The organism is Laceyella sediminis (assembly GCF_003003125.1).
GTDB lineage: Bacteria > Bacillota > Bacilli > Thermoactinomycetales > Thermoactinomycetaceae > Laceyella > Laceyella tengchongensis.
In genome coordinates, this window is the sequence record NZ_PVTZ01000004.1 from 1 (window position 1) to 56,699 (window position 56,699).

The 56,699-nt window shown below is 45.9% G+C and carries 62 protein-coding genes, 1 pseudogene and 1 riboswitch (1 of these 64 running past the window's edge); of the genes and pseudogenes, 25 read left to right on the top strand and 38 right to left on the bottom strand.

What is annotated here, in order from left to right; genetic code table 11:
* Positions 1–119: 119 nt before the first annotated feature.
* A complete protein-coding gene (locus CLV36_RS06140) occupies positions 120–437 on the bottom strand; it encodes an endonuclease V (protein WP_106342045.1) in 318 nt (105 codons plus the stop codon).
* Entirely contained in the window at positions 406–963 is a 558-nt protein-coding gene (locus tag CLV36_RS06145) for a GNAT family N-acetyltransferase (RefSeq protein WP_102992449.1), read from the bottom strand. The genes CLV36_RS06140 and CLV36_RS06145 overlap by 32 nt, the downstream gene beginning before the upstream one ends.
* A gap of 382 nt (positions 964–1,345) precedes the next feature.
* On the opposite strand from CLV36_RS06145, the pseudogene CLV36_RS06150 reads away from it, so the two are divergent.
* A pseudogene (locus CLV36_RS06150) lies at positions 1,346–3,510 on the top strand (ATP-binding cassette domain-containing protein).
* Positions 3,511–3,568: 58 nt separating this feature from the next.
* Here CLV36_RS06150 and CLV36_RS06155 read toward each other — a convergent pair.
* Together CLV36_RS06155 and lysA are read right to left on the bottom strand one after the other, a co-directional pair.
* Positions 3,569–3,886: a luciferase domain-containing protein gene (locus CLV36_RS06155; RefSeq protein WP_106342046.1), complete on the bottom strand. Its 318-nt coding sequence runs from the start codon at positions 3,884–3,886 to the stop codon at positions 3,569–3,571.
* 185 nt (positions 3,887–4,071) lie between these two features.
* Positions 4,072–5,394 (bottom strand): diaminopimelate decarboxylase, encoded by a 1,323-nt coding sequence (gene lysA, locus CLV36_RS06160; RefSeq protein WP_106342047.1) that lies wholly within the window; start codon positions 5,392–5,394, stop codon positions 4,072–4,074.
* A gap of 111 nt (positions 5,395–5,505) precedes the next feature.
* Positions 5,506–5,695: riboswitch (Lysine riboswitch) on the bottom strand.
* A 214-nt stretch (positions 5,696–5,909) separates the two neighbouring features.
* Here lysA and CLV36_RS06165 point away from each other — a divergent pair.
* On the top strand, positions 5,910–6,983 hold the full coding sequence (locus tag CLV36_RS06165; RefSeq protein ID WP_106342048.1) for an NAD(P)H-dependent flavin oxidoreductase: 1,074 nt from the start codon (positions 5,910–5,912) through the stop codon (positions 6,981–6,983).
* A 114-nt stretch (positions 6,984–7,097) separates the two neighbouring features.
* Here CLV36_RS06165 and CLV36_RS06170 read toward each other — a convergent pair whose 3' ends face one another.
* The gene (locus tag CLV36_RS06170; RefSeq protein WP_054096315.1) at positions 7,098–8,141 is read right to left on the bottom strand and encodes a tyrosine-type recombinase/integrase; all 1,044 of its coding nucleotides are present in this window, start codon (positions 8,139–8,141) and stop codon (positions 7,098–7,100) included.
* Between the two features lie 550 nt (positions 8,142–8,691).
* The gene (locus tag CLV36_RS06175) at positions 8,692–9,477 is read right to left on the bottom strand and encodes a GNAT family N-acetyltransferase (protein WP_106342049.1); all 786 of its coding nucleotides are present in this window, start codon (positions 9,475–9,477) and stop codon (positions 8,692–8,694) included.
* Between the two features lie 169 nt (positions 9,478–9,646).
* On the opposite strand from CLV36_RS06175, the gene CLV36_RS06180 reads away from it, so the two are divergent.
* The 4 genes from CLV36_RS06180 (at position 9,647) to CLV36_RS06195 (ending at position 12,161) form a co-directional block, all read left to right on the top strand.
* Positions 9,647–10,192 carry a hypothetical protein gene (locus tag CLV36_RS06180; protein WP_146130602.1) on the top strand — a complete coding sequence of 182 codons (546 nt, stop codon included), beginning with the start codon at positions 9,647–9,649 and terminating at the stop codon, positions 10,190–10,192.
* Between the two features lie 225 nt (positions 10,193–10,417).
* Positions 10,418–10,963, top strand: a complete 546-nt coding sequence (locus CLV36_RS06185) for a S1 RNA-binding domain-containing protein (RefSeq protein ID WP_106342051.1) — start codon at positions 10,418–10,420, stop codon at positions 10,961–10,963.
* 52 nt (positions 10,964–11,015) lie between these two features.
* Complete coding sequence (locus tag CLV36_RS06190) at positions 11,016–11,204, top strand: hypothetical protein (protein ID WP_022738269.1); 189 nt, start codon at positions 11,016–11,018, stop codon at positions 11,202–11,204.
* Between the two features lie 96 nt (positions 11,205–11,300).
* Positions 11,301–12,161, top strand: coding sequence for an AraC family transcriptional regulator (locus CLV36_RS06195; protein ID WP_106342212.1), 861 nt, complete (start codon positions 11,301–11,303; stop codon positions 12,159–12,161).
* A gap of 67 nt (positions 12,162–12,228) precedes the next feature.
* Here the strand turns inward: CLV36_RS06195 and CLV36_RS06200 are convergent, their stop codons facing one another.
* Complete coding sequence (locus CLV36_RS06200) at positions 12,229–13,596, bottom strand: M28 family peptidase (RefSeq protein ID WP_106342052.1); 1,368 nt, start codon at positions 13,594–13,596, stop codon at positions 12,229–12,231.
* 147 nt (positions 13,597–13,743) lie between these two features.
* Positions 13,744–14,043 carry a hypothetical protein gene (locus tag CLV36_RS06205; protein WP_022738264.1) on the bottom strand — a complete coding sequence of 100 codons (300 nt, stop codon included), beginning with the start codon at positions 14,041–14,043 and terminating at the stop codon, positions 13,744–13,746.
* Between the two features lie 156 nt (positions 14,044–14,199).
* On the opposite strand from CLV36_RS06205, the gene CLV36_RS06210 reads away from it, so the two are divergent.
* The 3 genes from CLV36_RS06210 (at position 14,200) to CLV36_RS06215 (ending at position 16,990) form a co-directional block, all read left to right on the top strand.
* Positions 14,200–16,062 (top strand): Xaa-Pro dipeptidyl-peptidase, encoded by a 1,863-nt coding sequence (locus CLV36_RS06210; protein ID WP_106342053.1) that lies wholly within the window; start codon positions 14,200–14,202, stop codon positions 16,060–16,062.
* A 70-nt stretch (positions 16,063–16,132) separates the two neighbouring features.
* Entirely contained in the window at positions 16,133–16,288 is a 156-nt protein-coding gene (locus CLV36_RS17195) for a hypothetical protein (RefSeq protein WP_170176049.1), read from the top strand.
* A gap of 126 nt (positions 16,289–16,414) precedes the next feature.
* Positions 16,415–16,990 carry a DUF2087 domain-containing protein gene (locus tag CLV36_RS06215; RefSeq protein WP_106342054.1) on the top strand — a complete coding sequence of 192 codons (576 nt, stop codon included), beginning with the start codon at positions 16,415–16,417 and terminating at the stop codon, positions 16,988–16,990.
* Between the two features lie 19 nt (positions 16,991–17,009).
* Here CLV36_RS06215 and CLV36_RS17200 read toward each other — a convergent pair whose 3' ends face one another.
* The 3 genes from CLV36_RS17200 to gltC all read right to left on the bottom strand — a co-directional run bounded on the left by CLV36_RS17200 (position 17,010) and on the right by gltC (position 19,527).
* Entirely contained in the window at positions 17,010–17,186 is a 177-nt protein-coding gene (locus CLV36_RS17200; protein WP_154986678.1) for a hypothetical protein, read from the bottom strand.
* Positions 17,187–17,291: 105 nt separating this feature from the next.
* The gene (locus tag CLV36_RS06220; protein ID WP_102992462.1) at positions 17,292–18,437 is read right to left on the bottom strand and encodes a nucleotide disphospho-sugar-binding domain-containing protein; all 1,146 of its coding nucleotides are present in this window, start codon (positions 18,435–18,437) and stop codon (positions 17,292–17,294) included.
* 184 nt (positions 18,438–18,621) lie between these two features.
* Positions 18,622–19,527, bottom strand: a complete 906-nt coding sequence (gltC, locus tag CLV36_RS06225) for a glutamate biosynthesis transcriptional regulator GltC (RefSeq protein ID WP_054096313.1) — start codon at positions 19,525–19,527, stop codon at positions 18,622–18,624.
* Between the two features lie 161 nt (positions 19,528–19,688).
* Here gltC and gltB point away from each other — a divergent pair, with 161 nt between their 5' ends.
* Together gltB and CLV36_RS06235 are read left to right on the top strand one after the other, a co-directional pair.
* Positions 19,689–24,281, top strand: coding sequence for a glutamate synthase large subunit (gene gltB / locus CLV36_RS06230; RefSeq protein WP_106342055.1), 4,593 nt, complete (start codon positions 19,689–19,691; stop codon positions 24,279–24,281).
* Between the two features lie 10 nt (positions 24,282–24,291).
* Positions 24,292–25,782: a glutamate synthase subunit beta gene (locus CLV36_RS06235; protein WP_106342056.1), complete on the top strand. Its 1,491-nt coding sequence runs from the start codon at positions 24,292–24,294 to the stop codon at positions 25,780–25,782.
* A gap of 498 nt (positions 25,783–26,280) precedes the next feature.
* Here the strand turns inward: CLV36_RS06235 and CLV36_RS06240 are convergent, their stop codons facing one another.
* The 6 genes from CLV36_RS06240 to CLV36_RS06260 form a co-directional block, all read right to left on the bottom strand.
* Positions 26,281–26,760: a DedA family protein gene (locus CLV36_RS06240; protein WP_181352847.1), complete on the bottom strand. Its 480-nt coding sequence runs from the start codon at positions 26,758–26,760 to the stop codon at positions 26,281–26,283.
* Between the two features lie 385 nt (positions 26,761–27,145).
* Positions 27,146–27,385: an LpxL/LpxP family acyltransferase gene (locus CLV36_RS16960; protein ID WP_181352848.1), complete on the bottom strand. Its 240-nt coding sequence runs from the start codon at positions 27,383–27,385 to the stop codon at positions 27,146–27,148.
* Positions 27,386–27,730: 345 nt separating this feature from the next.
* Positions 27,731–28,315 (bottom strand): DUF3238 domain-containing protein, encoded by a 585-nt coding sequence (locus CLV36_RS06245; RefSeq protein WP_102992466.1) that lies wholly within the window; start codon positions 28,313–28,315, stop codon positions 27,731–27,733.
* A 25-nt stretch (positions 28,316–28,340) separates the two neighbouring features.
* Positions 28,341–28,538: a hypothetical protein gene (locus CLV36_RS06250; protein ID WP_102992467.1), complete on the bottom strand. Its 198-nt coding sequence runs from the start codon at positions 28,536–28,538 to the stop codon at positions 28,341–28,343.
* 37 nt (positions 28,539–28,575) lie between these two features.
* A complete protein-coding gene (locus CLV36_RS06255) occupies positions 28,576–29,160 on the bottom strand; it encodes a DUF3238 domain-containing protein (RefSeq protein ID WP_102992468.1) in 585 nt (194 codons plus the stop codon).
* A 48-nt stretch (positions 29,161–29,208) separates the two neighbouring features.
* Complete coding sequence (locus CLV36_RS06260; RefSeq protein WP_106342057.1) at positions 29,209–29,850, bottom strand: FMN-dependent NADH-azoreductase; 642 nt, start codon at positions 29,848–29,850, stop codon at positions 29,209–29,211.
* A 242-nt stretch (positions 29,851–30,092) separates the two neighbouring features.
* Here CLV36_RS06260 and CLV36_RS06265 point away from each other — a divergent pair, with 242 nt between their 5' ends.
* Together CLV36_RS06265 and CLV36_RS06270 are read left to right on the top strand one after the other, a co-directional pair.
* On the top strand, positions 30,093–30,551 hold the full coding sequence (locus CLV36_RS06265; RefSeq protein WP_102992470.1) for a MarR family winged helix-turn-helix transcriptional regulator: 459 nt from the start codon (positions 30,093–30,095) through the stop codon (positions 30,549–30,551).
* A gap of 231 nt (positions 30,552–30,782) precedes the next feature.
* Entirely contained in the window at positions 30,783–31,037 is a 255-nt protein-coding gene (locus CLV36_RS06270) for a hypothetical protein (RefSeq protein ID WP_102992471.1), read from the top strand.
* Between the two features lie 26 nt (positions 31,038–31,063).
* Here CLV36_RS06270 and CLV36_RS06275 read toward each other — a convergent pair whose 3' ends face one another.
* Complete coding sequence (locus tag CLV36_RS06275) at positions 31,064–31,540, bottom strand: DsrE/DsrF/DrsH-like family protein (protein ID WP_022738221.1); 477 nt, start codon at positions 31,538–31,540, stop codon at positions 31,064–31,066.
* A gap of 3 nt (positions 31,541–31,543) precedes the next feature.
* On the bottom strand, positions 31,544–31,783 hold the full coding sequence (locus CLV36_RS06280) for a sulfurtransferase TusA family protein (RefSeq protein ID WP_106342058.1): 240 nt from the start codon (positions 31,781–31,783) through the stop codon (positions 31,544–31,546).
* A 288-nt stretch (positions 31,784–32,071) separates the two neighbouring features.
* Here CLV36_RS06280 and CLV36_RS06285 point away from each other — a divergent pair, with 288 nt between their 5' ends.
* Positions 32,072–32,374 carry a DUF3817 domain-containing protein gene (locus CLV36_RS06285; RefSeq protein WP_106342059.1) on the top strand — a complete coding sequence of 101 codons (303 nt, stop codon included), beginning with the start codon at positions 32,072–32,074 and terminating at the stop codon, positions 32,372–32,374.
* Between the two features lie 41 nt (positions 32,375–32,415).
* On the opposite strand, the gene CLV36_RS06290 is transcribed toward CLV36_RS06285, so the two are convergent.
* Entirely contained in the window at positions 32,416–32,601 is a 186-nt protein-coding gene (locus CLV36_RS06290) for a hypothetical protein (RefSeq protein ID WP_102992475.1), read from the bottom strand.
* Positions 32,573–33,553, bottom strand: a complete 981-nt coding sequence (locus tag CLV36_RS06295) for a GAF domain-containing protein (protein ID WP_106342060.1) — start codon at positions 33,551–33,553, stop codon at positions 32,573–32,575. Before CLV36_RS06295 ends, CLV36_RS06290 begins: the two co-directional genes overlap by 29 nt.
* A 137-nt stretch (positions 33,554–33,690) precedes the next feature.
* On the opposite strand from CLV36_RS06295, the gene CLV36_RS06300 reads away from it, so the two are divergent.
* Entirely contained in the window at positions 33,691–34,506 is an 816-nt protein-coding gene (locus CLV36_RS06300) for a serine hydrolase (RefSeq protein ID WP_106342061.1), read from the top strand.
* 183 nt (positions 34,507–34,689) lie between these two features.
* Here the strand turns inward: CLV36_RS06300 and CLV36_RS06305 are convergent, their stop codons facing one another.
* The 3 genes from CLV36_RS06305 to CLV36_RS06315 all read right to left on the bottom strand — a co-directional run bounded on the left by CLV36_RS06305 (position 34,690) and on the right by CLV36_RS06315 (position 36,382).
* Entirely contained in the window at positions 34,690–34,947 is a 258-nt protein-coding gene (locus tag CLV36_RS06305) for a hypothetical protein (RefSeq protein ID WP_106342062.1), read from the bottom strand.
* Positions 34,934–35,485 carry a S1 RNA-binding domain-containing protein gene (locus CLV36_RS06310; RefSeq protein ID WP_106342063.1) on the bottom strand — a complete coding sequence of 184 codons (552 nt, stop codon included), beginning with the start codon at positions 35,483–35,485 and terminating at the stop codon, positions 34,934–34,936. The genes CLV36_RS06305 and CLV36_RS06310 overlap by 14 nt, the downstream gene beginning before the upstream one ends.
* A 222-nt stretch (positions 35,486–35,707) precedes the next feature.
* Positions 35,708–36,382: a deoxynucleoside kinase gene (locus CLV36_RS06315; RefSeq protein WP_022738211.1), complete on the bottom strand. Its 675-nt coding sequence runs from the start codon at positions 36,380–36,382 to the stop codon at positions 35,708–35,710.
* Between the two features lie 373 nt (positions 36,383–36,755).
* Between CLV36_RS06315 and CLV36_RS16965 the strand changes: the two genes are divergently transcribed.
* The gene (locus CLV36_RS16965) at positions 36,756–37,112 is read left to right on the top strand and encodes a helix-turn-helix domain-containing protein (protein WP_123827443.1); all 357 of its coding nucleotides are present in this window, start codon (positions 36,756–36,758) and stop codon (positions 37,110–37,112) included.
* A 130-nt stretch (positions 37,113–37,242) separates the two neighbouring features.
* On the opposite strand, the gene CLV36_RS06325 is transcribed toward CLV36_RS16965, so the two are convergent.
* Complete coding sequence (locus CLV36_RS06325) at positions 37,243–37,854, bottom strand: TetR/AcrR family transcriptional regulator (protein ID WP_106342065.1); 612 nt, start codon at positions 37,852–37,854, stop codon at positions 37,243–37,245.
* 270 nt (positions 37,855–38,124) lie between these two features.
* On the opposite strand from CLV36_RS06325, the gene CLV36_RS06330 reads away from it, so the two are divergent.
* Positions 38,125–38,673: a flavodoxin family protein gene (locus tag CLV36_RS06330; RefSeq protein ID WP_106342066.1), complete on the top strand. Its 549-nt coding sequence runs from the start codon at positions 38,125–38,127 to the stop codon at positions 38,671–38,673.
* Between the two features lie 224 nt (positions 38,674–38,897).
* Here the strand turns inward: CLV36_RS06330 and CLV36_RS06335 are convergent, their stop codons facing one another.
* Complete coding sequence (locus CLV36_RS06335) at positions 38,898–40,631, bottom strand: ABC transporter ATP-binding protein (protein WP_106342067.1); 1,734 nt, start codon at positions 40,629–40,631, stop codon at positions 38,898–38,900.
* A gap of 566 nt (positions 40,632–41,197) precedes the next feature.
* Between CLV36_RS06335 and yunB the strand changes: the two genes are divergently transcribed.
* Positions 41,198–42,013, top strand: coding sequence for a sporulation protein YunB (gene yunB / locus CLV36_RS06345; RefSeq protein WP_106342069.1), 816 nt, complete (start codon positions 41,198–41,200; stop codon positions 42,011–42,013).
* A 39-nt stretch (positions 42,014–42,052) separates the two neighbouring features.
* Here yunB and CLV36_RS06350 read toward each other — a convergent pair whose 3' ends face one another.
* Both CLV36_RS06350 and CLV36_RS06355 read right to left on the bottom strand, forming a co-directional pair.
* Positions 42,053–43,126: a M42 family metallopeptidase gene (locus tag CLV36_RS06350; protein ID WP_102992485.1), complete on the bottom strand. Its 1,074-nt coding sequence runs from the start codon at positions 43,124–43,126 to the stop codon at positions 42,053–42,055.
* Positions 43,123–43,806 carry a YneB family resolvase-like protein gene (locus tag CLV36_RS06355; RefSeq protein WP_022738202.1) on the bottom strand — a complete coding sequence of 228 codons (684 nt, stop codon included), beginning with the start codon at positions 43,804–43,806 and terminating at the stop codon, positions 43,123–43,125. The genes CLV36_RS06350 and CLV36_RS06355 overlap by 4 nt, the downstream gene beginning before the upstream one ends.
* Before the next feature lie 81 nt (positions 43,807–43,887).
* Here CLV36_RS06355 and CLV36_RS06360 point away from each other — a divergent pair, with 81 nt between their 5' ends.
* Positions 43,888–44,067 carry a DUF896 domain-containing protein gene (locus tag CLV36_RS06360; protein WP_106342070.1) on the top strand — a complete coding sequence of 60 codons (180 nt, stop codon included), beginning with the start codon at positions 43,888–43,890 and terminating at the stop codon, positions 44,065–44,067.
* Positions 44,068–44,201: 134 nt separating this feature from the next.
* On the opposite strand, the gene CLV36_RS06365 is transcribed toward CLV36_RS06360, so the two are convergent.
* Positions 44,202–45,074 carry a cation diffusion facilitator family transporter gene (locus CLV36_RS06365; protein WP_106342071.1) on the bottom strand — a complete coding sequence of 291 codons (873 nt, stop codon included), beginning with the start codon at positions 45,072–45,074 and terminating at the stop codon, positions 44,202–44,204.
* 368 nt (positions 45,075–45,442) lie between these two features.
* On the opposite strand from CLV36_RS06365, the gene CLV36_RS06370 reads away from it, so the two are divergent.
* A complete protein-coding gene (locus CLV36_RS06370) occupies positions 45,443–45,769 on the top strand; it encodes a transcriptional regulator (RefSeq protein WP_022738198.1) in 327 nt (108 codons plus the stop codon).
* Here the strand turns inward: CLV36_RS06370 and CLV36_RS06375 are convergent.
* Positions 45,757–46,122: a hypothetical protein gene (locus CLV36_RS06375; protein WP_106342072.1), complete on the bottom strand. Its 366-nt coding sequence runs from the start codon at positions 46,120–46,122 to the stop codon at positions 45,757–45,759. The two genes, CLV36_RS06370 and CLV36_RS06375, sit on opposite strands and share 13 nt — an antisense overlap.
* 188 nt (positions 46,123–46,310) lie before the next feature.
* Here CLV36_RS06375 and CLV36_RS18015 point away from each other — a divergent pair, with 188 nt between their 5' ends.
* Positions 46,311–46,505 carry a nucleotidyltransferase domain-containing protein gene (locus CLV36_RS18015; RefSeq protein WP_425436566.1) on the top strand — a complete coding sequence of 65 codons (195 nt, stop codon included), beginning with the start codon at positions 46,311–46,313 and terminating at the stop codon, positions 46,503–46,505.
* Positions 46,506–46,573: 68 nt separating this feature from the next.
* On the top strand, positions 46,574–47,116 hold the full coding sequence (locus CLV36_RS06380; RefSeq protein ID WP_425436567.1) for a DUF4037 domain-containing protein: 543 nt from the start codon (positions 46,574–46,576) through the stop codon (positions 47,114–47,116).
* 91 nt (positions 47,117–47,207) lie between these two features.
* Here CLV36_RS06380 and CLV36_RS06385 read toward each other — a convergent pair whose 3' ends face one another.
* Positions 47,208–47,591 carry a hypothetical protein gene (locus CLV36_RS06385; protein WP_146130605.1) on the bottom strand — a complete coding sequence of 128 codons (384 nt, stop codon included), beginning with the start codon at positions 47,589–47,591 and terminating at the stop codon, positions 47,208–47,210.
* Between the two features lie 188 nt (positions 47,592–47,779).
* On the opposite strand from CLV36_RS06385, the gene CLV36_RS06390 reads away from it, so the two are divergent.
* The 3 genes from CLV36_RS06390 (at position 47,780) to CLV36_RS06400 (ending at position 50,294) form a co-directional block, all read left to right on the top strand.
* Entirely contained in the window at positions 47,780–48,568 is a 789-nt protein-coding gene (locus CLV36_RS06390) for a PHP domain-containing protein (protein ID WP_181352849.1), read from the top strand.
* A gap of 116 nt (positions 48,569–48,684) precedes the next feature.
* Positions 48,685–49,578 (top strand): DMT family transporter, encoded by an 894-nt coding sequence (locus CLV36_RS06395; RefSeq protein ID WP_106342075.1) that lies wholly within the window; start codon positions 48,685–48,687, stop codon positions 49,576–49,578.
* 158 nt (positions 49,579–49,736) lie between these two features.
* The gene (locus CLV36_RS06400) at positions 49,737–50,294 is read left to right on the top strand and encodes a hypothetical protein (RefSeq protein WP_106342076.1); all 558 of its coding nucleotides are present in this window, start codon (positions 49,737–49,739) and stop codon (positions 50,292–50,294) included.
* 57 nt (positions 50,295–50,351) lie between these two features.
* Here the strand turns inward: CLV36_RS06400 and CLV36_RS06405 are convergent, their stop codons facing one another.
* The 7 genes from CLV36_RS06405 to CLV36_RS06435 all read right to left on the bottom strand — a co-directional run.
* Positions 50,352–51,110 (bottom strand): glycosyltransferase family 2 protein, encoded by a 759-nt coding sequence (locus CLV36_RS06405; protein WP_106342077.1) that lies wholly within the window; start codon positions 51,108–51,110, stop codon positions 50,352–50,354.
* Positions 51,103–51,954: a hypothetical protein gene (locus CLV36_RS06410; protein WP_106342078.1), complete on the bottom strand. Its 852-nt coding sequence runs from the start codon at positions 51,952–51,954 to the stop codon at positions 51,103–51,105. The genes CLV36_RS06405 and CLV36_RS06410 overlap by 8 nt, the downstream gene beginning before the upstream one ends.
* Before the next feature lie 101 nt (positions 51,955–52,055).
* Positions 52,056–52,385 carry a c-type cytochrome gene (locus CLV36_RS06415; protein WP_106342079.1) on the bottom strand — a complete coding sequence of 110 codons (330 nt, stop codon included), beginning with the start codon at positions 52,383–52,385 and terminating at the stop codon, positions 52,056–52,058.
* A gap of 17 nt (positions 52,386–52,402) precedes the next feature.
* On the bottom strand, positions 52,403–53,260 hold the full coding sequence (locus CLV36_RS06420) for a cytochrome c oxidase assembly protein (RefSeq protein WP_106342080.1): 858 nt from the start codon (positions 53,258–53,260) through the stop codon (positions 52,403–52,405).
* A 188-nt stretch (positions 53,261–53,448) separates the two neighbouring features.
* Positions 53,449–54,351, bottom strand: a complete 903-nt coding sequence (locus tag CLV36_RS06425; protein ID WP_106342081.1) for a CPBP family intramembrane glutamic endopeptidase — start codon at positions 54,349–54,351, stop codon at positions 53,449–53,451.
* A 7-nt stretch (positions 54,352–54,358) separates the two neighbouring features.
* Complete coding sequence (locus CLV36_RS06430; protein WP_106342082.1) at positions 54,359–54,724, bottom strand: hypothetical protein; 366 nt, start codon at positions 54,722–54,724, stop codon at positions 54,359–54,361.
* A 685-nt stretch (positions 54,725–55,409) separates the two neighbouring features.
* Positions 55,410–56,699, bottom strand: the final stretch of a protein-coding gene (locus CLV36_RS06435; protein WP_106342083.1) for a Tn3 family transposase. Its footprint extends 1,677 nt past the window's final position; 1,290 of the gene's 2,967 nt are visible here — the last part of the coding sequence; the start codon falls outside the window, past its right edge; it ends in the stop codon at positions 55,410–55,412.

Sequence of the window (56,699 nt, forward strand, 5' to 3'; positions counted from 1 at the left end):
AACACAAAATGACTTGAGTTCCCTTGTGGTTCTCAAGTCATTTTCCCATTTACTGGAGAGATGGCCCCAAAATCGGTCTTCGCTCCCTCCACCCCTAGTTGGGCAGCTATATAGTTTCTTCAAGCTTCTTCAGCCAAAGCTTGTTTACGAAGTTGTTTCGATAACAAATCGGCTTGCCTCACGATTTCGGGAATGCGGCTTTCCTTACCGACAAAGTGCTGAGTCAGTCTGAGCGCTGAAGGCAAATCAATGTAATTGCCCACAGACACATAGATGGGTTTGACGCCATCTTGGGTTCGGAGTACTGCTCCCACCACATCTCCCTGATCCTTGATCCACTCCACACTTCCTTGAGATTTTTGAGGTGAAGATAACCAATAAAGCGAGCCGAATTTTTGGCTCGCTTTATTGGTTGATATAGCGTTCACGGTATTCATGTTCCAGTATGCTCATGATGATAGAATCGTGATACTGATGATTGTAAAATAACGCCTCGCGCTGCACTCCTTCTTTTTTGAATCCCAATTTCTCATACAAGTGAATGGCTCGTGCATTAAACGCAAAAACATTTAATTCGATCCGATGCAAATTCAAGACGCCGAAAGCATAATCCAGCATAAGTTTCATTGCTTCCGTGCCATACCCTTTTCCTTGATGTGTTTGGTTTTGGATGGCGATGCGGATATAACAGCTACGGTTAATCGGACAGATCTCCAACAACTGGATGTCTCCAATCACTTCATCATTTTCAGTCAGAGCAATCAATAGAAGCACCCCGGATGAGTCTTGATTCTTGGCTTCGATATATTGTCGTATCTGTTCCAAGGTGAAGCTTTTTTGTGTACCGGTGAGCCGCCTTGTTTCTGGATCAAACAAAAAGCGATGGTACAACTCGGCATCTTCAACACTGACCGGACGCAGATAGACTTGCTTTCCTTCCAGAAAACGAATGGGTATGTGCATGGGGATTTTCCTCCTTTAACGATATTTACTATACAGAATTATTATCCTTTTGCAAATGTTTTTGTTGTAAATGGAAGAGTAGGCATTGTGATAGATGAGTTCAAAGCGACCACATAGGAAAATTCGTGCTAGGCTTCTTAGGAGGCGCTTCCTTTGAGCAAGCGGCAAGGATAAAAAGCAAGAGAATCAACGATAAAAATAAAGCGCTGTCTGTCAAGCATCGCCTCATTTTCATGCGGGAATTGAGGAAGTATAGAGGATAGAGAAATCCTAAACTGCGCATTGTGTTTTTTGATAAAATCTTACTTGCACTATAAGATCAGAAGCAACAAAATTTATTGAACCCGATCTCGCTTTTAACATGATCGAAAGGATGTTAAGCATGAGCGAATCTCATCAGGAGTATATCGTGATCTCGGGTGCCAGGGAAAACAATCTCAAAAACGTATCCTTGCGCATTCCAAAGCGAAAAATCACCATTTTTACCGGTGTGTCCGGTTCCGGCAAATCGTCGATCGTTTTTGATACCATCGCCGCTGAATCCCAGCGCCTACTGAACGAAAACTTCAGCATGTTCGTCCGCACCTTTCTGCCGCGGGTTCCGCAACCAGATGCAGACGCAATCGAGAATCTGAGCATGGCTGTGATTGTGGATCAGAAGCGGCTGGGTGGCGGTTCTCATTCCACCATTGGTACGATTACGGATATTTCTCCCATTCTCCGTCTGCTTTTCTCCCGAGTGGGTCAGCCTTATATTGGACATTGAATGAAGGGGCGATTTTGCTACCGGACTATTCGGTGAGCGGCTGGGAGTGGAATATCATCGCACAGACGGGGGAATTTGATCTCGACAAGAAGCTGAGCGATTATTCGGATGAAGAATTGGAGCGCTTGCTGTACGCCAAAGCAAGAAAAGTAAAGATGGATTTCGCAGGCAAGGCAACCAATATTACAGTGGAAGGCGTCATTGAAAAGTTCACCAACAAATACATTAAGCAGGATGTGAAAACCAAGTCCGAGCGCACACAAAAAGCTGTGGCGCCTTTTATTTCTGAGGGCACCTGTCCCAGTTGCCATGGCGCGAGACTCAGTCAAGCCGCACTCAGTTGCAAGATCAATGGACTCAACATTGCGGATTTGTCCTCCATGGAAGTCGGACAGCTCATCCATACCATCCGAGAAATCGACGATCCTGTTGCTGCGCCAATTATCAAGTCGCTGACGGAACGGTTGCAACATCTCGTGGATATTGGTCTTGACTACTTGACGCTGGATCGCGAGACGGATACATTGTCCGGCGGTGAGTCACAACGTGTGAAGATGGTGAAGCACTTAAGCGGCAGTCTGGTGGATGTCACTTACATTTTCGATGAGCCCAGCGTCGGCTTGCACCCCCGTGATGTGCACCGATTAAATGGGTTACTTCAGAAGTTGCGCGACAAGGGTAATACGGTGATTGTCGTTGAGCATGATCCCGATGTGATTAAGGTAGCTGATCATATTGTTGACGTCGGGCCTCATGCCGGTAGTCGCGGTGGCACCATTGTGTATGAAGGGAGTTTCCAAGGTCTGCTGGAGTCCGGTACACTGACAGGAACCTATATGAAACGGCCATTCCAGCTGAAGCACGATTGCAGGCAGCCATCCGGTAAGTTGTCCATCAAGGATGCCACACTGCACAACCTGCAGAAGGTGAGCGTAGATATTCCGACCGGAGTGCTGACAGTAGTTACAGGGGTCGCCGGATCAGGCAAGAGCACGCTGATTAACAAAGTATTTCTCAGCCAGTATCCGGATGCGATCGTCATCGACCAATCGGCGGTAGGCGTATCGACACGCTCAAACTCCGCGACCTATACGGGCATTATGGATGATGTGCGCAAGGCGTTTGCTTCTGCGAACAAGGTCAGTCCAGGCTTGTTTAGCTTTAATTCTAAGGGAGCTTGTGAGAACTGCAAAGGGTTGGGAGTTGTGTATACCGACCTTGCATTCCTCGACAGCGTGAAGTTGCCATGCGAAAAATGCGGTGGCAAACGCTTTAAGGATGAGGTGCTCGCATACAAGTTTAACGGCAAATCTATTGCTGAAGTGCTAGAGATGACTGTGGAGCAGGCATTGGAATTCTTTCAGCTAAAAGAGGTTGTGCGTAAGCTTCAGACGCTGAGTGATGTAGGGCTGAACTATATCACACTCGGACAACCACTCAGCACGCTCTCGGGTGGGGAATGCCAGCGCATCAAGCTAGCAAGCGAATTGCATAAAAAGGGCAACATCTACGTGATGGACGAGCCGACGACCGGCTTGCACATGTCAGATATCGGTCACCTGCTGGGGATTATGAACCGGCTTGTGGATGCCGGTAATACGGTGATTGTTATCGAACACAACCTCGATGTAATCAGCCAAGCGGACTGGATCATCGATATGGGACCAGACGGAGGCAGCAAGGGGGGGCAGGTGGTATTTGAGGGCACCCCTTCGCAGATAATCCATGCGGAGCAGTCGATCACAGGAAAATACTTAGGCAATGCATTAAGTTCATTTTAAGGAAAACAGATAAAAGAGAAGGCAACCTGTGATGAATGGTTGCCTTCCCTCAGATCATTCAGTTTTTGTTGTTCTTCTGGGCCAATCGGTCATATTGCATTCTGAACAGTTTGATAAGTTGAGGGAGATCTTGTTCTCCTTTGATCCAAAAACTCACCCAACCCGAATTGGGAACGACATGATGCGGTTCAGCCACCCCGGAAGCAACGAGCTCGTTGCGAATCGATTTGGGAAACGGGAAATCGGCGAGTTTTTCACCGTGCAGATGACCCAACTCTTTGTTCTGATAACGAAATTCTACGCCTCCAAACCGGTGGTCATGTTCGGTTACGCCTTCCCAGCTGAGCAATTCATGTCTCAACGCTTCGAGTATCATGAGTAACACCCTCCTTGAAGGAATGAATGATCTTGCTTAGTAAATCCATTCCCCTTCACAATATTTATAAAACTTAATATACGAAAAAATTTATTAATTATTGCATGGAGTTGCCCAAAAAAATAGAACCCGATGATGAACGGGTTCTTGCTTTATGGAAGAGATGCTTGATGGTAATAAAGGTGTTAGACGATGTTGGACAAGACCGATCTTTTGCGATCATGGCGGACCAGGTCTTCATATGTTTCCCGTTCCACCACCAAGTCGGCGATACCATCCCGAACAAAGACGACGGCAGGGCGGCGGAGGCGATTATAGTTGCTGGCCATGGAATAGCCATAGGCTCCGGTGGAGAGAACCGCAAGGATGTCTCCGCTTGTTACTTGCGGCAGATCGATATCCCAAATAAGCATATCTCCGCTTTCGCAACATTTGCCCGCAATCGAGACGGTTTCAGTTGCCACCATCGACGCTTTATTGGCCAGTAGCGCTTCGTACTTCGCTTGGTAAAGGGCGGGCCGGATGTTATCGGTCATGCCTCCGTCCACCGCCACATATGTGCGAATCCCCGGAATCTGCTTGATTGAGCCTACGGAGTAAAGGGTTGTGCCAGCATTCCCCACAATACCGCGGCCCGGTTCAATCCAAATTTCCGGGTTTGGCAAGTTGCGTTTGGCCCAAGCAGCTGCCACCTCTTGCGTAATCGTTTCTACGAAGGTTTCGATTTCCACCGGATCATCTTCATCGGTATACCGAATGCCAAAACCCCCGCCCAAATTAAGCACCTTCACTTCATAACCGGTTTCTTGCCGCACGCTGTCCAAAAATTCCCGGATGACCTTGATCGCTTCAACAAATCCAGTGGTATCAAAAATTTGCGATCCGATGTGGACATGAATACCCAATAGATTGAAATGCGTTTTTGCTAATGCCTGCCGGATTGCAAGCATCGCCTGCCCATCAGCCACACCAAACCCGAATTTCGAATCTTCTTGGCCGGTGGAGATGTATTCATGGGTGTGCACTTCAATCCCTGGCGTGAGGCGAAGCATCACATTGACTTGTATGCCGGATGCGGAAGCCAAATCATGGAGTAAAGCCATCTCATAAAAGTTGTCCACAACATAACAGCCTACGCCTGCTTCAAGCGCCATCCGCAATTCTTCTTCCGATTTGTTGTTGCCGTGAAAATGTATGCGCTCGGCGGGAAATCCAGCTTGGAGAGCGGTGTACAATTCTCCGCTTGAGACCACATCCAAAGAGAGATTCTCTTCGGCTGCCAGTTGCGCCATCGCGATGCAACTGAACGCTTTGCTGGCGTAAGCGACTTGAAAAGCAAATCCGCTTTGTTCGAATGATTTGACAAAACGGCGGCTGTTTTCCCTGATCAATGCCTCGTCATAAACATATAGTGGCGTTCCAAAGGTTTTAGCCAATTCCACCGTATCGCATCCGCCAATGGTGAGATGGCCTTGACTGCCAATGTGACTCGTGCCGGTTAAGCGCATAAAAAAACCTCCTAATCAGCAATAGATATTAGGAGAGTATAGTCGGGCAATTAAAAATACCATCTGACTATAGACGGCATCCCTTATCAAAACCGCACCATAACCATATCTCCTGAAGATAGCACACCACGCATATTAAATGAATATGCGTGACAGTTCTGCCCCTGTTCGGGTACAGACCCAGCATCCCTGCCCAGAGAATGCAGGGAAACTTCGGCGACTTTTCCTTTCCATGGCCGTCACTGATCTTCTCTGGATCTCAGGTCATGTACTAATAAAAGTCGCAACCTCTACCTCATCAAAGCCATGATGAGGTTTTGTTTTATGCAGTTGTCATTTAATGTGTCTTAGTATAGCATGCTATGGCGACGGTGTGAAGGGGAAAACTGATTCTTTACAATCCTTTTAATGCATATTCACTGTAACAGCAGAGTGTGGCTTGGTGGAATAGAAAAATCAACATAGCGATAGTCTGTTACAATATGGTTGGAATGAGCAAAGAAAGGGGCATAATCATGCATCAATGCACAACGCTGTTGTCTGCCATCTCCATTCAGCATCCGATTATCCAAGCACCAATGGCTGGAGGAGTGACGACTCCCAAATTGGTGGCAGCCGTGTCAAATGCCGGTGGGCTCGGGTCATTGGGCGCTGGATATTTGTCCCCATCGAAACTGCGCGCGGAGATCAAGCAGATCCGCAGGCTGACATCCAAACCCTTCGCCGTCAACCTCTTTATCCCCGAACAGCCAACGCATGTAGATGAAAAAAGCTTAACGGAACTCGTCGGCCAGCTCAAGCCGATTTGTGATGAATTGGGGATAGATGCGGAACAACTGACGATCGCTTATCAGGATCTGTTTGACGAGCAATTTGCCGTCGTCGTGGAAGAGCGGGTTCCTGTCTTCAGTTTCACTTTTGGTCTGTTGCCTTCCGAAAAGATTGAACAATGCAAAAAAGCAGGCATCTTTGTCATGGGCACTGCCACTACGGTGCATGAAGCCATACAATTGGAACAGCTCGGCGTCGACGCCGTTGTGGCGCAGGGGAGTGAAGCCGGCGGGCACCGAGGCACGTTTGCCCACGCTTATCACGAGGCCATGATTGGCACCATGGCGTTGGTTCCACAGGTGGCTGATCACGTCAAGGTGCCAGTTGTCGCCGCTGGTGGGATTATGGACGCTAGAGGAATTGCTGCCAGCTTCGCTTTGGGGGCTTCTGCGGTGCAGATGGGAACGGCGTTTATTCCATGCGAAGAGTGTGGAGCCCATCCATTATATAAACAAGCGCTTATCGCATCGACCGAAGATCGCATTGCCGTGACTTCGTCAATTACTGGGAAAGCAGTGCGCGGCTTGCGCAACAAGCTAATGGATTTAACTGAACAGTTGCCTGAGACGTTGCCGTATCCATTACAGCATGTTTTGACACAACACATCCGCAAAGCAGCAGCAGAGCAATTGCGGCCAGAGTGGATGTCGATGTGGGCGGGGCAAGGCATCCGGTTGGCAAGACAACAGAGCGCCCAGGAACTGGTAAATCGATTAGCCCAGGAAACAGACAGTATCATCAGAATGTTGAAACTATAGATAATAAACAAATTAAATGGACAAAAATAACAAACTGCAATCTATCTCAGATCAGTTTGCAATATAAACAGGAAGAAATTGAAAGGGGATGTCTCTGTACAGAGACATCCTGATTTACATCAATTCATCCAGACGGTCCAACTCTTCATCCTTTTGATCATTGACAACGTGTGTATAAATCTGGGTTGTGTTGATGGAGGAATGGCCCAAAATCTCTTGCACTACGCGAATATTGGCGCCGTTGGAGAGCAAAAGGGTAGCCAGTGTGTGACGCAATTTATGTGGCGAAATGTTTTTCGCTTTGGGAGGCAAATCCGCTTCTTTCACATATTTGTTGATGATTTTATTGATGGAGACGCGGCTGATCCGACCGCCATTCCGATTTAAAAACAATGCTGATTCATGTCCTGTTGCCGGGGTAGGCCGTACTGCTATGTAATCCTTGAGGGCAGTGGTGGCGGTGTTGTTCAGTTTTAGCATCCGCTCTTTGTTCCCCTTACCCAAAACAACGATGCGAACGGTCTCTTTCTGTTCTTGAATGCTGGTTGTATCGAGGCGCACTAATTCGGATACGCGCAACCCGGTATTAAGAAAAATGAGGAGGATAGCCAGATCCCGATACCGCAGCCAGCTCAAGCGCTTGTAGTTTCTCATATCGAAGAAGTCATGGACGCTGTGGACCAAACGCAAGGCTTCATCATGCGTTAAAAAAACGGGAACGCGCTGTTTATTGCGGGCACGTAATGTCACATCCTCAAACTCAGTCATGGGGTTGCGATCTAGTGCTCCGCATTTAACCAAATACCGAAACAGGGATTGGAGCGAAGCCCGTTTGCGATTTTTGCCCGCATGCGAATTCTCCCGCACCTGTACCGTTTCTACAAGTCTTCCATTGATCTTCCTGGTTACTTTGCGCTCATACCCATGTTCGATATAACGAAAAAAGCGCTTGATCGTTCGACCGGTCACATCTTCAAGCTCGTGCCCATGTTCTTCCAAATAATCAAAAAACAGTTTAAAGTCATATACATACGCCGCGACTGTTTCGATGGAGCGGTCGGCGCTGATCATCTCCAATATGTACTCTTGGACGTCTTCAGGAAGTTCCATGGCTAAGCGATTGATATTTTCTGGTAATTTGCGTGATAAGTATTTCATCGTTGCTTCACTCCGGTGTGAATTATGATAAAAAATAGGTTGGTATGTTTGGAAAAGAAGTCAAAAATGAAAAATCAGGGAGACCCATGGGATTCAGACGAAAAATAAAAGGCCTTTTTGATCGCTATTGGTTTACAAAATTGAACTAACCACTGAAAACCTTGGCATTCTTGGGTTTTCTGCTTCCCTCCGATTAATTTTTCGTATGGTTTTGTAACGAAACGGGGGGAAGCGAGAAAAACCTCATGAATAACATCCCTCCTTCATTCTTCTTGTCAAGTGGTCGACCTTGCGATAGCGACAAAGGCAAGGTGGTTGTAATCCGATTTTTCACTCCGCAAGGGAAAACGACTTGCAATGACGATGCCACAACAGGATTTGTAACCCTGGCAGATGGTTAAAGGAGCTATTTTTTTGTCATATAGGTTAACGAAACGATTCTTTCGTTAACCAACTATTATTATAGTAAAATCGAAGCAGAAGATCATTGCTTTTCTTGTTGAATTCACAATAAATATATAAAATGAATCGTTTGTAAATATTTTGTAGATCAGAGGGAGAATTCCATCCGTTGCAATTTGAAAATCAATCGGTACCCCAAAGACTCATACAGGCGAATGGCGGGGACATTGTCATCAAACACATACAAGTACACATCTGAAGAGTATTCTCTCGCTCGGCGGGTCAGTTCCGTTGTGATGATCCGCCCCCAACCTTGCCTTCTTCGGCTCACTGTTGTCCCGATGTTGCCAAGTTCGACATAGACCGAATCAAAAAGATGATACCCGCCAACCGCAACGAGTTCACCTTCATCAAACACGCCATAAAAAGGAAGGTTGTTTAACTCTTCTTCAGTAAAAGCCATGGCATCAATTTCTTTCATCCTAGATTTAACCAAATCAAAATAGCGTGGTTCTATGCGGACAACCCTGTGATCCGCAGGAGTGAGACTCGCAAGGTCGATATGTTTCATCAAATTCAACACTTTTTGGGGCGAGTCGGAACCAAGCTGCGATGAGAAGATGGGCGCATCTTTTTCTGGAACGAAGGTACTCCCGACGTCTCCATCGGGAAGATTTAGTTCTTCCTTGAGATAAGTCAGCAGGGAGCGGATACAAACCTCTTCCGAAAATAACACATACGAAAAAGCATGAAACGGCAATCCATACAGATAGGCCAGCACGCCCAGTAAGCGGCCATCTGATGAGAATTGGCCGTAATGGACTGTTTGTTGCCGTCTGACCGTGAGATAAGTGAAGTATAGCAGATTACTTTCTTTATCGATCTTCGTCAATAATTCATCCAGCTCTTTCGGTTGTAAACGTCTATGATACATACACTCATTCTCCTTTCAGCATGATTATGACACAGATTGTCGAAATCGCAATCATCGCTTACGATAGAGAGGCAGTTCTCTTGATCAGGAGGTTGGACAGTTGATATTAAAATTCAGGGTTTGGCACATTCCGCTGCACATACTTCTCTTTGCAGGATTGTTTTTTGGGATGCACCAATGGCAGGAAATAAGGCAATACGAAAAGGGGGCTTTGTATTTCTCTGGAGACGTAATCGGCTATATCTTTTTATTTGCGCTAGCCAGCGTGGCACTGTTCTTTTCCCTCTATTGGAACCGGCGTACACGGATGTTTTGGCTGATCGTCGGCATCCTCATATTGTTGTTTGCGGGCTTCAAGTATTATCAAAATTTCGATTATGGCACACGGGTGGACCACCAAAAAATCACTGTGAACGACCAAGATTACGCATGGTCCGACATCAAGTTGGTGACTGTGGATTGGACCGGCAAAGCCTCCGCGAGAAACCTGTATTTTGAATACACCCTCACCTTCAAAGATGGATCGTCTATCGATCTGTTGAGCGAGGAGTTCGATGCCGCGAAAATCAACATGATTCACGAAAAAGTCCTCCAATCTGAGATCCCAGTCGTTGTACGAACTCCGCTCAATGAGAAGGTGATCAAGCGGATTGAACGGTCTTACAGTAAGGAAGAGGCCGATTTGCTTAAACGCCTTTTCACCGTTGACAAATGAAGCTATGCAGGATAAAATGCAAACACAAAAGATCAAGGCACGCCTTGATCTTTTTTAAAACAATCGAATGGTAGAAAAGTCTCGGAGCTGCCAATTTCCGAAACATCACTCTTTTATTCATATTCAAACAGAAAATGTCATATGTAATATTTTCTATTAGACTGATACAGATTAAACAACATGATATAATCGATTAAATAACTACTATCGGAGTGAACAATATTCATGAGTATTGATCAGAACATCTTGAATCATCTGTATAAGTCTCAAAAAAAAGAACTCCCGTATCAACCCGGGGACAGAGTGCAGGTTCGCATCACTAAGTTGGTTGATTACGGCGCGTTCGCAGTGACAAAAGACGAGCACATGGCCTCAGGCTTGATTCACATCTCACAAATTCCTGAACACTTTGAACTACATACCCAGCAAATCATTGAAGCGGAAATTCGCCAAGTCAAAGAAGATAATAAGCTGGAGCTCAGTCTGGCGCATCATGACAAAAAGGAAAACCCCTTTCAAGTATTGGCCAGTATCAAAGCTCCCTTACCTGAACAGCAACCGCCTGCGGATGAAATTCAGGAAATCATCCAATATCTTTCCAAAGAATTCGGTTTAGTGTCGGAAGAGTCCAAACAAAAAGTGGAAGCGATGGTGCGGAAGATGGGCGTGTTTCATTTTACCATGGCCATGATGAAGGCTTTGCCCACATTTAAGCGGGACCTGGTGCATCATTTTCTTAAGGAGATGGAACAAAGGGGGAATCATCTTTGACCCGGTTCGTTTTCACTTCACCCGCCATCTGCGGGAACGGGTAGAGGAAAGATTGAGGAAAAAGCTTTCTGGCCATGACATCCACCAATTGATTCGAGAGAGCCAGGTCATATTGCAGACAGCAGACCATCTGTACCTTTATCATCCGGGCGAGAACATCCGTTTTCCGTGCATCAAAGACGGCGACCAGTGGGTAATCAAATCCGTCATGATCCATGGAATGTGGATGGAAGCAAAATAAATGATCAAAGCAATCAAAAGCCGTGCATTCTCGTGCAATGAATGCACGGCTTTTGATTTGTTGTACGCTTATACTTGCTTTCAAAGGGGGATAAAAATGGATTGGGTTAATAAGATGAACGATGCGATTACTTATATTGAAGATCACATCACAGAAGATATTTCTTACTCAGAAGTAGCCAGAGTTGCCTGTTGTTCCACTTATCACTTCCAACGCATGTTTTCATACATCACGGATGTGCCCCTGTCAGAGTACATACGTCGCCGACGCTTGACCTTGGCAGCATTTGAATTGCAGAACAGCAGCATAAAAGTGATCGATTTGGCGCTTAAATACAACTATGATTCGCCGGAAGCGTTTACCCGCGCATTTCATGCCCTACATGGCCTAACTCCAACTGAGGCGAGAAAAGCCGGAACGAAATTGAAAGCATACCCCCGTATTTCCTTCCAACTGACCATCAAAGGAGTGACTGAATTGAATTACAGGATCGAAACGCTAAGCGGATTTTCAATCGTAGGAATTCGCGAACGCATCCGTACCCAAGACGCTTTTCACACTGTGCCTCAGATATGGGCTGGTGCAACAGAGCAAGGTCTTTTGACAAAACTGTGGGAAATGCGTATGAACGATCATGCATTGCAAGGGATATTGGGCGTTTGCGCTGATGGTGACTTTGGCGAGAATGAAGAGTTTGACTATATTATGGCTGTCGTCTCCGATCAAACTCCGCCGAAAGGGATGACCTCCTTGAATTATCCGCCAACCATGTGGGCTGTCTTTGACATGGACGGGCCACCGGAAAGATTGCAAGAAATCTGGAAGCGTTTGTACACCGAATGGGTTCCGACTTCAGCATATGAACTGGCTCATTTGCCGGCAATCGAATGCTATCTTCCAAGAGAGGAACATCGCAATGAGCTTTGGGTTCCCATCGCAAAGAAAGGGAATAGATGACTGTATTCATACTCATTGAAGAACGCAAAAAAGGCTTCTGTCCAATTGGAGGACAGAAGCCTTTTCATCACTTCGCTGCGGGAAATTCATGTTTCAATCCACGAATTTCCTTCATACCATGGGCCGGCTTGCCTACCGGTTGTTTTGGTTTGCCAGCGATCTCTTTGATGAGATTGACCACGAGCGTGCCAGATTTCTTCAGCATATCTTTTTGGATTTTGTCCAATGTATCCTCATCGCTGTGATAATAGGGATCTTCAGATACATGAACGAAAGCGACGGGAATGCCGGCATCTTCAAAAGGAGCATGGTCACTTCTGGTTGAATATCCGCGTTCATACGGCAAGTTGAGTTCATCCGCCAGTTTTGCAGCGTGATCAGCTACAAAGGACTTGGCATCAGGGGAAGCCGTGAGAATGTTAAAGGTGTCTCCAACGCCAACCATATCCATGTTGACCATGCCGACAATGTTTGCTTTGTCTTTGTCTTGCAGAGATTGAACATAATACTCCGAACCAACCAACCCGGCTTCTTCCGCACCAAACGCAATGAATTTCACATTCATGTTAAGCTTTTTATGAGAAAGAGCACGGGCCACTTCCAACATGGTGCTGGTGCCGGAGGCGTTATCGTTTGCGGCTGGAGTGTCTACCCCGTCATAATGGGCGCCCAGTATCAATGTTTTTTTGGTGGAAGCCTTTTTGGAGGCTTTAAGCGTGCCGATCACATTTTGTGAGTAGGTATCCAAGATTTCTGTTTTCACTTTCATGGTGACAGACACGCGCTTCCCGGCAGCGATCAACTCTTGCAATTGTTTCCCGTCCACATCCGACAACCCGATGGCAGGAATATCTGTTTCTTGGCCAAGTGTACCGCTTAAAGCGCCAGACACATTGTTATACAAGATTGCGCCAATCGCTCCAGCTTTAGCAGCATTTTGTACTTTCTCGTAGAATGTCAATTCTCCGCGTTGAATCAAAGCGATTTTCCCTTTGACATCAATTCCGGCAAAATCTTCCGGCTTGCCCAAACCAGCGAAAGCTACTTCAGCTCTAAGGCCCTGTTCGGGCGTGCTCGGGGAGTAAGTGAAAGTTTTGGCTTCGATGGTTTTATTTTCAGGGGAATGCAAGGTCAATTCTTGCCCATGGCTAATGAACGTTTTGAACGGGAATTTTTGTATTTTTACATCCAATCCCAATTTACGAAAACGCTTGGCAATTTCCGCCGCAGTTCGATGTTCCCCTTCCGTTCCGGCGACGCGGGCATTGTCACGGTTGGACATCCATGCGATGTCGCGATATATGCGATCTCCAGATATGTTTTGTTGTTTAGCCTTGGCAGGAACAGAAGCTTGTGGAAGGGTGAAAGCAGTCCCAAATACAACCACAGAGGAAAGCAAGAGGGACATCCCTACTTTGAATGTTTTTATTTTCATTCAATATCACCTTTTATTTTTTATTAACTGTATTCTATCAATATTTATAAAACCCTCTTTTCGTTATATATTTTCAAATATTAAGAATAAAAAATAAAAAGCGAGCGCACAACAAATGTTTGCGCTCGCTTTCCAGTTAGTGAACCATCAACCCACAATCGTCACATCGCGCGCAGAGACGACCATGCGCTGAGGTGCATTGCCGCGACAGGAAATCAACGTAGCATCCCCATAAGGATTCACATCGGCAACATAGACGCGGAGGGGAGTGACCGACACTCCACGAATAACAACATTCACAATTTGACCAACATACATGCGCAATGTTTCCGGGGCGACTCGAAAGGGGGAGCGGGGTGGGAATTGTTCCACATACCCATCATCGTCTGCATAGACGAATTCATCATCGACTTCCGAGTAATACGGATCATAATCATCATAGTACATCGTTGGGACTCACTCCTTTTATCCGTGAACCTAGTTCATGATATTCAACACCCCAACCAGTTGCGCAATATTGATTGCCCATAATGACAAGGATGGGTGTTTGTCTATGCAGAACTATTTATGATGAAATAAATTTATTTGTAAAGGGAGAGTGTTATGTCATTAAAAACAGGTCGAATCATTGCGCTTGCCAGTTGCATCGTGGTCTGCACTGTCTTTTCCAGCTCTGTTCCCACTCAGGCGTCAGGACAATCTGACATGCTAGTTCGCGATGGAGCGACCCAGCCCATTTATTCCTATAAGAACGCCATCCGCGAAAAAGGGTATGTGGAGGCTCCGAAGGACAGCGATCACGACGGCGAGCCTGACCGCATAGCAATCCAAATCATGCGGCCTAACACGGACAAAAAAGTACCCGTCATTTATGAAATCAGTCCCTATCGGTCGAGACTTAATGATGTTCCCAACCACAATGTCGATGTTGAATTGCGCCCTGTAAAAGGCAAGCCCATGGGTGAGCCGGATCAAACGCAGCCGTTTTCTGGTTATTATGATAACTATTTCGTGCCGCGCGGTTATGCCGTCATTTTAGCGGAAAGTGCCGGAACGGGCCTGTCGGGAGGCTGCCCGACATCCGGGGCTCGCAACGAGACTATCGGCGCCAAAGCAGTGATTGATTGGCTAAATGGGCGAGCCAAAGCGTTTGACGAAAGTGGAAAACCGATGGTCGCTGACTGGACCACCGGCAATGTCGGGATGATTGGCGTTTCATATAATGGAACCTTGCCTAATGCTGTTGCCACCACCGGTGTGAAAGGACTTAAAACGATCGTTCCCATCGCCGCCATTAGCAGCTGGTATGATTATTACCGGGCCAACGGCGCTGTGGTGGCACCAGGCGGTTATCAAGGCGAAGACGCCGATGTGTTGGCAAAAGCCGTCTTGACCAGGAAAAACCCCGCAGTCTGCCAAGAGATCATTTCATCTTTGGAGCGATTGCAAGATCGGGTGACCGGTGATATGAATGCTTTTTGGCATGAACGGGATTATGTTAAACATGCCAGTAGGGTGAAGGCCAGTGTATTCGTGGTGCATGGTTTGAATGACTGGAACGTTAAAACCAAGCAATTCGCCAGATGGTGGGACGCTTTGGCCAAGCACAAGGTTCCGCGAAAAATTTGGTTGCATCAAGGCGGGCACCTCAATCCGTTCAGTTTTCAACAACAAGCGTGGCTCTCTACCTTGCACCGTTGGTTTGATTATTGGTTGTATGAGATTCCCAATGGGATTATGAAGGAGCCGATGGCCAGGATCGAACGCGCTCCGGGCAGTTGGGAACAACATGCCACTTGGCCTGACAAAAAAGCCGAAAAGGTGCGGATGCCGCTTGGGGCGGGCGGAAAATTAGGGAAACCAAGCCACGGCCAACCCAAGCGCTTGGAAACCCTGATCGACGATCCCAAACGTACAGCCGAACAACTGGTCTCCAATCCGGAATCGCCATCCCCCAACCGCTTAGCTTATTTGGGAGCTCCATTACAAAAAGACATCCGTATCAGCGGAACACCCAAAATCCGAATTCGCGCCAGCATCGATCGGCCTGTCGCCAATCTTACCGCATTGTTGGTGGATTATGGGACGGACACCCGGGTAGACTACCAAAAAGGATTAGTGCGGACAGATCAGCGCATCTGCTACGGCCAAGGAGTTCCGGGAGATGATGGATGCGCCTACCTATACCAGCATCAGACCCATGTCTCTTCATTTGAAATTGTGACCCGCGGCTGGTTAGATCCGCAGAATCGCATCTCTGACAGCAAAGCAAAACCGGTAATCCCCGGAAAAGAATACACCTTTGAGTGGGATTTGCAAGCTGACGACTATGTGTTCAAAAAAGGCCACCGCATCGGCATCGTGTTAGTGTCAAGCGATCATGACTTTACCATTCGACCCACGGGCGGGACAAAGATCACGATTAACCCCGCAAAAAGCCAACTCATTCTGCCTGTGGTGAAGTGAAGAAGTGACACCCGCGGATATAGCGAAAACACACCGGGCATCCTACCTCCAAAAAGGAGGGAAGGCAACCATGTCCAAAAAGCAAGCGAAAGACAACAATGGGCAACGGAAAGTAAAAGTGAGCGGTGGCGAAGGGCGCAATGGTCGGTTGAGCCAGTTTAAAAATCATACACAACCGGGTGACCCTTACGCTCGCGATTATATGTCCCGTTCGGATGAGACCTGAACCCAATAAAAACAGGCCAGTGGAATTGCTGGCCTGTTTTTATTTGCAAACGGCAACTTGCAAGAACCATCTAATTCGATTACCATCTAATTAGATGTTCATCAAATTAGATGGAGATGAAATCATTTGCAACTTGACCGTTTGGTTCAATTTCACAAGACTTTAGCTGATCCCACCCGAATTCGCATTTTATCTTTATTGGCCCAAGGCCCTCTTCATGGGCAAGCGTTGGCTGGGAAATTGGGTTTGACCCCGTCGACGATTACCCATCATGTACGAAAATTGCGCGAAGTCGGATTAGTCTTTGAAAGAAGGAACAAAAACTCACTGTATTTACATTTGGATGCCAAAGCATTGCAGCAAAAGGCGCAGGCGATTACCAAGTGGGTGAATACACCCGACAAAAAGGAGAGAGGGGAATTGGAGCAAATCCGATGGGAAGTCATCCGGAATTTCTTCACTGCCGATGGAAAGCTGACACATCTCCCAGCAAAACATAAGAAAAAGCTGATCGTGTTGGAATATCTCATCAAAGACTGGAAAGTCGGTGTGAAATATCCAGAAAACGAACTGAATGAATACATTAAAAAGTTTCACGATGATTATGCGACAATTCGGCGGGAATTAATCATCAACCATTTCATGTATCGGGAAAACAGTATCTACGAATTAAATCCGCCTGACATGTGGAAAACATTTTAGACTCAGCAAAGAATCCGGATTATTCATCCGGATTCTCCAGTTCTTCAATCAGCTCTTCAAAATCGGCAATGAGGTTGCTCAAGGTATATGATTTATCATGATTCATGGCATCCAACCGATCGGCTGCGCGGTGGAGGATCTGATTCGCTTGCTTCAAGTCCTGAATGGACAGATCCAATTGATAACGTTTGTCCACGGGAAAACACCTCCTATGCATAGTATTTGAAAAGAGCCTATGTATCAATATACCATAACTTTCCTAAACACAACCCCCATGACTTTAGGGCCATGGGGGTTGTGTTTATTTATAGGATTTGACGTACTCTTGCAGGAGAGTGGCCGCCCGGGCTGTCCCTCCCGCCGCCAATAACTCTTTTTTCATTTGGGCCAGGTTTTGTTTGATAGAAGGCTCTGTGTGCGCGACAGCGACAGCTTCCCGCAATGTTTCCACTGACACGTCAGAGGGTGAGAGCGTCATACCGAGTCCCAGTTTTTTGACGCGTTCGGCTACCAAAGGTTGATCGGAGCTTTGTGGAATTACAATAGGAGGTACCTCATACCACAATGACTCCATGGTGGAGTTCATGCCACCGTGCGTGATAAACACTTGGGACTGTTTTAGCACTTCCAATTGCGGGACAAAGTTGCGGATGACGAAGTTATTAGGTGTTGGTTCCAATGAATCAATGTTCGTTCCCGGACCGACGTTCATAATCACTTGCCATTCGGTATCAGCAAATGCTTCCATGCATGTGAGATAAAATGAGGTATTGGAAAGAATGGAACCTAAAGAGATGTACATGATGGGGCGATCAGGATCCAAAGTGGTGTCTAAGCCGGGTTGGTTTGGCCGCTCGGTGATCTGTGGACCGACAAATGCGAAGTTATTGCCAAGTGTTTCGGAATCCGGTTGGAACACTTTAGGAATCATGACAAGGTTAAGACCATCATTGGCACAAAAAAACTCGCGTAATTTTGCCATGACCACCTCATCGTTTATAATGCGGGCTCTCTGTTTCATGAACACCGACTCTTCTGTCATCGCAAAGCTACTGAAATAGGCGACCGAGGGAATTTGGAGGGTTTTCAGCAGTTCTTTGGCCCAAACGCACATATGATCATACACGATCAGGTCTGCTTCTTCGCTGACGAGAGGCTCAAGTAGTTCGTGTGCCTGCTCTTTTTGTGATTGAAGAATCTGCAAGGCCAACTTCATAAATTTGTCTGGGTCATTAAGCATGAAGATGCTGTGTTCTTTGACAACATGCGCTAGGCTGAATTTTTCAGGAATCGGTTGATATCCCGCGCCGATAGCTTCCACGGTATTCCGGAATTCGGGTATTGTAAAAAAAATCGCGCGCTCACCGCGACGCACCAATTCTTTGGCTATGGCCAGACTAGGATTCATATGCCCATGAGCAGATTGGATTAAAAAAAGTACTTTCATCCGACACACCTTCTTATCAGTGGGATTTAACACCAAAAAGTTAATATTTACCTTTGCCCTACACGATTAGATTATATGACCCGGTTGGTGGGTTCAATGAATATCTACTGAACATTCCGTATACAAAAAGTAAACATCCGCATTCTCCGCTTGCCGAAAAGCTAAGCGAAGAATGCGGGTCCATCTAAAGACTAAACTGGTTTAACATGCTGAAGAACTCACCGATAAAGTCATAAAACAATTGTTCAGAAGGGGGCAATTTGCGCTTTTTGGGAATGATTACGCCCACAGTCCGGGCTAATTCCGGTTCGCTGATAGGGATTTTGACAGTGTCGCGCGGAGTGCTGTCGATCAAAGTTACTTCCGGCAACAGCGTCACCCCGAGTCCGGTTGCGACCAATCCTTTGATGGCATCAATGTCTTCCCCCTCGAAGGCCACTTTGGGCTGAAACCCCATTTGATGGCAAGCGTTGGCCACCAATTGGTACAACACAAAACCTTTGGGAAACAAGACAAACGACTCATCTTTGAGCTGGCTCAGTCGCAGAGCAGGATGGTCGGCAAGCGGATGGTGAGATGGCAACAACGCAACAATCTTGTCAGAAAAAAATATATGGCCTTCCACTTCTTTTACATCCGTGGGCACAGGGGCGATAAAGGCGATATCTACTTCACCGTTGATAACAGAGTCGATAAGATGATGATACGCGCCTTGCTTAAGTTGAAACCCGATGTTGGGATATTTAGCCCGAAACGCGGAGATAACCGTAGGCAGAATATAGGCGGCCAAACTACTCGGAAACCCCAGGCGGATAGAACCTTTGGCCGGATCAAGATATTCTTCGATTTCTTGTTTGGCTTTTTCTATCTCTCGCAAAGCCTTTTGCGCGTGGGTGAGGAATATCTTGCCCAAAGGCGTCAATTTCACGTTTCGCCCTTCCCGAGTGAAGAGGGCAACCCCCAATTCCGACTCCAGATTGGCGATTTGCCGGCTGACCGCTGACTGCGCTACATGAAGGGCGTGTGCGGCCTCAGTCACATGCTCGCGCTTAGCGACTTCAATGAAATATTGAATTTGTCTTAATTCCATCCCAGCCCCTCCCCTTTTTTATCCATCTCAATATGCGATCAATTTAATCGGAAATATATATTGTTAATATAATTATACAAATATAAAATGACAATACATCTTAACGTGATATTTCCTAACAAACGCGCCAAAAACAAATCTTCACAAGGGAGTGAAGAATGATGAGTCATAATCATACAGAGTTGCCAAGAAAACAAGGGCTTTATGACCCCGCATTTGAACATGACGCTTGCGGCATCGGATTTGTGGCCAATCTGAAGGCGAAAGCCTCCCATGACATCGTTGAAAAAGGATTGCATATCTTGTGCCAGCTGACCCACCGCGGCGGGGAAAATCACGCAACGGGAGACGGATCGGGTATCATGGTGCAAATCCCGCACCAATTCTTAAAGAACCAGTGCGCTAAGATCGGCATCTCGTTACCGGAGGCAGGGCAATATGGAGTCGGCATGTTGTTTTTGCCGCATGAGCCATCACTTCGCACCACGTATGAAAAGAAATTAGAGCGAATCGCGATGGCGGAAGGGCAAACCTTGCTGGGATGGAGAACGGTACCGGTAAATCATCAGAACATTGGAGAAACGGCTCGAAAAACACAACCGGTGATACGCCAAGTCTTCATCGCAAACAGCCAAGGATTGGACCCATTGGCTTTTGAACGGAAACTTTATGTGATTCGCAAGCGAATGGAGCGGGAAGCAGGAGAAGATTTTTATGCAGCTACGCTGTCCAGCCGCACCCTCGTATATAAAGGGTTATTAACTCCCTCGCAGTTGGGTGAATTTTACCCCGATTTGCAGGACCCTCTATTTGCATCCGCCTTCTCGATGGTGCACAACCGCTTTAGCACCAACACCTTTCCGAGTTGGAAGCGGGCACACCCCAACCGCTACTTGTTGCACAATGGTGAAATCAATACCTTGCGCGGGAATGTGAATTGGATGCTCGCCAGGGAAAAGATGTTTCAATCGGATGTCTTCGGGCAGGATTTGGACAAGATTTTCCCCGTATTGGACATGGAGGGTACTGATTCGTCGATTTTGGACAATTGCTTTGAATTCATGACCTTATCCGGGCGGTCTTTGGCCCACACCGCAATGATGATGATCCCCGAACCTTGGGAACATGATGGGCAAATGAGCGAAGCGCGGCGTTCATTTTACGCTTACCACAGTTGCCTGATGGAGCCGTGGGACGGACCCACCGCCATCGCTTTCACGGATGGTACCCACATCGGCGCCCTATTGGATCGCAACGGACTCCGTCCGGCGAGATATTACGTCACTTCTGATGATCTGGTGATCTTCTCTTCTGAAGTCGGTGTAGTGGACGTGCCTGAAGAGAAAGTGGTGCGCAAAGCCCGTTTGCAACCGGGGCGCATGTTGTTGGTGAGTTTGGATGAGGGGCGCATCATTGATGATGAAGAATTGAAAGAGCAAATCGCTGCGGAAGCACCATATGGTGAGTGGTTGCGTCAGCATATGGTCGAGTTGAACGACCTGCCGGGGCAATCGGAAGTCAAAGAGCTTGCTACAGAAGAACTTGTGCGTTTGCAAAAAGCTTTTGGTTATACCTATGAGGAGATAACTAAAAATTTGGCGCCCATGGTGACGGAAGGAAAAGACCCCGTTGGCGCGATGGGGAGCGATACTCCGCTTGCGGTCCTGTCTGACCGGCCACAACTATTGTATAACTATTTTAAACAATCTTTCGCCCAGGTCACCAATCCGCCCATTGACGCCATTCGTGAACAATGCGTTACATCCACGACAACGCTACTTGGGGCGGAAGGCAATCTGCTAAAACCTGCACCGACTCATTGTCGTCGCATCCGACTATCTACCCCCATCCTTGCCGATGAAGAATTGGGCAGGGTGGCCGGCAACACTCATCCGGCATTTAAAATAGCCTCCCTGTCGATGTTGTTTCCCGTGTCAAGACAGCATGAGTTGGCGGATGTATTGGATGAATTATTTAACCATGCGGATGCAGCGATCGATGAAGGGGCTACCTTGCTAATCCTGACAGATCGTGGAGTGAATGAAAAATATGCGGCCATTCCGGCATTGCTGGCCGTCAGCGGTTTGCATCATCATTTGGTGCGCAGAGGAACGAGAACCAAAGTAAGCTTGCTTGTTGAATCGGCAGAACCGCGCGATGTGCATCAGTTGGCTATGCTGCTCGGATATGGAGCGGACGCGATCAACCCGTACCTCGCCATTGCCACTTACAATCAGATGATCCAGGATGGCGCGTTGCCTGGAATCACCCATGCGGAAGCAGTGCGTCGCTATATTACGACAGCGACGGAAGGCATCGTGAAAGTGATGTCCAAAATGGGTATTTCCACCATCCAAAGTTATCGCGGGGCACAGATTTTTGAGGCGATCGGCATTGGCAAAGAGGTGATTGACACTTACTTCACCCGTACTTCTTCACAAATCGGTGGGATTCAACTGGATGTGATCGCGCAAGAAACCGTCATGCGCCACGCTCAAGCATTCGATCCGCATGGTGAAACATCGTTGGAAGCGGGAAGCGAATTACAATGGCGCCGCAATGGGGAACCCCATGCCTACAATCCGCTGACGATCCACACCCTGCAGCAAGCGTGCCGCCGCAATGACTATGCGTTGTTTAAGAAATTCACGAAAATGGCCAACGATGAACATTTACTCTTCCTACGGAGTTTATTTGCATTCAAACCAAACCGGCCATCTATTCCGATTGAAGAAGTGGAACCAGTCGAATCAATTGTGCGTCGCTTCAAGACCGGAGCCATGTCATACGGTGCCTTGAGCCAAGAGGCGCATGAGGCGTTGGCTATCGCGATGAATCGTCTCGGAGGCAAAAGCAACAGCGGAGAGGGAGGCGAAGACCCTCGCCGGTATCAAGTGGATGCCAATGGCGATTCACGGCGCAGCGCGATCAAACAAGTGGCCTCAGGGCGTTTTGGAGTGAATAGCCATTATTTGGTCAACGCAGATGAGATACAAATCAAGATGGCGCAAGGGGCCAAACCAGGCGAAGGCGGACAATTGCCAGGCAACAAGGTGTACCCATGGATCGCGGAAGTGCGCGGTTCCACTGTAGGAGTAGGGCTGATTTCACCCCCACCACATCATGACATTTACTCTATTGAAGACCTGGCGCAATTGATCCATGATCTCAAAAACGCCAACCCCCAAGCGCGGATCAGCGTCAAATTGGTTTCCAAAGCAGGGGTAGGTACCATCGCCGCAGGGGTGGCCAAAGGACTGGCAGACGTGATTGTGATCAGTGGACATGACGGAGGAACGGGCGCTTCTCCCCGCACCAGCATCAAACACGCGGGGATGCCATGGGAGTTGGGCTTGGCGGAAGCACACCAAACGTTGCAATTGAACCAACTGCGTGATCGTGTTGTGCTGGAAACGGACGGAAAGATGCTGACAGGCCGAGATGTGGTGATGGCTGCCCTTTTGGGAGCCGAAGAATACGGTTTTGCTACAGCTCCTCTCGTGGTACTCGGTTGCGTGATGATGAGGGTATGCCACTTAGATACCTGTCCGGTGGGGGTTGCGACACAGAATCCGGAGCTGCGCCGGAAATTCATGGGTGATCCTGAGCATGTGGTGAACTACCTACGCTTTGTCGCGCAAGAAGTGAGAGAGATCATGGCGGAGTTGGGTTTCCGCACAGTGGAAGAAATGGTTGGGCGCACAGATGTGTTGACGGTGAGTGACCGGGCCAAATCACATTGGAAAGCCAAACACTTGGATTTGTCGCCGATCTTCTATCAACCACAACCCGCAACGGAGAGCAACGCGGAAGGATCGACCCCAGCCGTACAAGATCATCATTTGGAAAAAACACTTGATTGCCAACAACTGCTTCCCTTGTGTCAACCGGCTTTGGAACATAGGACGCCAGTGAAGGGAGAATTTACGGTCAACAACAATCACCGGGTAATAGGAACCATTTTGGGCAGTGAAGTGACTAAGCGATATGGTGAACAAGGGTTGCCGGAAGACACCATCCACCTGTCATTCAAGGGGTCGGCAGGACAGAGCTTTGGCGCGTTTATCCCCAAAGGGATCACCCTGAATATTCAAGGCGATGCCAACGATTATGTCGGCAAAGGGTTGTCTGGTGGCAAAATCATCGTGAAAACACCATCCTCATCTCCATTCAACGCGCATGAGAACATCATCATTGGTAACGTCGCTTTCTACGGCGCCTCCTCTGGTGAAGCATATATTAACGGGATGGCGGGCGAACGTTTCTGCGTACGCAACAGCGGGGTGCATGCTGTTGTCGAAGGCATCGGAGATCATGGTTGCGAATACATGACCGGGGGCCGGGTCGTTGTTTTGGGATCAGTCGGGAAAAACTTCGCCGCGGGCATGTCTGGCGGAATCGCTTATGTCCTCGCCGAAGAGATGGAACGGTTCTACGCCCATTGCAACCAAGAAATGGTCTTGTTGGAACGTTTGGTTGACAAGGAAGAAATCGAGCAAGTGCGGGAAATGATCGCCAAGCATGTGCGTTACACTCATAGCCGCCGCGGTCAATCTGTACTGGCGGAGTGGGAAAAGCATGTGCCGAAGTTTATCAAAGTGATCCCCCGCGATTACAAGGCGATGAAGGAAGCCATTGAAACATTGAAACAAACCGGTTTATCTTTGTCCGAGGCGAAGGTGACAGCGTTTAACCAGCTGAAGAAACAGCGCGATCAACAAGTGAAAAACCATGTGCTGGTCACGACAGGATAGGAGGGAGATTATGGGCAAACCTACGGGATTCATTGAATACAAAAGGGAAGAGCCACAAGAGCGGAATCCGCTTGCGCGTTTGAACGACTGGGAGGAATATCAACTTCCTTTTCCTGAAGAAAAATTGCAAATCCAAGGCGCTCGTTGCATGGACTGTGGCACGCCGTTCTGCCACGCCGGTTTTGAGTTAAATGGTTCAGCATCGGGTTGTCCTGTGCACAACCTCATTCCAGAATGGAACGATCTTGTCTACCGCGGGCGTTGGAAAGAGGCGCTAGACCGCCTGTTAAAAACCAATAACTTTCCCGAATTCACTGGACGCGTGTGCCCGGCTCCCTGCGAAGGGGCTTGTACGGTGGCTATTCATGATCCTGCCGTGACCATCAAAAACATCGAACTGGCCATTATTGAAAAAGGGTTTGCCGAGGGGTGGATCGTTCCTCGGCCGCCCCGATTGCGAACGGGGAAAAAAGTGGCCGTGGTCGGGTCTGGCCCCGCGGGATTGGCCAGCGCCGATCAATTGAATAAAGCGGGTCATACGGTCACCGTGTTTGAACGGGCCGACCGCATCGGCGGCTTGTTAATGTACGGCATTCCCAACATGAAATTGGAGAAGCGGGTAGTTGAACGCCGGGTGCGGCTCATGGAGCAGGAAGGGATCACCTTTGTCACCAACACCGAAGTCGGCAAAGATATCACGATGGATCAATTGCGATCAGAGTATGATGCAGTGATCCTGTGCGCTGGAGCGCAACAACAGCGTGACCTGGTGATAGAGGGGAGAGAGTCCGCAGGCGTAGAGTATGCGATGGATTATTTGACTGCGGCCACCAAGCAATTGCTGAATCCACAAACCGGCGAATCAGACTTATCAGCAGAAGGTAAAGATGTGATCGTCATCGGCGGCGGGGACACAGGTGCCGACTGCGTGGCGACCGCCTTGCGCCAACGATGCCGGAGCGTTGTACAATTTGGTAAGCACCCCCGGCTGCCTGATAAACGCCGTCCGAATAATCCCTGGCCAGAGTATCCTCATGTTTTCACACTGGATTATGCTTATAAGGAAGCAGAAGCAAAATTTGGCCGCGACCCGCGCCGATACTCGATTGCAACACGTAAAATCGTCAGTGATGCACAAGGCCGCGTGAAAGCATTGCACACCGTAGATATGGAGAAAATTTATGCGGCGGATGGTAGCTATACATTTAGAGAGATACCTGGCAGTGAGCGAATCTGGCCGGCCCAGCTCGTATTGATCGCCATCGGTTTCGCTGGAACGGAAGAAAAACTTCTCTCTCACGCAGGACTTGCGCACACCAATTTCAAAGTCAACTCCGCTTATGGCGATTACCGCACCAATCTTGAAGGGGTCTTTGTCGCCGGTGATATGCGGCGGGGGCAAAGCCTGATCGTATGGGCCATCCACGAAGGGCGGGAAGCGGCCCGCGCATGCGATCAATATTTGATGGCAACCGCAAATGGTGCTGAGAAAGCTATATAGAGATGCATACAAATGACAAAGTGGGAAGTCATTTTCTCGCTTTGTCATTTTTTATGGCATCGTTGATTTGGATTACGAAGGGTGTACGACTCAGCATACAGAAAACCGCTGGTAAATAGAGTGAATTCACCAAATAAAAGGGGGTTAGGCACCTGAAATATGGCCTCTTTCCATCAAAAACACCTCTATATAACGTTACAAAACAAATATTTTGTAACGTTGTGTAAGTATTTATTCAAATTCGATGGTTTTATCCTGCATATTTCTCAATTAACCCTTTCGATCTCACTAGAAAAAGTTAACTATAGTATTGAGAAATGAAATAAAAAAGCCTTTCAGAGCATATTTCGCACTCTCACTACATCTTCCGTGGCGGCTCCAGTCGTCCGTATGTTGTATATTTGTCGTCTAGCCGCCTGCTGTGTATCCAGATCATTGTTGTATCAACCACTCTCTCCCCGTTCATAAAAAAAGGAGCCTTGCGGCTCCTGACTAACATTAGCTGATACCATATCCAGTTAACAAGTACACGCCGACCCATGCGACAGAGCCACACAAGGCCCCGATCAAATATTGAGAACGGTTCAATTTCAACACACCCGCACCGTACGAGACCCCTATCCGGACACCGGGAATGAAGTATGACACAGGAATCCCCCAAAATCCATATTTGCGCACAAATTCAAGCGAACGTTCTGATTTCCCGATCAAAAAGCGCCATTTGGGAAAGGCCGCAAACAATTTCTGCTTGCCGAAAGCTGCCAGGAAATAGTTGATCAGTGAACCGAACAACACGGCAACAACTGATAAAAGAAAGGTAGGCAACAAAGAGAAAACACCTTTAGCGATCAGTGTCCCGGCATAAAATAGCACGACTTCGTCCGGAATTGGAAACCCGATGATCCCGAGCAGCAAGATAATGAACAATATCGGATAGCCGTAGCAAGCCACCCAACCCAGAATTAACGCTTCCGTCAAACCGTATCGCCCCTTTATGTCAACTCGCTTCAGATGCGGCTTCTTCTTTTTCCCATCGTTCCTCTGCATTAAACCAATAAAACCACTGCCCTGGAGCGTCTTTCACCATCTCCTCCATCTCTCGGTTCAAAAAATTGATCGCTCCCCCCCGCTCTTTGCGATCAAACATTTCGTACGATGAATGGGCTCTCGAAACGTAAGCTGGTGGCAAAACCCTTGTTCTCGAAACCCCATAAAGGGAATGACCGGTATGTTTTGTTCCAGCGACAAGACCGCCGCCCCTCCGGGAGTCCGTGTTTATCTCCCGAAAAAGATAGATTCAAGAAATTGCGGACGGTAAAAATCGCCAAGCAAGAATACTACGCCGTTTTTCTTCAGATGCGCCTTAAGCGTTTTCGTAATCTAGCCCATCGCACCCCAACCGTTGAAATAACAGATAGAAAGGACGAATATCTTCGCTTTGGGCAGTTACGACTGTCAAGCATGGATACTTCATCGACAAGTACCAGTAATAATAGAAAAAATTACCCAAGTGTGGAGTGAGCAGAATCGCTCCTCTGCCTCTTTCCAATGCTTGCTCCAGAATCTCTTCGCCTTCTACCCGAAATCGCCAGTCGATTGACACTTCTTGCCCTTGTGCCTTTTCACACCATGCTATTGTCCCACCCAGTCCTTTCAGATGAAGGTTAGGCGCTGTTACTCACGTCACTTCAGTGAGGTTCCATTTATGGAGCGGAGATGATAAGGCATCTTTAGGCGCAACGAGATACGCACAAAAGCGACATGATAGATGGAGAGAATGGGAAGAGGGCGTAGATTGATAGAAGAGTACCAGAAGCACAAAACACTATATAAACAGCACGCTAAGAAACCGGTCCTATGTAGAACCGGTTTTTATCTTGTTATAAACTCCAAGGAGCTTGTAACATAGAGCAATCAGTGACTGTTTTTTCTACAACGGGTTTACTCCTTATAATATTTTTTCAAAACTGTATTCCATCTCTCCAGCTAGCGCTTCTGGAGTGTCACCAGTTTTCCTGAAATCATGAATATAAATTTGTTCAAACGGACCAAAATTTACTTGCTTATAAAATTCAAAACATGGGAATCCATCATGTGCACCTTGAATCTTGACAATACCGTCTTTTTTGGCATGTACATTTAATAGATAGTCGACGGGAGGTGCATATAAATTTAATGGATTGCTAGCACTAGCACTCATTTGAAACTTGACGTCATCAGAACTCCATACAATATTCGTACACAAAATACCTTTTGTACTAGCTTTTCCTGTTCTTTTATAAACGGAGCCATCTGGTGCTGTGACTCTTTCTGTTGTTATGCCAGTATTCGCATATGTGAAAATTTCTTTTTTATAGAAATCTATAACTACTTCTTGTTCAATTCTGGAACGCATAGTGTTTACAGCATAAGGTGTAAATTCACGTGCGTCACCTCCGAATTGGATTACATTTCCTGTTTTAATATCTTTCTTAGGTTCAGTCCAAGCCATTGGAATAAATACACTCGCTCTAATTTTAATGATATTAGTCATGAAAAACACCTCTGTAATTCAAATTTTATTTTGGGTAATACATAATATTAACCCATTGAGCAAAACAGGCAATTTCTTTCTCATAATCAAGGTACTCTTCTAATTTATATCTATTTTCAAAAGTGCTAGGGGGTTCCCGCTCTTTCTGAGTCTGGTTCCTTCGCTTGATTAAAAGCGCCCAGTCACTCTGCTTCACATCATGCAAGCTTTCGATCAGGGTCATCTATTTCAATGAGCCTCTCTTGGGCGTAATTTAACTTCTAGATTGTCATTTTAAAACTATATTCCATTTCTCCAGCTAGAGCTTCAGGTGTATCACCAGTTTCTCTGAAATCATGAGTATAAATTTGTTCAAATGGACCAAAATCAATTTGTTTATAAAATTCAAAGCAGGGGAATCCATCATGGGAACCTTCAATATGTGCAACACCACTTTCGTTAACACGTATAGTTAATAAATAGTCAGCTGCAGGTGCTACTGTATTTAAAGGATTACTGGCACTTGCCCTCATTTCAAAAGAAACTTCATCAGAGCCCCACACAACATTAGTACATACAATGTTTTCTGTACCTGCTTTTCCTTTTTTATAATCAATAGAGCCATCTGGATTTGTAATTTTTACAGTTACGATGCAAGCATTTGCATATGTGAAAATTTCTTTTTTATAAAAATCAATAATCACTTCTTGCTCTAATCTTGACCGCATAGTGTTTACAGCGTTTGGTGTAAATTCACGTGCATCACCAGTATATTCGAATATCCTTCCTGTTGCAGGATCTTTAATAGGTTCCAACCAAGCATACGGCGCAAATACACTCCCTCTAATTTTAACGATGTTAGCCACGAGAAACCTCCGTTTCTAATTCTATATTAGGTAATTCACAACAATGAACTATTGAGCAAATCGGATAGCAACTTCTTTTGCATAATCAATTGCCTTGGTTTTAATATTTCCTGCTTCTTGTGGCATTTGTGCCATTCCTTCGGCAATAATTGATTCAATATCGGTAATCCCCATAAAGTTGCAAATAGCTTTCACAAAACGATCTCCAAATTCAAGTTCTTTCATAGGACTTTCTGAGTAAATCCCACCTCGTGCTTGAATATGAACAGCTTTTTTATTTGTTAACAATCCAACAGACCCTTGTTCTGTATATTTAAAGGTTTTTCCTGCAATACAAATGACATCAATATATGCTTTCATTTTGGGAGGAACACTAAGGTTCCACATAGGAGTCACAAACACATACTTGTCCGTGTTAGCAAACTGATCGGTTAACTCATTAATGCGACTTACTTTTGTTTGCTCATTATTAGATAACTCCTCAAATGGTATTCCTTGGCGAAGTTTACTCCAGCTATTTAACACATCTGCATCAATATAAGGGATATCCATTTTATACAGATCAAGATGCATGATTTCATCATTTGGTTTTACTTGTTGATACGCGCCTAAAAATTCTTTAGCGATAGACAAACTAAAAGACTCCATTTCTGTTTTAGGATTTGCTGTGATATATAACACTCTTGCCATTTGCTCATCATTCCTCACTTGTTTTCATGTCTGTATTTCCTAAACGGTGTAAAATTATTTGGGTATCCATCCCTTTCACCTATAATAGTTTATCATTCAACAGTTCACTAGTAAACCACTATCTTTTTCTATTTAATGGTAAATAATCTTGTTTTAGAGGGATTCATTTATAAAAATAGTCGCTTGGCATCATGAACTAAACTTTAGTATCATTATTGGAAAGTGAAGGAGAGTAAAATCATATGGATAATCTATTTGAAAATAATGTAGGAAAATATACATCGATCATTTGGCGCCATGTTCAGTTATACTTGGCTCAGCGTTTGGAATCATTTGGAATCGGTTCAGGACAATATAACTACTTGTTTGCTCTATATGAAAATGATGGTCAAAGCCAGCAAAAGCTCAGCGAATTGCTATTGGTTAATAAATCAGCAACAGTCAAAGCAATAAATAAACTAGAGGAGTTAGGTTTTGTTGAACGTCGAGTCAATCAGGAGGATAAACGTTACTATCATGTTTATCTAACATCCAAAGGCTGGTCTGTTATGCCTCAATTAAAAAAAATTGTAGCAGAAGTTCAAGAGGAATTATTTCGTGGCATGTCAGATGAGGAAAGAACTCTGTTATTACGCCTTATGCGTAAAATGGCTCATAATATTACTACTACCGTACGCCAAGACTGCAATGTAGATAGTTAATATACCAGTAAGTTACTGGTATTCAGCTTGTCGACAAAGTCTGTTATTGCAGGTCGACAAGCTGAGCAACCCTTGTAATGCTTTTTTCATGGCTTCTTTCGTTTGTTTCCAGTACCAGAATATCTGGGGCGATCAAAACCGGATAATTTTTGCCGCAGAACATAAACAACCCCCATTCAGCGTAAGGATAAGCTAAATGGGGGTTTAATTTTAGATTGAGGAGGCGGCACGATGAACCATTCATTCAGATTGCTACCTGGTGAACAAGCGACGCTCTCTTGTGGCACTTCACCCTTTTTGTTTCGAATCGATATCCTCATCCGCCCGCACGAAACGATCCGCATTCTCCGGCATGTGAATGGCGCACGACTAGAGCGGATTTCGGAACAGTCGGAAAGTAACACCATCTCCGTCCCCGACCGTTCTTTAGTGCATATACGGTGTTCTGCTGAGGAATGGGATTTTTGCCTTGACTGCATCAATTGATCTGCCTACTGGAAATATCTCGCATCTCAAATAAAAAGATTGATGTTCCCATCATTGGCCTCTGATATATAGGTGGCCACCCCGGCAAATTCCATGCCGTCTATCAACTCTTCCTTTTGTATACCTAGCACTTCCATCGACATGGTGCAGGCAATCAGCTTAATATCCAATTCCAATGCCATCTGGATTAACTCGTTCAACGTAGCAACATTTTTCTTTTGCATAACCCTTCGCATCATGATCGGCCCCAAGCCGGCGAAGTGAAGCTTGGACAACCCCAGCTTCTCGGGGCCGCGGGGCAAAAGCCAGCCAAATGTCTTGTCCATCCAGGATTTTTTCACATTGACCACTTGGTCTTTTCGCATGATATTAAGACCCCAAAACGTAAAAAACATTGACACTTGATTTCCCATAGCTGCTGATCCGGTAGCTATGATAAAGGCAGCCAATGCCTTGTCCAAATCACCGCTAAACACAACCATCGTTGTTTTTTTGCCGTTCATGGGTCAATCCTCTCTTCGTCCTTTTTTGATCCAAAAGCGATACGTCGAGCCATCGGTTTGTTGTTTAACGATCGTATGCCCATTTGCTCGGGCCCACACCGGAATGTCTTGTAACGCGCCGGGATCAGTCGTGTGCAACTCCAAAATTTCATTCACGGACAGTCGCTCGACCGCTCGCTTGGCTTGGATCAAGGGGACGGGACATTGCAAGCCTTTGCAATCAAGCACATGATTTGCTTCCATATCGCGCATCCTTTCTTTTTAAAATATCTCCACCAAAATATAGACAGATGCTCCTTGTTTGGTAAGATGAGAAACGGATTGACCCATCCGCGTTCGGTTTAAACGGGATCGAATCAATTTTTAATTTTTTTGAATAATATACGTATTACCATCATAAATAAAATTCAGATTGTGTGTCAATCAAATTTTGACCACTCAGTTAGATTTGCTAAAAGGGACACAGATTGTTAAGATTTTCACATTCAAGGCAGGCACCTTTTATGGTTAACTTAATGCTGGGGTGATAGTATGCTCAAACAACCTTTGGGTCGATTGCGTGTCATTGGCTTTCTTGAAGGAATGTCATATCTCATTTTATTATTTATCGCCATGCCCATGAAATATTTGGCTGACTATGCCATGGCCGTCACAATCACCGGCGGATTGCACGGATTGCTGTTCGTCCTCTTCATAGCTGCTGTAGGCCATGTTTCCATTGTAAACCGCTGGTCTGTGAAACAAATCATCGGCGCGCTGATCGCTTCGGTCATTCCATTTGGCACCTTTGTGTTGGACAAGCGCTTAAAGGAAAGCCACTCTCGTGAAGGATAAAAAGATGGGTAGCTAATCACCCATCTTTTTATCTGCCATGATTAATTCCATTCATCCCGATGCAGCTTGATGAACTCCAGATATTTTCGCTTCATCTCGAGCCGTTCATGATCAAACAATCCATTTTTCATCAATTGCATAAATTGTTTTCTTGTGATGGAACCTTTTCGATAAAGGCGGTTTAACCGTCTGCGCTCTTCAACCGGAAGCTTCTGAATCTGGTTCATCACCTGTCTCCTTCCGTTTGTTCAAATCAATGTGGATCAGCGGATAAATCAGGCTCGCAAAAAGAATCGCTCTTTCGATTTCTATTTTCTCATACGCGTCAACGGGCGTTCCCGTGACTGATAATACCCCAATTGTTTTTCCATCCAGCGAACCAGCCTTGATGGGGACGCACAAAATGGTGCGATACACCTTGCGAGATAACTCTTTGCGGTCGTATTCATACTCCAAATTCTCAACATCTGGGACATAATACAGTTCATTCGTGCGATACGCCTTCCCTGCCGAACTTCCGATAATCGGCGGGCGGTAAAATTTGACCCGGTGCGAATGTCCACTGGAATGGGCATAATGGATCAAGCAGTCTTCTTCGGGATGTTTGACATGGATGATACAACGCGGATTTTTCTCGCGAAAGCCCTTAAACGTATTGACAAGATAATCCAGAAGATTCATGAAAATGTCGTCACGGTTTTGGCGGAAATGCTCTTCTTCCACGATTGCGGTGGCGATTTCATCCGCAGTGTACATGATTTGTGACATCGTGTAAGTCTCATCGTCGTACCGGTTATCCAATTCTTCATACAGTTGTCGTAGTGTATTGATTTCTTGGGTCAGTTTGTTCACCTGTTTTTTCCCTTTGGTTATCTCCAGTTCTTTTTCTTTGATCAGTTCAAGCAATTCTTTCCGTTCTTGCTCCAGCAAAATAACTTTCTTTTCAAGCTCATCATTTTCCTCCTGGCACCGTTCCAATTGGATTAACGTCACTTGCCTCCCTTGATCTGTTTCTTCCAAGTTACGTCCCATCCAATCATTTTTTCCGGTGCCATAGCGATAAAGATGGATGATAATCATGACGACCAATCCAGCAGCAACAATATATGCGAGGAAATTGAGAAACCATCCCGAACTGTCATTCAATATCTCCAATAATTTGATTAAATCTTCCGCCATATTATCTCCCCTTAACATATGGCATCAAACTACAATCCAAATGATGACCTATAACAATTATATCGAATATTTTATTTTTTCAACAATAAAAATTTTCCTTTATTTATGGGATAATAGGTGGCAGAGGTGAAAATGGAATGACTGTAAATCGTTTAATCCAGAATTTGGAACATTGGAAAGGCAGAGCCGTTGGAAATTGGGGAGTTTGGATCGAAGATTTAACCAGCGCTACCACTTGGGCATGGAATGAAACCAAATCATTTTACGCGGCAAGCATCATAAAAGTTCCAATCATGGTTGCCGTTTATAAGCAGGCGTTTCTAGGCCGTTTGGCATTGGCCGATGAGATCATCTTGACGGCCGAAGACCAAGTGGGAGGAACAGGCGTTCTGCAACATCTATCACCAGGGCTGCGCCTCTCGGTACAAGACTTGACCACACTGATGATAATCCAAAGCGACAACACCGCCACCAATATCCTTATTGATCTGTTGGGGACGGAAACGATCCGTGAAACCATGGATGAACTTGGTATGCGACAAAGTACCTTTTACAACAAGTTGATGATCGTACCAGCGGAGCCAGCAGGCCTGAACATGATTACCGCAGCAGATGTTGCCCGATGCTTCCGCCACATCGCTCAGGGTAAGGCTGTATCGCAACATGCAAGCAGACAAATGGTCGAAATCTTAAAAAAACAGCAACTCCGAGACTGTTTCCCGACGGGACTACCAAGCCAGCACGGGGATATCATCGGCTGGTTACCGGAATGGGAATTGGCCCACAAGACAGGGATGGTCACCCGAACGCTGCATGATGCTGGTATTTTATTTACCAAGTCACGGGCGGTGGTGATGGTTGCGCTGAGTGAGGAGTGTGAATACGAGCAAGCACAACAACAAATGAAACAATTGGCCCGTTTGGTATATGAGGCATGTTTTGAATCCGATTAACCCCCCAACACAAAACGATGCGCCGCTCATGCAATAAACGGCGCATCGAGTCCAGCATCAGCACCAATGGTAAGTAAGGTATCATCACCTCTTGACTACAGTTTGATTTAAAGTATTCACATCAATTTATAGCTCATTATGGATGATCTAGTGATTCAGACCATCTATTACATGCCTCCCGGCCTAATCTTTTGCTTCCATCCACATGCCTTTCACCAAGACCGATTTGATAACCCAACGCTCTCCATCTTTGACGCATGGAAAACGAATGTCCTCATCAGGGTGATAAAGGTACAAGTGCCGATCCGTCTGCAATAACACAATGCTTTCGTGTATCAATCGTTCGATCTCCTGGCCTGTTAAATTTTTCCCCAACCTCTCTTCCAAGCGTTCACGCAGATGGCGCGAAAAATGAAAGAAACGTCGGTTAAAGGCAATCACCTGCCTGCTCTACTTCTTTCAAAAAATGATACACCAAGTCTCGTTTAAATCCTGGAAGCGCTTTCATCATGGTTATGGTAAAGTGGAAAACGCCCATTCGCTTAACCAATTCCTGAATTTTCTTCTTAGAATTATCTGACACTAATCCGAATTCTTTGGAGAAAAATTCGATGATGTCATCGATCTCCTCTTTAGGCAGCTCTTTTTCGGGCAATTTGTCTTTCATCTCTTTAAGCACGGCGAAGGGAGTCTCTTCTCTTTCCGCCAAATGGATCAATGACAATTCCAGTTTGTTGTCTTCCTTGATCTGTTTCACTTGGGCCTCTAACAAGTCGTTCACTTCCAGATTAAAACCGGGGGGGATTTGCGATATATGGATCAGGCCAGGTACAAGATGTTGATCCTTGGTCACCACAAATGCCCCATAATCCACCAACTTCGTGACGCGGACGGGTACCATTTCACCTTCTTCATAAGGGACAGCATGTTTACGGCTAGTTTTGTTCAAATATTGTGAAATCCTCTCGTCGATGCCCATTCTTCTCTCCTCCGTTTTTTTTGGTACTTATCATTATATAAGAAAGGACGACTTTCGTAACAGTGGGCAATTCTGTTTTTTTCAAACAAATCTAGACCATCCGAGGCGATTACATCCAAAACCTTCCGCGGTAAAGGGTTAATCAACAAATAATACAACGGCCAGGGCTCCTGCAAGGGATAGCGATTGCAGGAGCCCTGGCCGTTTGCATGACTAACTAAATTAAACGATGATACCCATTTTGTTCAATCTCTTCTTCACTTCAGTAACGACAAATTCAGCATCCTGTTCGTTGTTCACCACATCGATTTCGTCCATGTTCACCACCAACACCTCTGAAGCTTTGTAATGGTGATGAACCCAGTCATCATAACCGGACCACAGTGTGCGGTAATAATCCACCAAGCTGGGATCCTGTTCAAATTCACGTCCGCGCATGCCAATCCGAGTCAGTACCGTTTCAAAAGATGCGCTCAGGTAGACCATCAGGTCGGGGGCCTTTTTGGGCATCCCTTCGATCTCCTCCAACATATTGTCCAGCAAACGCTCATACGCATGGAATTCCAAATCATTGATGCGGCCCAACTCGTTCAGGGTTTTCGCAAAGTACCAATCCTCATAAATGCTACGATCCAAAACGTTTTTCTTGTCGGTCAAGGCCCGCTTGATGGCCTTAAAACGCGTATCCAAAAAATGCAATTGCAACAAAAACGGATAGCGCATGCGCTCGCTTTCTTCCTCTGATGCGGTATACAACAAAGGAAGCAACGGATTGTCATCAACCGATTCATAAAACACTTTACTGTTCAAGGCCTCGCCCAACAATGTCGCGACACTGGTTTTCCCCAGCCCAATCATCCCGCCGACTACGATCACTAGTTCGTCACTCCCCACCATCTTGTTCACCTCTAAGCTAACTTGCTCATATCGGGTTGTCTTGCTTATATCAGTTATTATCATAACGAATGAATCCAAGCAACTTATAGATCATACCATCAATGGAAGCAATGGCGCCAGGGGGAAATTTTTACGTCGCCGTCGGACTACCATAGCATTGAAATATCAAGAAGATCCAAAATGAGAGTTCCCATTGCATCTTATCTCTGATCGTAAAATATATATATGATTTTTATTTTTATCAATTATTGTAGCGGCAATGCGCGCAATTGTGTGTAGAATTAGGTACATTATGTTAATTTAATATTTTACAAATAATGACCGTAAGTTTATAATATGAAACGAAGACACAATATAATAGAGGTGAAAAAGCGTGTTAAAATGTAATCTAGATTTAATCTTAGCTAAAAAGAAATACGAAGGATTTATGCTTGATTTAAACGGAAACAAAGTGAAGCCCACCAAAACGAATTTAGCCATCGCCTTGGGCGTAGTGAAACAACAAGTAACCATGTGGACAAGCAATACTGCTTATCCCAGAATGGATACACTGTACAGAATGGCAAAAATTTTGGGTGTTTCCACCGATGAGTTGTATACTTTTGAAGAGAGTGAAGAAGAAATTCAAAAACATAGAGAAGAAATAGCAAAACGACTTAAAGAAGAAGAGGAAAAATCTAAAAAACGAAAAAAAGAATATCAATTAGCGAAACAACAGAAAAAAGAGTAAGCATGAAGAAAGTTGCTTTATTTATTTAAAGAAGTACTGTTTATTGACTGCTCAGTCTAACAACGGTTGAGATAAAGAAAACCTAGCAACTCGATTTTTGCTAGGTTTTCTTTGCACAGCTAAAATGCCGTTATTCAGCGGATGGCTTGCTGACAAACAACCAGTCGTGAATCTTGAGAACCTCGGTCATATCAACCTGGGGTTTAAGCATGTAAAGGATTTCGTACCCCAACACGATTCCCATCAACAGGTTGGTGATGGTTTGGGTATCCATGTCAGAACAGATTTGCCCCAGCTCCTGGCCTCTTTCAACGATTATATGGAGGAATTCCGACCATTGGTTGAAGTTCAGTTCTAGCCATTCCCGAACCGTTTCGTCTTTGCGGGAATATATGACCAACTGATAAAAGGTGGCCGTCCATGTCAATGGATCGTCACCAAGGCTGGCGTATATTTTGGCGGTCACTTTTTCCAAGATGGCCCGCACATCACAATTGTCGAGGGACAATTCCTCTTTAATCTCAGCCGCCATATGCCCATACCCGCGGTCCAAACGGGTTCGCATCAATTCATACAACATTTCTTCCTTGCTTTTGAAATGTACATAGAAAGAACCTTTGGTTCTGCCGATATGTTTCATGATCTCATCAATGCTTAGCGCATCAAATCCTTTGTCGGCCATCAGCTGGAATGCGGTTTCAATGATTTTTCTTTTCGTTTCTTTCCCTGTGGAATATTTCATGCGAGCCTCCAATTGTATTCAAATTGAGTGAATAAATACTATTATATATTGATTTTGATAAATAGGTATCCTGTAAAGAAAGCGTACCAAACACACAGTTTCATTTCAACCTTAAAGGGGTGTGGAACATCGAAATCGGATACAAATAACGGGAGTCATAAGTGAAGCAATCAGATATGGGGTTTGATGCCACTGGCCAGTTCTGCTCCAACTTCATATATGATATACTAACCGGGAACATTCGTCGAATCTGAGAAAAGGGGGATTGTGATGAAAATATCCGTTATTTTAGGCAGCTCCCGTGACAATGGGAATGCAGAGACGCTTGCGCGGCGGTTGTGCGATGGGCTTGATGTGGAATGGATCACCTTGCGAGACAAAGACATTCGCCCGATCCGTGACCAACGCCATACAGAACATGGATTTGAGCCGGTCGATGATGAATATGAAGATGTGATCCGACAAGTCATGAACAGCGATATCCTCGTCTTTAGCACGCCGCTATACTGGTATGGCATGTCTGGCCACATGAAAAATTTTGTGGATCGCTGGTCGCAAAGCCTACGCAATCCGGCATACGATTTTAAAGGCGCAATGAAGGACAAGCCCGCTTATGTGATTATCTCCGGCGGGGAGTCGGCCAAAATCAAAGGGCTGCCCTTGGTTCAGCAATTCCAGTACATATTTGAATTTATGAATATGAAATTTGCCGGCTATGTCATCGGGCGGGGTACCAAGCCTGGTGAAGTGTTAAATGACAAAGTCGCTTTGCAAGAAGTAGACCATCTCAACCAAGCTCTCAAAAACATGAGCGTCTGATAAAATTGCGCGGCATAAGCCCACCCATTCTCCGGGTGGGCTTATGTTGTGTGGTCAGCTTTTTCAGCTTTTTACGCTTTGATCACTCTCTGCCCCACTCCTGACGCTGTTGTTGTGTACATGTAACCGCATTTTTCGCAATATCCTTCCAAGTCAGTCGTCAAATAAAGGCGTTCATGAGGTTAATAAAGCGCAAAATCCCTTTTCTTAAGTGGTTTCCAACTCTAATCAAACTGCTTGAAATACAGGTGTGTATACACTCCATCGCGTGCAAGTAACTCATCGTGCGTACCTTGTTCCACAATACCATCCTTTGTTAGTACAATAATTCGTTGGGCATTGCGGATAGTGGAAAGGCGATGGGCAATAACGAGGGTCGTACGTCCTTTAGCTAACGATTCTAGTGATTTCTTGACGATGCTTTCACTCTCGTTATCTAGCGCGCTCGTTGCCTCATCTAAAATAAGAACGGGTGGATTTTTTAAGAATACGCGAGCGATACTTAGTCGCTGCTTTTGACCACCAGACAATTTGACACCTCTTTGTCCGATCTCGGAGTGGTAGCCGTTTGGCAAACTCATAATAAAATCATGGGCATTGGCGTGCTTGGCTGCCGTGATAATTTCTTCATCGCTCGCCGCTGGATTTCCGTAGCGGATATTTTCCATCACCGTTCCCGCAAAAAGGTAAACATCTTGCTGTACAATACCGATGTTATTTCTTAATGACTGCAGATCGATATCGCGAACGTTGATCCCGTCTAGTAACACCTCCCCATCTGTCACATCATAAAAGCGAGGGATGAGCGAGCATAATGTTGTTTTTCCCGCACCAGACGGACCAACTAACGCAACGTACTCTCCCGGTTGTATACGAAGCGACAGGTTTACTAAGACATTGTCCAAATGGTCTTCGTAACGGAAGGAAACTTGCTTGAACTCAATCTCGCCATGTACCTCTGGCAAGGTTATGGCATCCGGTTTGTTTTCGATTGCTGGCTTCAGATTCATGATTTCCATAAAGCGCTGGAAGCCAGTGATTCCTTCTTGAAACTGCGTGCTCATATGAGTCAGTCGTTGAATTGGTTCAATCATAAAGTTGATATACAGTAAGAAAGTAATCAAATCAGCTAACTCTAAAGTGTTATTCACAATGCTAGCACTACCTAAGATAATCACCGTGATCGTAATCAGTTGGATAAACGCTTCAACACCATTGAAAAAATACGCTTCCGCCTTGTACGTTTTCTTTCGGCTATTGAGAAAACGATTGTTTTCTCGGTTAAACTTCTCAATCTCTACGTGCTCGTTGGCAAACGATTTTACCACGCGGATTCCTGATAGACTATCCTCTACCTGTGCGTTTACGTCCCCGATTCGCTCTTTGTTTCTTCTTAATGCCTTGTTCAACTTCTTATTAAAATATAATGTAAAGGCACCTAAGAATGGTAAAAAACAGAACACAGCGATTGTTAAGGGGGCGTTAATAAAGAACAGAATGACAAATGCTCCAATAAAACGGGCGAGATATTTGACGTAGTCTTCTGGACTGTGATGGTAGAGCTCGGAAAGCAGTAGCAGGTCGTTCGTTATTCGAGACATGAGCTGACCTGTCTTTTCCTTATCGTAAAAGCTTAAGGAAAGCTTCTGCATATACGCGAACAACTCGCTACGCATATCCCTTTCCATACGAGCACCGACCTCATGACCTTTGTAGTCTACAAAGTAGTTCCCAATATTCTGGATCACGACTAAAACAAGCATCAGCCCACCAATCCAGTACACTTCACCTAGCGCAGTGGATAAGTCTCCTTCCAGAACATCTTTCGTAATATACCGAACGAGTAATGGAAACACCAAAGTCACAGCAGATACGATAAAGGCGCAGGCCAATACCGACAGAAACAACGTTAAATACGGTTTGTAATATGAGAAAAATTTTTTTACTGGAAAACGCATGATTTACCCCTTTTTTTGTGTTATTTAAATAAACACATATAAGGGGTACACCATTTACAAATAAGAAGATGTTCCACCCTTATATGTTTGTACGGTTTGATTTGTCATGGTTTTCATGTGAATTGCCTCCTTGTTCGTTAATACTTTCATTTTAAATTGAGTTTATGCAGGAGTAAACATCATTATTTGGTCAATTTACACTATAAATAATAATAAGAAATATCCATCTTATTCTAACTTCACATCTAAAGGTTGGGGTGGTTCCTTTAAATCAATGATGTAATCGCCAAATCGCTTAATATTTTTTGTAAGAACCTTCTCGTCTTAACTGCCGACAGCGGTCAAATCTACGACGTTTTGGAAAATAACCGCGTTTGCAACCAAAGCATTATACTTGTAGCATTCAGAAATGAGAAGATCGCAGTTTTCCCAAGGAAGCAATTGTTCCCGATAATGTCGACGAAGCGGCCGGTTATTGGATGAAATCGCCAGCTTCACGTCTTCTTTTTCCGGAAGGTTCATAATACATATAAAGTATTCATCTTCAATGCCGAGGGGGGACTGCCATGTTAAAACGGCGTCGGTTGGTCTATAAACGACCCTGGACGTTGTCTTTGGCCCAATGGATCAAGCGTTTCACACCACCGATCCGCTTGCGCCGGGCATCGGGGTTCGCCCCTCGCCGGGCTCCTTCCCCAACGCCGAATGCGGGCCTTCCCTACCGCATGATTCAGCGTGGTCCGAAGATGAAGCTGATTTTCCTTCTTCTGATTTGTGCGTCCATCATCATCTTTCCTTTATGGTTCATTGAAGTTCAATATGATACGACGTTATCGACGATTGCCAAGACGGAAGCGAAGAAGATAGTTGAGGAAGCATTCTTAAAAGGCGTCGCAGATGTTCAGGATGCACTGAGCAAAGAAAAAAAACAAGTCGCTTTCATGCATAAAGACCAACAAGGTCGGATTGCCGGCATCAGTTTTGACAGCCACACAGAAGGCAAGATATACCACATTCTGACCGGCCGCATCTTGCATGAATTGAAAGAATCCCAAGACCGCGAGCTTCACATCTCGTTGGGGAAAATCGCCGAAAGTAGCATTTTATCCGATTTCGGGCCGAATATCCCTTTGGATATCTGGATTGAAGGATCACCCCATGTCACGCTGACGACCAAAGTGGAGCAATCGGGGATTAACACGACATTGGTAAATATCTTGATTCATGCAGAAATCGAAATCTCCACCCTATTGCCATTTGCCAAAGAACACTTCACTGTCAAGTTCGATTATCCCATTATTCGGGAGTTGGTGGTGGGCGAAGTGCCAAGCATCATGCCGGACGGAACCAAGACCAAACCAATCCCGCTCGTCCCGAATTAAAAAAGCAGATGGGCATAACCCATCTGCTTGTTTTGTTTGTTACCGATCCAAAATCGTTTTGAATGTCGTCTGATCAAGCCGTTTGATCAATGCCAGGGCAAACGCTTTAGCTGCCTCAACATCTTCTTTGTCAACAATCGACGCATGGGAATGAATGTAGCGCGCACAAATGCCAATCGCCGCGGAGGGAATGCCAATCCCTGATTGATGCACCCGTCCAGCATCGGTGCCTCCTTGGGACACAAAGAATTGATAAGGGATTTGCTCAGACTCTGCGGTGTCCAACAAAAAGTCTCGCATACCCGGTGAAGTAATCATGGACCGATCGTAAATACGGATGACCACTCCGCCCCCGATCTTGCCAAATCCGTCGCTCACGCCCGGGGTGTCGCCCGCCGGCCCGGAATCAACAGCTAAAAACACGTCAGGCTGGATCATTTCCGCGGCCACTCCGGCCCCGCGCAAACCGACTTCTTCCTGAACCGTCGCCCCGGCGTACACCGTGTTGGGATGATCCGTCCGGGCCAACTCTTCCAGCACTTCCAATACCAATCCACAACCAAAGCGATTATCCCACGCCTTGCTCATCACCCGTTTGCCGCCTTCCATTTCCACGAACGGACAGTGGGGCACGGCGACATCCCCAAGGCGGATCCCCCACTCTTTCACGTCCTCTTCACTGGTTGCGCCGATATCGATAAACATTTGATTGACGTCCACGACTTTGTTGCGCCGCTCGTCACTCAGCAAGTGTGGAGGCACAGAACCGATCACCCCTGGAATCCGCTTGCCATCCCGAGTGATCACATCGACCCGTTGTGCAAGCAACACTTGGGACCACCAGCCACCTAGGGGTTGGAACTTCAAAAAGCCGTCTGTAGTGATGCGGGTAATCATGAAAGCGACTTCATCCATGTGTCCAGCAAACAGGATTTTGGGTCCTTCTTCCGCACCGCGTTTTACGCCATAGATGCCTCCTAGCCGGTCCTGTACAATCTCTTCGGTCACTTCGGATATGTATGTACGCATCACTTTCCGCATAGCTTGTTCAAAACCGGGAGCACCCGGCGTTTGTGTCAAAACTTCGTATCGTTCCCAGTTGATGGTGCTCATCGGGACTCCTCCATTTCAAGTGAATTTTGCAATTTTTCTTCTTGAGATTGTTTCCATTCCCGATATCTCCGATGTACGGTCGCCCGTGAAACATCATATCCAAACCCTTTTAACGTGGCCGCGATCTCCTCATAGGTGAGCTTTTTCTCCTTTAATGCCACGATTTGCTCCAACGGGACTTCTTTCTTTTCGCGTCCGCCCAATCCTTGGTTCTTGAGATTCTTGGCCGGATTGAATCCCTTTTCTCTCACTGCGCGCCGCATGCCCCAACTGATCTTTTGATTCATCATTTTCCGTTGCAATTCTTCCACTTTGGCTATGATCGACAATACCGTCGATTCACCAGCATCCAATTCCAACTCCCCGCGCTGTTGCAGGGAGTAAATCGTGCAACCAGACCGATGGAGCTGATGGATAATGGCCAATTTCGCTTCTCCCCGTCCTAGTCGCGTATCGTCTTGAATAAGGACGGCCTCGACTTTTTCTTGTTTCAACGTGTCAAACAGCTCGTGCAAACCGGGCCGGTTAAGGTCAAACCCACTGTATTGTTCAGAAATGACCCGCACGACTTCAACAGACAACTCTTCAGCCCATTGCTTCAGATCAAGGACTTGCCGCTCCAAACTCGTTTCCTGCTCTTCCTTCTTCGTACTGACACGCGCATAAATGATCGCTTTCATCTTTACTTCTCGCTACCATCCTCTCACAATCTTGCAAATCCACATCGATTTAGGTAAAGTGGGTTAGAAGGAGTGATATGAATGATCGATCAACAATTAATTAATAGAATCAATGAATTGGCTCGTAAAAAGAAAACGGTTGGGCTTACGGAATTAGAGCGAAAAGAACAACAGAAGTTATATAAAGTCTACTTGGGAGCCATCCGCGGACAAGTAAAACAACAATTATCCAACATTCGTTTTGTCGAAGATCAACAATAATTTGGTAAACGATTCAATTATATCGCATGTCACGTTGACGAACAAATGGTTAAGTCAGCGCGTCAGAGGAAAGCAGAGTGACCATACTCTGCTTTTTTTGCCTTCAACGCAAAAAGAGCCTGGGTTTCCAGACTCTATGCATCCGTGTCATACCAGGGATTTAGGTGAATGAGAACTTCTTGTATTTCCCCATCATGCGCCATCAACGCCTGTTTGATTTTCCGTGCGGTATCATGCCCTTCCTGAATCGACAACTCACCAGGTAGGCCCACCCGCACATCGACAATCGTATAGTGCCCGTGTTCTCTAGCCCGGATGCGGTCAATCCGTTTGACATGGGGGACGTTTAAAATAATCTGAGAGTATTCTTTGATCTTTTCTTCCGGAAGATTTCTCTCCATCAAAATACCCATGGATTCCCGCCCCATATCAATTGCGATCTTGATGATCAATAAAGAGACAACAATGCTGGCCAGCGGATCCCCGTATTGCGCAAAAGGGAGGCCATATTGTTGACCAGCGATGGCCGCGCCAATCCCAATCACCGCGGCGAGGGAAGCGTACACATCGGACAAATGGTCATAGGCCGTGGCGATCAAAGCTTTGCTGTTCTCCCTGCGTCCGATGCGAATAGTGTAAATGTAAAGTACCTGTTTCCAAACCAATGACAGCACCGCAGCCGCAAAGGATAACCAATGCGCTTCCACAGCGGGCTCAAACAACGATACGATGGAGTGATAAATCATATAAAGCCCGATAATAAACAAAATAACCGCTACAACACCAGATGCAATAACCTCCGCTTTCCCATGCCCATAGGGGTGTTCTTCATCTGCCGGTTGCTTGGACACCCGCATCGAACCTAATGTCGCTGCCGACGCAATCACATCGGCCGCATTATGAGCACCGTCGGCGATCAACGATGGACTTCGAAACACAAATCCGACCCCAAACTTCAAAACCGTCAGCACAACATTGCTTACCAAACCGATCGCGGCCGCTACCATTGGCGAGTTTAGCCATGTTTTCACTTTCTTCACCCATCTTTTACTGTTCGCTTTTGGGTCGAATTTTAAACGGACAGATCATGTTTTGGCGGTTGTTTGTACCTCATGCGTTGGCTCCCCATGGTAAAATAAAAAAGGACTCAATGGCCACATAGACAGCGAGTCCTTTTTGTGTTTCCGTTGTTCAAAAGGAAATGAATCCACACTCTTGCCAAGCAGATAGAGTACATAAAAAAAGCAAGGGGATTTTCCAAAAAAATGTGTTCTGCCGTACTTTTGCGGGCGGGGCTTTGCATTGGACGCATTTGTGTTTATAATACAAACTAGTTACATATATAAATCAATTTGTGAAATTGGAGTTGGTTCCGATGATGCCGTTTAAAGAAATGACCCGATTGGATAAATTGATTCACGAACCCGCCCGGTTGGCGATCATGAGTGCGCTGGAGGCTTGCACCATGGCGGAATTTCTGTTTTTGCAAGAGCTGACCGGACTGACCAAAGGCAATCTTTCATCCCATTTGTCCAAATTGGAACGGGCCGGTTACGTGGATATCAGCAAACAATTCGTCCGAAAAAAGATCCCCCACACGACCATCCGTATCACCCATGATGGCAAAACGGCTATCGCTAGATATTGGGAGCAATTAGACCGCATTCGCGAAACGGTGCGCGAATGGCATCAGAAAGAATAAGGAAATTCATCCGCTAGATAATAGCGTTTGAGACGGGGCAATGACTGATTGTTAATAGATAAATCCTGCCCGATCGGCATATCTTGCCAAGCGATTCCCAACTCGCGACGAAATTTCTCTTTAATTTCCGGACGATGCCCTTCATTCATAATCAATCTACGTGCATCCGCAGTAAGAATGCAATTGACGATCCAGTTGAACAAGAAGTCCACTTCCCGCTGGCTCAATCCCTCCGCCATGATGGCCGCATGGGCTCGGCGCAAGCCATCTTTGGGCGTCATCCCTTGCCTGAGTGCCGCCAGGGCGTTTTCTTCGACCCGCTTAAACGTTTGGAGACTAATATCTATACTCATAACCCTTCCCTTTCTACTCGCCTGTTTTTGTTATTTTTTAACATTTACGTGACAGAATCCTGCCGGCAAAATCTGACAAAAAGATGTCAAAACAAAGTTTTTCGTGGCGGGTGGCTCGATCGCCTGTGCTGATCTCCGATGTTAGACCAGCATCCGCCATTAGGTTTAGAAAGGAAGTTGAAACAAAGATGACTGCTCAAAAAATCATTGATAATGTGACGAGAAAATTAGAAGGGGTTCCTGGGATCGTCGGAGTGGTGTTGGGAGGATCAAGAGCGCGCGGCACTCATCGGCCGGATTCTGATATAGACATCGGCATTTATTATGATGAATCAGCAGGATTTGACGTGGCTCGGTTGAACGAAATTGCGTTACGCCTTTAGGAGGCTGGGGGCCATGGGTCAATGCAGGAGGGTGGCTCATCATCCAAGGGTATCATGTTGACTTTATTTTGCGTGATACAAACAGAGTCTCTCAAGTCATTGATGATTGTCTGAAGGGTTCCGTTACAGCTCATTATCAAACAGGCCATCCTCACGCGTATCTTAATGTCATGTATATGGGGGAAGTGTCCATTTGTAAAATTCTTGCCGACCCGACAAATCAACTTGCTGCATTAAAGGCGAAAACCCAGCCTTACCCAGAAACTCTGCAAGAAGCCATCATGAAATGGTTTCTTTTTGAAGCATCTTTTTCCCTGATGTTTGTGGATAAAGCTGTACATCAGGATAACCTTTCTTATGTTGCCGGACATTTCTTTCGCGCGATTTCTAGTTTGAATCAAGTTTTATTTGCCAAGAACAAACAATATTGCATCAATGAGAAGAAAGCGGTCATGATGGTTGATCAGTTTGCAATCAAGCCTGTTGACTATAAAAAAAGAGTGGATCAGATTTTTACACTGCTCTCCAAAGATGAAAATCAGACGAGACAAACTGCCGACATGCTCCGGGATCTAGTCGCCGAAACAGAAAAGATTCTTCAAAGTAAATAAAGACAATATGAAATGACTTGAGTCACCCAAAAAGGTTTCTCAAGTCATTTTTCAAAGAAATGGGCGGGTGGTGCCAACATTGCCAGTGCTCTCACTTTTCGGATTCGTCTACGCCGGTTTCGTCAGGTATCTCCTCTGACAAGCCCAATTGACGAAATCGGTAGCGGCACCAGTAAGCTGAACGGGCATAGTCATAATGATACTTGCTAAATGAGCCATCGGGATGGAGATATGCCCACGCTTCGGGATATTCCTCCTTGATCAACTCAAGTACCGTTTCTCTCTCATCTTTCATCCTGTGTTGATCAAACCCGTGTTTGGCGGCGATCCATTCCAAAGAATCGGACACAAAATGCGGCACCTGGCGCCAATTTTTCCGCCACTCCTCATACGATTCAATCAGATAGTCGACGGACAGGTCAGAGTCGAAAATATCGTAAAGCAAATGTCCTGGGAGCATCTCTCTTGTTTTCATATGACATCATCACACCGATCATTGTTTTATTGAGAGTAATATACAATCACCCTCTTATCCATTCCTGCTATTTTTGTGAAAAAAACCCAACCTTCTTCATAGCAACTTCCCAGAAGGAAAGCGGCATGAAAACAAGAAGAGATTCAGGGCGAAAGTGACTGATTGATGAGATGCCAAAGGAGGCCATAATGAACATCATCAACGATCTCGAACCTGGAACATTTGATCTGCATATTCACACTAGTGCTTCAGATGGTGTGTTTACACCCGCTGAAATGGTGGAAAAAGCATCCGCGATCGGCTTGCAAACCATCGCCATCACCGATCACGATACAGTGGCCGGTGTTGCTGAAGCGATGGCAGCCAGCCAATCCACCTCGCTGACAGTGATTCCTGGTGTGGAGATCCGTACACGTTGGCAAAAATATAATGTGGATGTATTGGGTTATAACTTGCGGGATTTACTCCAAATGCAACAGCGGTTGCGCATTCTCCATAAAGACCGGAACGAGCGGGCCAGACGCATTATCGATAAATTCCGCCAGTTCAACATGCCTATCACCATGGAAGATGTTCGCCAATACAGCGGCGACGGTGTTATTACCCGCCCCCATATTGCAAAAGCGATCGTTGCCAAAGGCTATCTCTACAGTGTGCGTGATGTTTTTCGGCATTACTTAGGTGACGGCCGACCCGCTTGCGTTGATTTGATAGGGCTTTCGTTAGAAGAGGGCATCCAGATGATTCATGACGCCGGTGGAGTCGCCGTTCTCGCCCACCCTTATTGTTTTAAAAACCCGACCCATATTGAGGAGATGATCGCATTGGGGTTGGACGGCCTCGAAGTCTGGCACCGTGAACACCGTCCACGGGATGTCAACAAGCTGATTCGCCTCGCTGAGAAACATCATCTCTTCGTTACGGGCGGTTCCGATTTTCACCATAATGACCACCCTTTGGGGCGCTTTTTGATTTAAATCCTGACCGACCGGGCTTGGTCCCGGTTTTTTTATTTCCCCCCCCTGTAAAGAGGCGACGGTTTTGATTAAACTATAAAAGAAAGACATTTCGTGTACAGAAAGGTTAGACTGAGATGAGCTTAAAAAACTTAGGGATCCTATTGGCGCTAGCCGCATTGTGGGGGGCTTCTTTTCTTTACATCCGTGTGGCGGTCTCGGAGGTGGGACCTGTCTTTTTGGTTTGGTTGCGTGTGGGGATCGCCTTATTGACCCTACTTGCTTATGCTTTTTTGTTGAAGATTCCCTTTTCCATAAAAAAAGATCATGCGAAGTATTATTTGCTTGGTCTCATGAACACAGTCCTTCCCTTTGTCTTGATTTCTTACGCTGAAGTCCATATCACATCCTCTTTCGCCGCGATTTTAAACGCAACGACTCCCTTGTTCACTGCGGTGGTCGCACGGGTGTGGTTAAAGGAAATGTTCACGGTTCAGAAAGTTTCGGGACTTCTGATTGGCTTCATCGGTGTCTGTGTTCTTGTCGGTTGGTCACCCATGGAATTAAACTTGGCCACTGTCTTGGCTATTTCCGCTTCACTTCTCGCAGCGCTTTTTTACGGCTTGGGCTCTACTTACGCCAAAAAAACGTTTGACGTATCGCCCTTATCCCTGTCAATCGGGCAATTATTGGGAGCCACAGCGTGCATCCTGCCTTTTGCAGCCATGGATGTCCCTGCTAAACTCCCATCCCTTCCAGTCACTTTCTCCATCTTGGCATTGGCGATCTTGTCCACTGCGTTCGCCTACTTGCTGTATTTCCGGTTGCTCCGGGATGTCGGGCCGACACAAACCAATTATGTGACCATGCTGGTGCCAGCCTTTGGCGTGATCTGGGGCATGATGTTTCTGGATGAGCCGATGACAACAGGTACCGTCATTGGGATGTTTCTCATCTTGGTCAGTGTCCTCTTCTTCTCCAACTTACCCCTGTCTAAGCGAAAAAAAGCTACAGATGATCATGCAGCTTAAGTCGAAAAGCCTTAGTCCCCTTGCGGCTAAGGCTTTTTACGACGCTGATATTCAACTCCTATTAATTACAAAAATTGAAAATGATGAAAAGGAATTTCGGGATGAGGGTATAAATATTTGAGGTTGAATCTTTTCACACAGCGAAAGGAGAACGTGGCATGAAAGATATTGAATCTTTTTTGCGCGGTTTCAAACCAGCCTTGCTCACCAATCCGCACTACCAATCGTATCATGCAGTTGAATCATTGAAGTTGGCTTCTTATCCAAGTGTCGGCGTCCGCCTTCATCAGATGGACCAGCTCTTATATTTTCAAACGGAGGCCAACAAACGCCGTTTTTTGGAACAAACACACCTCCTCCTTCCCGACTCCCCTGCTTACCATCGGGAAGTGGGATTGGCGCTGGGGTTTCCGCCCCGAGCGGTAGAATATTACGTGTCGGTCATGCATCATGAGGGAGTGGATGAGTGCAGAGTGTATTTGGAATACTGCGGAATTGGTTTTGTCACTTCGCTTGACTACATGCAGGAAGACATCCTATGGCTCTGGCAACATGTCCCGACAGAGGCGCATAAGTTCAACACCAATGTCTGCTATAAAATACGTGGGCAACAAAAACCATGCCATCTGATCATCCGTTACGGCGATCTCTCCGCTTTATCCTCTGCATATCACACCATAAAAAAAATGCTGGAAGAATCCAGCGTCCGCATTTGAAATGGGATCGTTTCTTTGCCGCGCACTTCTACTTTCATCCGACGGATGTTTCTCTCTTCACCTTCTCGCGTCAGCCGCTTCAAACACATCACTTCCCCACTTGTGTATGAAGTACCGTCGGTTTTGCGATTCCCTCTTTTTTCTTTCACGCAAGTCCACTTTGTTTCTTTCTGTATCGCGGAACTGATGAACATACGTATCCCCGGCTACCACCAACCGATACCCAGCTAGTTTGAGCCGAATGCCATAATCGTCCACTTCATGGCTTCCCATGCCAAACCACTCATCCAATTCACCCACTTCTTCCACGACAGCCCGCGGCAGGACACAACAAAAAGATTGGAGACGGGACACTTCTTTCCAGTGACGCGGGTCACTGTGGTTGTACTGGTTGCTAAAGCGATGGATTTTGCTTAGCGCTTGAAATGGAACAGGCAAACGTTGCTCTTCCAATCCCCTATTGGTCATCGGCCCGACCATGCCGGCCGCGGGTGTCTCTTTAAGCACTCTGATCATCTGGGTCAACCAACGATGTGAAGGCACTGCCCTTTGCTTCAACCAGACGATGTATTCACCCGATGCTTTTTTCATCCCTTGGTTGATGGCTGCCACTTCTCCCCTGTCCCATCCATTGCGAATAAAATAAAGGTCATCTCGCTTTAAGATATAATCCGGGATGAAATCAGAGGCATTATCAACCAAAATAATCTCATAACGCTCTTCGGTATAGCGGCTCAGGTTATGAATGCACCGCCATGCACTTTCCCAACGGTTCTTGGTGGGCATAATCACGCTAACTACACAAGGCTCACTCATTGTCGGTCGCCTCGCTTGTTTTCAAGGCCTTATGCACCAAAGATTGCCCGTTTTTTTTAAGACCGAACAGCCAATCGGGATGGTTCACCAACATCGGCAAATAATGACGCAGTTCTTTGTTGAGGAATTTGGAATTGAGCACCAAACCGGTATATTGGTGGCGAATCCACTCCCCATGGTCTCCCTGGTCATCCGTTAACACGACAATACCTGCATGGAGACATTGCACATGAAAGGCTGCAAATGAACACTCGGCTGAACCCATTGTCAATGTGAGATCTGCTCCCTGCCACAACGCAAGATGATCCGCTTTGCTAGGAGGAACAAACCGGATGTGCTGGTGTTTGGTTTCTTTCCGATCAGTGACCCACATGACCTTCAACTGGGGGGACAAACGACATATCAGCCGCAATGTATCCAAAAGAGCTGTTTTCTCTGCATGCGGTATTAAGCGATCATCTATCCATAACAACTTTTGTCCTAATGCACCTAAATGCTGTTTCATCTTTTTTTTACGTTGAATCAAAAAAGGAACGGCGCGGGGAACAGGATACCTCACATCGGCCGAGATTTGTCGTAATTGGAAATAGTGCCGAAAAGCATGGGAAGGAACCCACACGGTGCGTTCACGCAAGAACGGATATGCGTCTGGGGATGGCAATAGGTCATAAGCAATGATCGGTTTATGGTGTTCAGGCAAGGAACGCAACTCTTCAACAGACGGATTGAGCAGAAACGTGCGTCCCCCTCTTTGTTCGGGCAGTTCCGGAAATCGCGCACAACACGGTTCAGGCAACAATGAAGACAAACTGTGTTGGCAGACAAGTTGTTGTTTATGTGTCATAAGCGAACTCCATATTCATTTTTAACTTTACTATATTCTCTATGGCATGAATCGGTCACGAAGCAAAAAAGCAAGGCATCCATTTTGCGGATGCCTTGCTTTTACTTCTGTTCGGATAGCCATTGGGCCAGGGTCGCTTGATCTTGTTTGCTCACATAGTCTTGTGACGGCATATTGCCTTTTCCCTTTTGAATGATCTGGAGAATCTCATCTTTGTCGTATTTAGCCCCCACTTTTTTCAATGCTGGGCCAAATCCGCCTTGCAAGTTCCCGCCATGGCAGTTGGCGCAGTGCCGCTGATAAATGTCTTGTGGACCTGCCGTTTCAGTCGTCGACGACGTCCCTTGGCCTGGGGCCTCTGCGTTTTGGCAAGCCGTAGTGGCGAGAAGCAAAACCAAGCACGCCAGAGAGGCGCTTCCAACCTTGTGCATGCGTTACACCACCACTATCAAGATTCTCTAAGCTTCATCTGATTCTGTTGTTGCCACTCACGCAATTCAGCTTCATCTTTGGCTCTTTCTTGTCTTAGCCATTTCAGGAACACCAAGCCGATCGCTGTGATATAAACGATCTCCTGCATGATCTTCATGATGACGCCACCCAACTGTTGATCGTGAATAGGACTCATCACCGGAAAAACTTGTGACATCTCCATGTAAGATTGGAACAAGACAACGTCAGTGAAAGTAATCATCGCACAAGCCGGGGTGAGCAAAATGCCGTTAGCGAAGATTAACCCCAACTTGGGAATCGGTTTGATGCGATCCCACTCCGGAATTGGCCCGATGATCGGCCACCACATGCATAATGCTGCAAACAACAAGATACCGTGCGATAGGTTGTGCAATAGGTGTTCTTTCATGATCTTGTCAAAAACCACCGGCACGTGATAAAAAGATATCAACCCGTTAAAGAAAAACACAGAGAATAACGGTTTGGTGAAGAAACGGATGATGCCGCGCACGACTTTCAGATTGACGACAGGCCGCAATAAGTAAGCAGGCATGCCCAACAGCAGCAAAGGCGGCACAGCAAAATATAAAAACGACATTTGCATCATGTGCATGCTGAACAGTTCATGCGCCATCAGATTAAGCGGACTTCCCAACGCAAAGAAATAAATGATCAATCCGCTGAGAAAACAGAACTTCTTCCATCCGGGCACCGGCTCCGCATCTTTAAAACGCTTTCTAAACGGGCCCGTCAACCAAACGTACAGCATTCCGATCGCCAGGAATACAAGGTTTAATTTGTAATCCCAGTTACTCCAATACCCATACACCTGAAAGAACTCTTGACTTGACATGGAACAAAACCTCCGTCCCAATCATATTCAATGCCATCATACCATATATTGACCGGTTTCGCCTTTTTGCAAAATGTGAAGGTGGTGTGACCAAAACCAAAAGATTCAAGAATATATTTGAATTAAGATACCAACTATCCCATCTGCGTATTCATGTGCCACCATATCAGTAGCTAGGAAGTTGTTATTCACATGTTCCATAACTCCAAGAGCAATTGAGGGGGCGCGTTGATGATCCCATGGATCATGATCAGAACCCACATATTTCGATACCGGCTCCAGAGATAGCCAAGGAATAGACCAGTCACCCCTTGATTGGCGATAGCCATTACGACATCTGCCGGCAAGTATCCGGTATGTTGAATTTTGATGTGCCAAATTGACCACGGTATCGAAGTGAGCATGATGGCAGGCCAAGAACCAAGCAATTCTTCCAATCGTGTTTGTAGCCAAACGCGATAAAAAAGCTCTTCCAACAAACTGTTGATCAGAAAACCAACCACCAACGTCATAAGCAGCTCTGCGGCATTTATCAGGACGCTTGGAGTTCGCGGAACGGAGAACACAGAAAAATAAGAGAGGTACACCCAAACACTCATGATGAATAATGGACTCACCCACATCAGCCACGACAAAGAACTAGGCTGTTCGGGTGTTAATCGTTTCATTGGATGCGTTAGGATTAGACGCAATGCCATCCAAGGAAGAATAAATAACATGGCCAGCTTCAGTCCCATATACCAAAGTTGAAAAGTGGACGTGTTGCTATCGACTAAAAGAAGAGATACCGGAAACAAAATCGCCCCGAACAAAAACACGGCGGATTGGATCGCAAGTTGCTGTTTGGTTAACTCATGAAATGGGTGATAGTTTGGACGATGGAATGGTATGATCCGGATCAGCAAGATGCAAACAATGGCTGGAACCCATTTATTCTGTATCGGTATTGTGCCATGATGATCGGCCGTGTATCGGATCTCCGTGTGTCCACTCCACATGAGCCCGCCTACCGCTAAAACAAAAACCAACAAACTGAGCAAACCAATTACCTTCCCCCACCTTTGAAAAGGGATTGCTTGCCTTTCGTTCACGTCCTACTCACTCCCTCTGTCGGTAATAATAATCAAACATCCGATCAATATATCCTGCCAATTCTTGATCTAAGCCATAAACGAGCGGAGCTTCGTTTTCCTTCGGTTTAATCAGATTCCAATATTTGTCCATCAGTTCTGCATTCCCTTGGAACAATTCAACCATTTGCAAATGCAATAACTCAGCGAGTTGTTGCATTTTGGCATCTGAAGGAGACTTGTCCATGTTCAAGCGGATGTCTTGTAGCCATTCTATCAACTTGAGCAATCGTGGTTCGTCACTTCCGAATACCGGGAGCTGTTCTAAGATTTCTCGCTCTTCTTCGGTAAATAACTGCTCCGGAAAGGTAGCTGGAATCACTCCGTTCTCCATCTTTCGGTCTTCCAATGAATGGATCAGGTCGAAAATCTCCCCGCACGAAGTTGACCTGTCACCTGAATCGCATGTAGCTCAAGATTATGGGGTATCACGCATGCGTGAGGGTCAAGAAAAAAATAAAAAGTTGACTTCTTTATAGAGAAAGGGTTATTTGATGCTGATTGAGTTTTATTTTTAAGGTCGTTTTGTTTGTGTAGCAAACTTGTTTACATTAATGTAAAAATGAACGCTTTTTATTCCGTTTAAGCTTTCTATAGCGGATCCCGCATCGAAGGCCTAAACGTCTAAACACCCCTCGGCTGTCTAATACCCCAATTCAACTCAAACACGCGTTGCCTAGCAGATGGATGCTACGCCCCCTCCCCCACGATGAAAGCCTCTGCCTGCCTGCATACCCCCTTAAGAATTGGGTTGTGTATACAGATCGTTATCGCAAACCTTGACAAGATTTCCCCTCAGACAAAGCTGTCATCTTTTTTAAAAACACCCATTTGCTAAACATGAAGCATCATGGGTGTTGAATACTTTAGGACTTAATAAAACATTGTCCTATTTGGGGTAAGTCCGAGATACGTGTAAAATATACAGTTATAAATAGAAATTTGTTCCAAATCGAAATAACACCGGCTCCCTTGTGTGTTTCACGTTAAGGGAGCCGGTTAGTTTATGGCTCGCTATGTCACAATCCCAGTAGCAGAATTAATTGTGGTTCTGGGGGCTCAGGTGCATTGTCCATGTCAATTACATAGTCACCAAAACGCTTAATGTGACTGGTCATGTAAGGACTCAAAGCAGCCACGGCTTCACTTTCAATCCCGTATCCTTCTCTGGTCAACTCCCGTAACACAGCTGTTAAGTCTACTACATTCTGAAGAATAACGGCGTTTGCAACAAGGTCATTGTACTTAATCACCTTTTCTTGCTCTTCCGGATCGTTATCAGCAATAATGCTTTCGCCGCCGAAAAAGAGCCATTTAGAAAAGCCATTATAGGCTTCAGCCTTGTTTGTTGTAGCTGTGATTTGCTGGCGAAACTCCAAGTTTGAAATGTATTCCAGTAAAAATACTGTTCGCACTACCCGTCCCAACTCTCGAAACGCTTTGTATAGCCGGTTCTTACGGCTGTCATTCCCCAATTTGCGAAGCAATGTAGCCGAGGAGATTTTTCCGGCCTTGATCGAAAGAACGACCTGGAGCAAATCTTTCCAATGAGTTTCAATGAGTTTCCAATTGATCGTTTCAGTAAATAGGATGTCAATGTGCTTATATCGAACGCTTTCAAAGGGACGGAAAAACATCAGGTCTTTCAGGTTCCGAATCCGGGGCATCAGCTTAATTCCCAATAGGTGGGCCAAAGCAAACACGGGTGTGGATTGCCCTTGGGTATCCGCATGCACGGTATCAGGCTGAATGTCGGATTTGTTTTTCAGTAACCCATCAAGAATGTAAACAGCTTCCCACACTCCGCAGGGAATGAAATGACTGAATAACGCTATGTAGTTATCCGATACATGGTGGTAAGCGATACCACCGTATCCTCCGTACCGGATATGGTATTCGGCTAACAGATTCTCCTCATAGATATCGTATTTGGTTCCGTCCGCAGCGGCCGTTTTACCACTGCCCCAAAGTTGTGGAAGATCGAACCGGTAATACTCGTTGATAGTATCTTTAATTGCCTGATCCAGTTTTTGTGCCGTCACGTGGCGTTGGTTCACGAATGAGAGCATCTTCGGAGTAACCTGTCCCCGCATATGGCGAGCAGCTTGGGCGGGTCCAAGATTGCAGCCGTACGTAAAGGTATTGAGGATATATCGTTCCGTTGGCATTTCCAGTTTCGGGTCGGAGCCGGATAGCGGCCCAAAATGACGTGTCCATCCAATCCAATGTTCTACGTTACATAAGATATCAAGGATGCTCCGTTCCGGCATCCTTTCGAGGACTAATTTCTCCAAATGCTTTTGATCCAC

Bases quoted from the DNA above. Each gene is read 5' to 3' on its own strand.
- CLV36_RS06400 (WP_106342076.1), top strand. From the start codon at position 49,737: ATGAAAGATATTGAATCTTTTTTGCGCGGTTTCAAACCAGCCTTGCTC.
- CLV36_RS06245 (WP_102992466.1), bottom strand. From the start codon at position 28,315: ATGACTAATATCATTAAAATTAGAGCGAGTGTATTTATTCCAATGGCT.
- lysA (WP_106342047.1), bottom strand. From the start codon at position 5,394: ATGCGCTTAACCGGCACGAGTCACATTGGCAGTCAAGGCCATCTCACC.
- CLV36_RS06375 (WP_106342072.1), bottom strand. From the start codon at position 46,122: ATGAGTATAGATATTAGTCTCCAAACGTTTAAGCGGGTCGAAGAAAAC.
- CLV36_RS06420 (WP_106342080.1), bottom strand. From the start codon at position 53,260: ATGTCAAGTCAAGAGTTCTTTCAGGTGTATGGGTATTGGAGTAACTGG.
- CLV36_RS06265 (WP_102992470.1), top strand. From the start codon at position 30,093: ATGGATAATCTATTTGAAAATAATGTAGGAAAATATACATCGATCATT.
- CLV36_RS06335 (WP_106342067.1), bottom strand. From the start codon at position 40,631: ATGCGTTTTCCAGTAAAAAAATTTTTCTCATATTACAAACCGTATTTA.
- CLV36_RS06205 (WP_022738264.1), bottom strand. From the start codon at position 14,043: ATGTACTATGATGATTATGATCCGTATTACTCGGAAGTCGATGATGAA.
- CLV36_RS06325 (WP_106342065.1), bottom strand. From the start codon at position 37,854: ATGAAATATTCCACAGGGAAAGAAACGAAAAGAAAAATCATTGAAACC.
- CLV36_RS06295 (WP_106342060.1), bottom strand. From the start codon at position 33,553: ATGGCGGAAGATTTAATCAAATTATTGGAGATATTGAATGACAGTTCG.
- CLV36_RS06365 (WP_106342071.1), bottom strand. From the start codon at position 45,074: ATGGTAGCGGCCGCGATCGGTTTGGTAAGCAATGTTGTGCTGACGGTT.
- CLV36_RS06390 (WP_181352849.1), top strand. From the start codon at position 47,780: ATGAACATCATCAACGATCTCGAACCTGGAACATTTGATCTGCATATT.
- CLV36_RS06235 (WP_106342056.1), top strand. From the start codon at position 24,292: ATGGGCAAACCTACGGGATTCATTGAATACAAAAGGGAAGAGCCACAA.
- CLV36_RS06170 (WP_054096315.1), bottom strand. From the start codon at position 8,141: ATGAAATACTTATCACGCAAATTACCAGAAAATATCAATCGCTTAGCC.
- CLV36_RS06415 (WP_106342079.1), bottom strand. From the start codon at position 52,385: ATGCACAAGGTTGGAAGCGCCTCTCTGGCGTGCTTGGTTTTGCTTCTC.
- CLV36_RS06405 (WP_106342077.1), bottom strand. From the start codon at position 51,110: ATGAGTGAGCCTTGTGTAGTTAGCGTGATTATGCCCACCAAGAACCGT.
- CLV36_RS06155 (WP_106342046.1), bottom strand. From the start codon at position 3,886: ATGATACTCGAAGCGTTGAGACATGAATTGCTCAGCTGGGAAGGCGTA.
- CLV36_RS06175 (WP_106342049.1), bottom strand. From the start codon at position 9,477: ATGTATCATAGACGTTTACAACCGAAAGAGCTGGATGAATTATTGACG.
- yunB (WP_106342069.1), top strand. From the start codon at position 41,198: ATGTTAAAACGGCGTCGGTTGGTCTATAAACGACCCTGGACGTTGTCT.
- CLV36_RS06385 (WP_146130605.1), bottom strand. From the start codon at position 47,591: ATGAAAACAAGAGAGATGCTCCCAGGACATTTGCTTTACGATATTTTC.
- CLV36_RS06370 (WP_022738198.1), top strand. From the start codon at position 45,443: ATGATGCCGTTTAAAGAAATGACCCGATTGGATAAATTGATTCACGAA.
- CLV36_RS06290 (WP_102992475.1), bottom strand. From the start codon at position 32,601: ATGAACCAGATTCAGAAGCTTCCGGTTGAAGAGCGCAGACGGTTAAAC.
- CLV36_RS06200 (WP_106342052.1), bottom strand. From the start codon at position 13,596: ATGAAAATAAAAACATTCAAAGTAGGGATGTCCCTCTTGCTTTCCTCT.
- CLV36_RS06285 (WP_106342059.1), top strand. From the start codon at position 32,072: ATGCTCAAACAACCTTTGGGTCGATTGCGTGTCATTGGCTTTCTTGAA.
- CLV36_RS06220 (WP_102992462.1), bottom strand. From the start codon at position 18,437: ATGAAAGTACTTTTTTTAATCCAATCTGCTCATGGGCATATGAATCCT.
- CLV36_RS06260 (WP_106342057.1), bottom strand. From the start codon at position 29,850: ATGGCAAGAGTGTTATATATCACAGCAAATCCTAAAACAGAAATGGAG.
- CLV36_RS06310 (WP_106342063.1), bottom strand. From the start codon at position 35,485: ATGGGCATCGACGAGAGGATTTCACAATATTTGAACAAAACTAGCCGT.
- CLV36_RS06275 (WP_022738221.1), bottom strand. From the start codon at position 31,540: ATGAACGGCAAAAAAACAACGATGGTTGTGTTTAGCGGTGATTTGGAC.
- CLV36_RS06350 (WP_102992485.1), bottom strand. From the start codon at position 43,126: ATGAGCACCATCAACTGGGAACGATACGAAGTTTTGACACAAACGCCG.
- CLV36_RS06395 (WP_106342075.1), top strand. From the start codon at position 48,685: ATGAGCTTAAAAAACTTAGGGATCCTATTGGCGCTAGCCGCATTGTGG.
- CLV36_RS06270 (WP_102992471.1), top strand. From the start codon at position 30,783: ATGAACCATTCATTCAGATTGCTACCTGGTGAACAAGCGACGCTCTCT.
- CLV36_RS06210 (WP_106342053.1), top strand. From the start codon at position 14,200: ATGTCATTAAAAACAGGTCGAATCATTGCGCTTGCCAGTTGCATCGTG.
- CLV36_RS06185 (WP_106342051.1), top strand. From the start codon at position 10,418: ATGAGTATTGATCAGAACATCTTGAATCATCTGTATAAGTCTCAAAAA.
- CLV36_RS06360 (WP_106342070.1), top strand. From the start codon at position 43,888: ATGATCGATCAACAATTAATTAATAGAATCAATGAATTGGCTCGTAAA.
- CLV36_RS06280 (WP_106342058.1), bottom strand. From the start codon at position 31,783: ATGGAAGCAAATCATGTGCTTGATTGCAAAGGCTTGCAATGTCCCGTC.
- CLV36_RS06195 (WP_106342212.1), top strand. From the start codon at position 11,301: ATGGATTGGGTTAATAAGATGAACGATGCGATTACTTATATTGAAGAT.
- CLV36_RS06315 (WP_022738211.1), bottom strand. From the start codon at position 36,382: ATGGTGGGGAGTGACGAACTAGTGATCGTAGTCGGCGGGATGATTGGG.
- CLV36_RS17195 (WP_170176049.1), top strand. From the start codon at position 16,133: ATGTCCAAAAAGCAAGCGAAAGACAACAATGGGCAACGGAAAGTAAAA.
- CLV36_RS06430 (WP_106342082.1), bottom strand. From the start codon at position 54,724: ATGGAGAACGGAGTGATTCCAGCTACCTTTCCGGAGCAGTTATTTACC.
- gltB (WP_106342055.1), top strand. From the start codon at position 19,689: ATGAGTCATAATCATACAGAGTTGCCAAGAAAACAAGGGCTTTATGAC.
- CLV36_RS06140 (WP_106342045.1), bottom strand. From the start codon at position 437: ATGAATACCGTGAACGCTATATCAACCAATAAAGCGAGCCAAAAATTC.
- CLV36_RS06330 (WP_106342066.1), top strand. From the start codon at position 38,125: ATGAAAATATCCGTTATTTTAGGCAGCTCCCGTGACAATGGGAATGCA.
- CLV36_RS06165 (WP_106342048.1), top strand. From the start codon at position 5,910: ATGCATCAATGCACAACGCTGTTGTCTGCCATCTCCATTCAGCATCCG.
- CLV36_RS06410 (WP_106342078.1), bottom strand. From the start codon at position 51,954: ATGACACATAAACAACAACTTGTCTGCCAACACAGTTTGTCTTCATTG.
- CLV36_RS06355 (WP_022738202.1), bottom strand. From the start codon at position 43,806: ATGAAAGCGATCATTTATGCGCGTGTCAGTACGAAGAAGGAAGAGCAG.
- CLV36_RS06300 (WP_106342061.1), top strand. From the start codon at position 33,691: ATGACTGTAAATCGTTTAATCCAGAATTTGGAACATTGGAAAGGCAGA.
- CLV36_RS06250 (WP_102992467.1), bottom strand. From the start codon at position 28,538: ATGACCCTGATCGAAAGCTTGCATGATGTGAAGCAGAGTGACTGGGCG.
- CLV36_RS06145 (WP_102992449.1), bottom strand. From the start codon at position 963: ATGCACATACCCATTCGTTTTCTGGAAGGAAAGCAAGTCTATCTGCGT.
- CLV36_RS18015 (WP_425436566.1), top strand. From the start codon at position 46,311: ATGACTGCTCAAAAAATCATTGATAATGTGACGAGAAAATTAGAAGGG.
- gltC (WP_054096313.1), bottom strand. From the start codon at position 19,527: ATGGAATTAAGACAAATTCAATATTTCATTGAAGTCGCTAAGCGCGAG.
- CLV36_RS06180 (WP_146130602.1), top strand. From the start codon at position 9,647: ATGCACCAATGGCAGGAAATAAGGCAATACGAAAAGGGGGCTTTGTAT.